Origin of the sequence: Paenibacillus sp. CECT 9249 (genome assembly GCF_918697855.1) — a bacterium.
Taxonomy (GTDB): domain Bacteria; phylum Bacillota; class Bacilli; order Paenibacillales; family Paenibacillaceae; genus MSJ-34.
In genome coordinates, this window is sequence record NZ_CAKKLI010000042.1 from 1 (window position 1) to 47682 (window position 47682).

General features: G+C 51.4%; 35 protein-coding genes and 1 riboswitch. Of the genes, 24 read left to right on the plus strand and 11 right to left on the minus strand.

All coding sequences use genetic code 11. The annotated features are described in order from the left end of the window. Positions 1-107 precede the first annotated feature (107 nt). Entirely contained in the window at positions 108-683 is a 576-nt protein-coding gene (locus LQ229_RS21335) for a hypothetical protein (protein ID WP_216541030.1), read from the minus strand. A 282-nt stretch (positions 684-965) separates the two neighbouring features. On the opposite strand from LQ229_RS21335, the gene LQ229_RS21340 reads away from it, so the two are divergent. Continuing rightward, complete coding sequence (locus tag LQ229_RS21340; protein WP_216541031.1) at positions 966-3302, plus strand: AraC family transcriptional regulator; 2337 nt, start codon at positions 966-968, stop codon at positions 3300-3302. Between the two features lie 114 nt (positions 3303-3416). Here the strand turns inward: LQ229_RS21340 and LQ229_RS21345 are convergent, their stop codons facing one another. The 3 genes from LQ229_RS21345 to LQ229_RS21355 all read right to left on the minus strand — a co-directional run bounded on the left by LQ229_RS21345 (position 3417) and on the right by LQ229_RS21355 (position 7127). Then, positions 3417-3923 carry a C40 family peptidase gene (locus tag LQ229_RS21345; protein WP_230192860.1) on the minus strand — a complete coding sequence of 169 codons (507 nt, stop codon included), beginning with the start codon at positions 3921-3923 and terminating at the stop codon, positions 3417-3419. Between the two features lie 4 nt (positions 3924-3927). After that, positions 3928-4065: riboswitch (cyclic di-AMP (ydaO/yuaA leader) on the minus strand. 241 nt (positions 4066-4306) lie between these two features. Next, positions 4307-5128: a hypothetical protein gene (locus LQ229_RS21350; protein WP_230192861.1), complete on the minus strand. Its 822-nt coding sequence runs from the start codon at positions 5126-5128 to the stop codon at positions 4307-4309. Positions 5129-5141: 13 nt separating this feature from the next. Next, entirely contained in the window at positions 5142-7127 is a 1986-nt protein-coding gene (locus LQ229_RS21355; protein WP_216541035.1) for a M1 family metallopeptidase, read from the minus strand. Positions 7128-7300: 173 nt separating this feature from the next. Between LQ229_RS21355 and LQ229_RS21360 the strand changes: the two genes are divergently transcribed. Next, a complete protein-coding gene (locus LQ229_RS21360) occupies positions 7301-7801 on the plus strand; it encodes a YwhD family protein (RefSeq protein ID WP_216541050.1) in 501 nt (166 codons plus the stop codon). 204 nt (positions 7802-8005) lie between these two features. Continuing rightward, complete coding sequence (locus LQ229_RS21365; protein ID WP_230192862.1) at positions 8006-8152, plus strand: hypothetical protein; 147 nt, start codon at positions 8006-8008, stop codon at positions 8150-8152. A gap of 941 nt (positions 8153-9093) precedes the next feature. Here the strand turns inward: LQ229_RS21365 and LQ229_RS21370 are convergent. Continuing rightward, a complete protein-coding gene (locus LQ229_RS21370; protein WP_230192863.1) occupies positions 9094-12864 on the minus strand; it encodes an S-layer homology domain-containing protein in 3771 nt (1256 codons plus the stop codon). Positions 12865-13102: 238 nt separating this feature from the next. On the opposite strand from LQ229_RS21370, the gene LQ229_RS21375 reads away from it, so the two are divergent. From LQ229_RS21375 to LQ229_RS21420, 10 genes are all read left to right on the plus strand, one after another. Continuing rightward, positions 13103-14887: a sensor histidine kinase gene (locus LQ229_RS21375; protein WP_230192864.1), complete on the plus strand. Its 1785-nt coding sequence runs from the start codon at positions 13103-13105 to the stop codon at positions 14885-14887. A gap of 45 nt (positions 14888-14932) precedes the next feature. After that, entirely contained in the window at positions 14933-16513 is a 1581-nt protein-coding gene (locus tag LQ229_RS21380; RefSeq protein WP_230192865.1) for a response regulator, read from the plus strand. Further along, complete coding sequence (locus tag LQ229_RS21385; RefSeq protein ID WP_230192866.1) at positions 16503-17843, plus strand: ABC transporter substrate-binding protein; 1341 nt, start codon at positions 16503-16505, stop codon at positions 17841-17843. The genes LQ229_RS21380 and LQ229_RS21385 overlap by 11 nt, the downstream gene beginning before the upstream one ends. Positions 17844-17934: 91 nt before the next feature. Continuing rightward, positions 17935-19260 (plus strand): ABC transporter substrate-binding protein, encoded by a 1326-nt coding sequence (locus LQ229_RS21390; RefSeq protein ID WP_230192867.1) that lies wholly within the window; start codon positions 17935-17937, stop codon positions 19258-19260. A gap of 72 nt (positions 19261-19332) precedes the next feature. Next, a complete protein-coding gene (locus tag LQ229_RS21395; RefSeq protein ID WP_216541043.1) occupies positions 19333-20220 on the plus strand; it encodes a sugar ABC transporter permease in 888 nt (295 codons plus the stop codon). Between the two features lie 12 nt (positions 20221-20232). Then, positions 20233-21045, plus strand: coding sequence for a carbohydrate ABC transporter permease (locus LQ229_RS21400; protein WP_230192868.1), 813 nt, complete (start codon positions 20233-20235; stop codon positions 21043-21045). 36 nt (positions 21046-21081) lie between these two features. Further along, the gene (locus tag LQ229_RS21405; RefSeq protein ID WP_216541046.1) at positions 21082-21678 is read left to right on the plus strand and encodes an SIS domain-containing protein; all 597 of its coding nucleotides are present in this window, start codon (positions 21082-21084) and stop codon (positions 21676-21678) included. Positions 21679-21722: 44 nt separating this feature from the next. After that, positions 21723-22637 (plus strand): ribokinase, encoded by a 915-nt coding sequence (rbsK, locus tag LQ229_RS21410; RefSeq protein WP_216541052.1) that lies wholly within the window; start codon positions 21723-21725, stop codon positions 22635-22637. Then, entirely contained in the window at positions 22634-23743 is a 1110-nt protein-coding gene (locus LQ229_RS21415; protein WP_230192869.1) for a glycoside hydrolase family 172 protein, read from the plus strand. Before rbsK ends, LQ229_RS21415 begins: the two co-directional genes overlap by 4 nt. A gap of 152 nt (positions 23744-23895) precedes the next feature. Then, a complete protein-coding gene (locus tag LQ229_RS21420) occupies positions 23896-24903 on the plus strand; it encodes a LacI family DNA-binding transcriptional regulator (RefSeq protein WP_230192870.1) in 1008 nt (335 codons plus the stop codon). A gap of 329 nt (positions 24904-25232) precedes the next feature. Here the strand turns inward: LQ229_RS21420 and LQ229_RS21425 are convergent, their stop codons facing one another. Continuing rightward, entirely contained in the window at positions 25233-26387 is a 1155-nt protein-coding gene (locus LQ229_RS21425) for a copper amine oxidase N-terminal domain-containing protein (protein WP_230192871.1), read from the minus strand. Between the two features lie 88 nt (positions 26388-26475). After that, positions 26476-27264, minus strand: coding sequence for an AraC family transcriptional regulator (locus LQ229_RS21430; protein ID WP_230192872.1), 789 nt, complete (start codon positions 27262-27264; stop codon positions 26476-26478). Positions 27265-27532: 268 nt separating this feature from the next. Here LQ229_RS21430 and LQ229_RS21435 point away from each other — a divergent pair, with 268 nt between their 5' ends. The 8 genes from LQ229_RS21435 to LQ229_RS21470 all read left to right on the plus strand — a co-directional run bounded on the left by LQ229_RS21435 (position 27533) and on the right by LQ229_RS21470 (position 37672). Then, entirely contained in the window at positions 27533-28615 is a 1083-nt protein-coding gene (locus LQ229_RS21435) for a glycoside hydrolase family 172 protein (RefSeq protein ID WP_230192873.1), read from the plus strand. 176 nt (positions 28616-28791) lie between these two features. Then, on the plus strand, positions 28792-29661 hold the full coding sequence (locus tag LQ229_RS21440; RefSeq protein WP_356711586.1) for an ABC transporter permease subunit: 870 nt from the start codon (positions 28792-28794) through the stop codon (positions 29659-29661). Between the two features lie 46 nt (positions 29662-29707). Continuing rightward, complete coding sequence (locus LQ229_RS21445) at positions 29708-30580, plus strand: carbohydrate ABC transporter permease (RefSeq protein WP_230192874.1); 873 nt, start codon at positions 29708-29710, stop codon at positions 30578-30580. 66 nt (positions 30581-30646) lie between these two features. Continuing rightward, positions 30647-32203 (plus strand): extracellular solute-binding protein, encoded by a 1557-nt coding sequence (locus LQ229_RS21450; protein WP_230192875.1) that lies wholly within the window; start codon positions 30647-30649, stop codon positions 32201-32203. A gap of 6 nt (positions 32204-32209) precedes the next feature. After that, complete coding sequence (locus tag LQ229_RS21455) at positions 32210-33523, plus strand: ADP-ribosylglycohydrolase family protein (RefSeq protein WP_230192876.1); 1314 nt, start codon at positions 32210-32212, stop codon at positions 33521-33523. A 48-nt stretch (positions 33524-33571) separates the two neighbouring features. After that, positions 33572-35833, plus strand: coding sequence for an AraC family transcriptional regulator (locus LQ229_RS21460; RefSeq protein ID WP_230192877.1), 2262 nt, complete (start codon positions 33572-33574; stop codon positions 35831-35833). Positions 35834-35842: 9 nt separating this feature from the next. Then, positions 35843-36532, plus strand: coding sequence for an N-acetylmannosamine-6-phosphate 2-epimerase (locus tag LQ229_RS21465; RefSeq protein ID WP_216540280.1), 690 nt, complete (start codon positions 35843-35845; stop codon positions 36530-36532). A 171-nt stretch (positions 36533-36703) separates the two neighbouring features. Next, positions 36704-37672: an acetylxylan esterase gene (locus LQ229_RS21470; RefSeq protein ID WP_230192878.1), complete on the plus strand. Its 969-nt coding sequence runs from the start codon at positions 36704-36706 to the stop codon at positions 37670-37672. 101 nt (positions 37673-37773) lie between these two features. Here the strand turns inward: LQ229_RS21470 and LQ229_RS21475 are convergent, their stop codons facing one another. Continuing rightward, positions 37774-39855, minus strand: coding sequence for a PBP1A family penicillin-binding protein (locus LQ229_RS21475; protein WP_230192879.1), 2082 nt, complete (start codon positions 39853-39855; stop codon positions 37774-37776). A 217-nt stretch (positions 39856-40072) separates the two neighbouring features. Here LQ229_RS21475 and speE point away from each other — a divergent pair, with 217 nt between their 5' ends. Together speE and speB are read left to right on the plus strand one after the other, a co-directional pair. Continuing rightward, a complete protein-coding gene (gene speE / locus LQ229_RS21480) occupies positions 40073-40900 on the plus strand; it encodes a polyamine aminopropyltransferase (RefSeq protein ID WP_216540278.1) in 828 nt (275 codons plus the stop codon). A 26-nt stretch (positions 40901-40926) separates the two neighbouring features. Then, complete coding sequence (gene speB, locus LQ229_RS21485; RefSeq protein WP_216540277.1) at positions 40927-41796, plus strand: agmatinase; 870 nt, start codon at positions 40927-40929, stop codon at positions 41794-41796. A 404-nt stretch (positions 41797-42200) separates the two neighbouring features. Here the strand turns inward: speB and hflC are convergent, their stop codons facing one another. The 3 genes from hflC to LQ229_RS21500 form a co-directional block, all read right to left on the minus strand. Next, positions 42201-43064 (minus strand): protease modulator HflC, encoded by an 864-nt coding sequence (gene hflC / locus LQ229_RS21490; RefSeq protein ID WP_216540276.1) that lies wholly within the window; start codon positions 43062-43064, stop codon positions 42201-42203. Further along, positions 43061-44074, minus strand: coding sequence for an FtsH protease activity modulator HflK (hflK, locus tag LQ229_RS21495; RefSeq protein ID WP_216540275.1), 1014 nt, complete (start codon positions 44072-44074; stop codon positions 43061-43063). Before hflK ends, hflC begins: the two co-directional genes overlap by 4 nt. 119 nt (positions 44075-44193) lie before the next feature. Further along, positions 44194-46869, minus strand: a complete 2676-nt coding sequence (locus tag LQ229_RS21500; RefSeq protein WP_230192880.1) for a YhgE/Pip domain-containing protein — start codon at positions 46867-46869, stop codon at positions 44194-44196. A 203-nt stretch (positions 46870-47072) separates the two neighbouring features. Here LQ229_RS21500 and LQ229_RS21505 point away from each other — a divergent pair, with 203 nt between their 5' ends. Then, positions 47073-47579 carry a GntR family transcriptional regulator gene (locus tag LQ229_RS21505; RefSeq protein WP_230192881.1) on the plus strand — a complete coding sequence of 169 codons (507 nt, stop codon included), beginning with the start codon at positions 47073-47075 and terminating at the stop codon, positions 47577-47579. Positions 47580-47682: the final 103 nt, after the last annotated feature.

The window sequence follows — 47682 nt, forward strand, 5'->3', positions numbered from 1 at the left end:
CATGCCGGAAAGTCCAGTCCCAGATGAAATTTTCAAAGAACGAGCCTGGAAATTTCGAGGCCGTTTTCCATCCCCCTCAGGGGATGGAAACTAACCTATAAGAGCTTTCAAAAGATACTATACGAGGTAGCCGTATAAATGATGGCGTTCCATCCCATAAATTGCCACACGTCCGAACCGATATAGATCGCCCGGAACCATTCGGGCTCGTTGACGAAGTAGATCGGTTCAAAGCCGAAATGGCCCAATATCGCATTGACGATTCCATTGGAAGGGGAGAGCAGTTCTTTTAACATCCCTACGATCACGACCACGGAAAGAAAATTCGGGAAATAAGAAATCGTCTGGATAACCCGCCTTACTTTGCCGTTTATCATTTCATTCGTCAACAAGGCAAACAAAATCGGAAGCGGGAAAATGAAAAGCAAGTTTAACGTACTAAGAATGAACGTATTTTTGAATGCGACCCAGAAGCTCGGATCGTTCAGAAACATGCGAAAGTATTTCAGCCCCACCCACTCGGCGCCGAACATCGACCCGCCCGGCACATATTTGCGGAAAGCCAGAATGTTTCCCAAGATCGGCCCGTACCGGAACACGACAAAGTATGCGGCCGGAAGCAGCAGCAAAATATAATAGTGATAGTTTCGTTTCAAATATGCTTTCATGCTGGCGCTGTTCACTTTCAAATCCTCCTTCGTGTAATGTGACTCTATAATAAACGCGCTTTGCCGCGTTTCACCACGTGCAATTCCGGTTCCGTGTCACGTTTTTCTACTTATCTGAGTTTCCGCGGATTTGCCGGTCATGTCATGAAATTCTATCAAGTCACATCTTTCCACATAAGTACGGATGGAATAATGTAACACCTTGACTAGACAGGGCGCTTTGCTTACTCTGACTTTACAAGTAACGGTCGGCCGCTTTCCGGTGGGAGGCCGAAGGCATGGAGTGAGAAACCAGCGGTGAAGACATTCATTTCCAACCTCATAAGAGTCGGGTTTCGCAGCATTTTAGCGCGATTTATCATATTGTTCGTATCGATTTCCTTACTGATACAAACGATCAATTTTTTAACCTATAACGTCTATTTGCATTATGTAGAATCCGAACTCGAACGCAACTATGACCGCTCTTTGTCCAATGTGGCCGTTTCGTTGAACAAATTGTTCGAGGGCATTTACCAGTCCAATTTTTTGCTGTCCCTCGATTCCAGCGTAATGAAGGTATTCTCGGCCGATTTCAGCATCGACGAATTGCCCAAATATGCCGACATCAGTCAGAGCGTTCGGTCGCTTGCCCGCGTCAAGTATGGAAACGCCTCCATAGACAGCGCCTATATTTTGAAACGGGACAATCAATTGATCATCAGCAACGAAGGGACCTATGAGGAATCTTACTTTTACGGGAATGTATATCCGATGGAGAAATATCCGATCGAATATTGGCAGCAATACAGCGCGAATCACGATTTATTTCAAATTTTGCCGCCTTCGCGAATTACCGGATCCAATCGCAATCAGAACAAGACGATTCTTCCCGTCGTGCAGTCGAAAATTGCCGAATACGCTTCCGATAACCTGTATGTTATCCACTTAAATGCCCAATATATGACCGATCTGCTGCGCGATTACCGGCTGACGCCCGGCAGCATGATTTTCATTGCCGACCGCAATCGGAATATGCTGGCATCAACGGAAGCCAATTTTACAAACGACGGCGAACTGCAGCAATTTTTGCAGGCTGCGTTGAGCGAACCTGCCGATAAGTTCAAAGGAACTTATAAAGGGAAAAAAATGAGAGTGATTAAATATACGGCCGATTTTTTCTATAACAAAGTGGATATGATCGCGAGCATTCCGGAGGAAGATATTCTCGACAGTCTCAAAAACATCGAAAATTTGCGGTATACGGTGGAAGGATTGACGTTTTTGCTGTCGCTCATCCTGTCCATACTGTTCAGCATCAATTTGTATTCGCCGATTCAGAAGCTTGTCCGTACGTTAAGGGGATCGCAAACGCAGGAAGCCGCTTCGCACGACGGCAATGAGTTTCATTATTTGGACCGCGAAATCAACCGCATGATGAGCAATGTCCATTCGTTGAACGAGGCGCTGTCGTATACGCTTCCGCTGGCGAACGAACGCTTTTTCGTGAAAATGCTGAAAAATAATTATCCGTACGACGACGAGAGCATCGGGGCTTTTTTGAAAAACAGCAATTTTACGTTTGAGAACGATCATTTTATGATTGCCCTGATTCAAATTCATTTCCGCAAGCCGTTTTACGATACGTTTACGGAGCGTTTCCAGAACGAAGCGTCGCAAAAAATAGTAACAGTGATGAAAACGTTCATGCCGCCGCAGTGTCCCGGCTATTTCCTGGAGATTGATTCGCATTTGTTCTGCCTGCTGATTAATTTGCCCGCCCAATCGGACCGAACGGCGTATGAGGAGTATTGCGAAGAAATGGTGGGACTGTTCAAAAACGACGAGCACCTCTTGCGCATCTGTGCCGGCATTGGGGGGATTCGCCAAGGGTATAAGGGGATGCAGGAGTCTTACATCGAAGCGATGAAAGCGTTATGGCGCGTATCGCCGTTCGACGGCAAGCGGGTGTACGCGTATACGGGGAGCGATCAAGTACCCGCTCGCTATTTGCTGAGCAAGCATGACGAGAATAAACTGTTTAATTTGCTCATGTCGGGGAAACAAGAGGATGTATACGAGCTGTTGAAGCGGGTGATCGATGCGAATATCGGGCAAGGCATCCCCGATTCGATGATTAGGGAATTGTATATGCATTTCTATATTGTCGGGCTGCAGGTGCTGAAGCAGAAAGACCGGTCGCTGGACGATTCCGTCAGCAAGGAATATGTAAGCTTCATTATGTCGGGAGAATCGTTATCGGTAGACGAAATTACGCAATATATCTTTTCTTTCTTTGAAAATATTATGTTCGTATGCAGCAACGCGCAGCAGAAATTCGATGTTACCGCGTTTAAAAAATTTATAGACGAGCATTATAGCGAGGATATTCATCTGGAATATTTGGCGCAAAAGTACAACACTTCCGCCAAATATATGTCGCGCCTGTTGAAGAACGAGCTTGGCATCGGATTCCAGGAATATCTTCAACAGCTTCGCATCGGCAAAGCGAAGGAACTGCTGCGGCATTCGGACAAGCCGATCGCGCAAATATGGGAGGAAGTGGGGTTCAACAACCGAAATACGTTTATCCGGGCCTTCAAAAATCAAGAAGGGATTACGCCCAGCGATTACCGGAAAAATATACGCGCATAATGTTGGGCATAGATCAAGCCCGTCCATTCGATGCAAGAACGGACGGGCTTATTTCATGCATATAATAAAGCCCGCCGGGCTTGTCCGAAGGACTTCCGCAGCGGGCCTCATTTATTATTCTACTTCCACATCGTCATGATCCGAAGATTCATCCGGCTCAATGGCAATATCTTCATAAAGCTCCGTATTTAATACTCGTTTCGCTCCGACATAGCGTTTCTCATAATAGGAATCGCTCATACTGGAGAGGGTAATTCCTTTCTTGGTAGAGGCATGGGCGAATTTGCCTTCCCCGACGTAAATGCCGACATGGGAAATGCCTTTCCCGCTCGTATTGAAGAATACGAGATCTCCGGCTTGCAATTCGTCTTTCGCAACTTTCTGGCCGATAGAATGTTGGGATTTGGACGTACGCGGCAATTCGATGTCGAATTGTTTGAAAATATACGTCGTAAATCCGGAGCAATCGAAACCGCTTGTCGTCGTGCCGCCGCTTTTGTACTTTGTGCCGATGACGTCACCGATTGCCTGGTCGAGCTTGGAGTCCGCGAAAACGCTACCAACTTGCACGGTAAACAGAAGAGCGAGACCCGCTACTGCGCTGATGATTTTCTTCTTCAAAACAAAATACTCCTTCCAATGCCGACGAGGTTAGCTCAAGGGTTCGGTAGAAGGTTCCCTATGATCACTCTGCAACGAGATCAATTCACCCGAAATGGTTCCCCCGTTTCCCGGTGCGATAGGAATTGGGCAATATTATGTAAGCACCAAAAATATAATAGTTACAAAATTGATTACAAAGTTATTACAAAATCTTCACGAATTTCATTGTAACAGATGAAATCGACTTTTTCAAACCTTTTTTTCGCGCAGATTTGATAACGATTTGTCCAATGTGGTAAAAAAACCGTTACAGCTTGCGAATCGATATTTCCGGACATGAAAAAAACCTCTGCTTTCGCGGTACGAAAGCGAGAGGTTTGCGAATAAGTATGGGAGGGATGTTACCATTCTCGTGTTTTGCCATGCCAAATGTGATATTGCGAGGCCGTTTGCCATATTTTAAAAATAGGGCGGAACAGATGATACGATTGTTGCAAGATGAGCGCAACGAGACCCGTCCAAATCATGGCCGCTGCCGTAAACAGGCTTCCCACGACGAGAGCGACGCCAAGCAGAGTGAGCGCGACGCCCATGACCGGGATGATAGAGCGGATCGACAGCCATAACGAGAGCAGAATTCCTCTGCCGCCGATTTTGCCGAATTGCATGAAGAGAGACATTTGATGAATGAGGAGCGCGAAGGCGCCCCAAGCGAGCAAGTACGGAACTCCTTTATAGATCATCGATTGATAGGCAACTTCCTCCGCCAGCAGGCGAAGGATCCGGGGGACGATCCATACGGCCGGGACCAGCGCGACGATCGTTTCCAACCAGTAGAAGATCAGGATCGGCTTCCATGCTTTTCGGATCCCTCTGAAGAAGAGCGGTCCCGCCTCGTCCGACCGGTGGTGAATAGAGTAGAGAAGGCCCGCGTTAATGAAAGGCGACATCAACATGCGGATCGCGAACATGCCGGCAAGCATCCAAATATAATAGTCGGCGAGATCGGTTTTGATCAGTTGAAATTGTCCTTCCATCATGAACAGATGCACGCTCAGCTCCGTCGGAGCCGGATTAGGGTATCTCGCCAGCAGCGGGCTGACGATCGATTCTATGAAACGGTACAGGAAAAATCCCCATAACAATTGGTACAAAAATAAAATGATGACGATATAGAAATGGTCTTTAACCGTTTTCCATCCCTCTTTGATATATTGCTTCATCGGCCAACCCACCTCACCACGCGAGCGCGTTCAACAGGCTCTCGATTATTTTCACAACGCTCAAATTCCACCGCGTTCGAACCGGTTCTTCGACATGCGCCTTCATATAATTGTTAATATGTTTATTCTCGAGCACGATCGTATGCTGCGGATCGATCATCACCCATTCCAGCGGCGAAGTATGGGTAAGCTTATATTGTACCGTTGTCGTTTGCCCGTCCCAATTTTTGCGAACCGTTTTCCCGTCTTGAAATTGGAAGACGATCGGCACCGGATGGTAATCGCCGCCGCGTTTGCGAATGACGACGAACGATTCGGATTGGCGGACGCCGTCTACCTCGATCGTTCTCGAGTCGATCCGTTCGACGGCGAAGTCGGCCATTAGACCGCCGTATACGTATTGGTTGAAATAGTCCGTCCATTTTTTCTTCGTCACTTGTTCTACGACCCTCTGGAAATCGGCCGTTGTCGGATGCTTGAATCTCCATTTGTTAAAGTAGGTGCGCATAATTTTATTCATTGTCTTCGTCCCGACCTGGCGTTCGATGCCGATCAAGACAAGCTTCGCTCTGGTATAGACGTTTTCCGCATAATGGCTATGGTTGTTGAATTGCCAAGCCAGCTGCGGCAGAGGCGCCGGATCGGTCATATAGCTTGCCTGGATCGGCAAGTTGGGCACGATGCCGTACTCCGCTTCCATGACGCGGTCTTCCGCATACGATGTAAAGCCTTCGTCGAGCCACGCCTCCTCGAATTCATTGCTGGCAATCATGCCGTAGAAATATTGATGCCCGATCTCATGCACGACCGTCCGCTCGAGCAAATCGTATCCGGGATTGCCGCTCTCGGCTCCGAACGCGGTAACCAGCGTCGGGTATTCCATCCCCCCCGCGCCGTTCCCGTCCTTGGGCGGGACGACGATCGAGAGCGTGGAGTACGGATATTGGCCAAACCATTCGCTGTACCTCGTCAACGACGCTTTGGCGGCGTGAAAATACCGCTCTTTCAAATCTTTATGCAGCGGATCCAAATACAATTTAATGCGTACGCCAGGCACGTTCGGCGCGGAGAATGGTTCCTCGGCATATATGAAATCGGGAGAAGCGGCCCAAGCGAAGTCATGCACATCGTCGGCGTAATATTGATACGTCTTCGTGCCGTTTCGAACGACCGCTTCGCCTGTCGGGAAGCCGGTTGCCGCAACGATATAGGATGACGGGACCTGAATGTTGACGCTATAGATGCCGAAATTGGAGTAAAACTCGGAATTTCCGTGATATTGATGCAAATTCCACCCTTCGGCCGTTCGTCCTCTCATGCCGGCCGTTTCGTAAGCGGATAGTTTCGGAAACCATTGGCCCGCCATGACAAAATCGCCTGCGGCTCCCATTCGGGCGAATACTTGGGGCAATTTCACCGTGAACTTCATTTTCAACGTTACCGTCTCGTCCGGCTTGATCGGCTGGGGAAGGCGAATTTTCATCAAAGTGCGGTCATGCGCGTTGTTATCGTCGGGCTGAACGAACGAAGCCCTCTGCATGAGGGAGGCGCCTTCGGTCGTAAGCACATCGGTTACTTCCATGGAGCCGTATCCGCCTTCCTTCATCGTATCGTTCCTGAGCCTGCCTCCGGATTCCCGCATAAACGTCGTGTTCATCGATTCGAACGCGTTCGGATAGAGGTGGAAATACAGCTCCTCCACTTCGTTTTTGCCGGGATTCGTCCAAGATACCGTTTGCTCCCCGAACAATGATTTGGTCGGACCGGAATCGTCCAATCGCACATTGATATGGTACTCGACCAAACGATCGCTGAGCACTTCCGATTTCGGCGATTGAATCGTTTGCGGTTCAACGTAACCATGGTTCTGGCGTCCCTCCGGCCCGAACGAAGTGATCGAAGGATCGGATTTGCTGTAGATCATCCACAGGACGAATACGGCGGCTATCGTGATGGAGAGAGAGATGAGCACAATTCGTTTGGTATGGCGTGAAGTCATACACTTTTACCTCCCGTTGACAAGCTTCTACAGCATGTATATGTTTGCATTTTCGAGATTATTAGCTAAAATGAAATTAAATCTAAGGCCATGCTCCGGCACCGGATCGATGCGCTGCGGCGGGGATTTCCGGGCCGCATGGTTTGACTGGAATTTCAGGAGGACTTTGAATGATGAATAATGGGGAACAGAAAGAGAAGAAGATGTTCGCTTTAAATATTGTCGGTACGAAAAAACATAAAGGCTTCGGCGCCGGTTCGATCGATTTGAATAACGTCTCGCCGGTCATTATCGATCGGGGAGAGGCATACGTCGATGTCGGCGCGTTGCATGCCAAGAGCAAGGTAGAGAAGGGCATCAAATTCCTGACGGACCGGAGCGAAGTGCCGAACGGCCGGAAGTGCTGGGTCGTGTGGGTGGCCGTCGACCATACGGAAGAGGGAGCGTATTACGCCGGGGCTACGGCCTGCGAAATGCTGGTTGACGAGGAGGCGCGCCGCGGGTGGAAAATTCTCGCCGATCATGTCAACAAGCTGGACTACGCGTTGAAACGCCGCTTCATCTTCGAAGGCTTGGACGACAGCGAGAAAGCGGCGCTGCGCCAATTGCTCATGACGCAGAAGCCGGAGTGGTGGGAACGTTCGCCCGAAGAGCTGAAGGAAGCTTTGGCGTAGGCGCGATCGCTGCGAGGGACCTTACATGGCGTAAGGTCCTTTTTTATGGCCGGCGCCGGGCCGGGCGGCCGCGAGTGGGCTGGGGCTTGCGGATCCGTGCGCGGCGGCTAGCGGCGGCGGGATGTGAATGGAGCGTTATGCCGCGACGACGGCGGCGTACGAATCGTGATGGTCATGCGACCGCCCTGGTATGGATGAAGCGCAATGACTACGGTGACACGGTTGCGTATGGACCGCAATGACCATGCAATGGACCACGCGATGACGGCTGCCAATCAGCGCAATTGGGTTGCACGCTCGGCCGTCCGCCGCTGGATTTTGTCCAATGTTATCGCCATTTCGATGCCGTAATGCCACTCTTCATTGGAATTCATCCAATCAAATCTTCAAAAACGGGGCTAAAACACGGAAAGGCGGTCAAACCATTGGATGATTTCCAATCCGAGCCCCTCTTGAACGAAAAATTTGCAGTTTTCATTGGACATTTTCCAACGGGCAACGGGCCTTATGAACAATAAATCGAATAATTTGCGCAAATAACTTTTCTGTATGGGGCGGGGCATTCCACCTTAATTTCTTGTGAGGAGGGAGGGGAGACTGAAGCAGCATGAATTAGTGGAATAAACTACCTTTATTCTATAACATCCAACGGGAATGTTTGATTTAGTGGGAATTTTCGGAGCTAATTAGCAGGTTATATAGTAAAAAGGCTGGCATGGGCGGAATTAGAGGTAGATTTTGGAGCTAATGTGGAAAAAGTGAGAAGAACGGCCGAATTACCTCCGGTTTTTGGCGCTAGTTACGTCAAAACTATGAGCGGCGGCGTCCGCTATATCCCAACCCAGCAAGTACTACTCCATGCTCCATCCAAATCAACCACGCGAGGATCGCTTACACTCAACGCAACCAAACGAGGACCTCCAAACTCATCCCAACCAAGCTCGGGACCGGCTCCGCTCAACCTAGCCTGACAAAAGTGACCACTAGCCTAGCTTAGCAAGACCGACCTTACCTATTCTTACCTAACAAGGGGCCGCCCTCTCTTAGCCTGACCTAACGGAACAAGCTTACCTCCCATCCCCTGTCGCCTAGCGTAACCAAACAGAACAAACTTATCTCCTCATTCCCTGTTACTTGGCCCACCTAACGGAACAACCTTACCTTTCATTCCCTGCCATTTAGCGCCACCTAACGCAACATACCTTACCTCCTCATTCCCTGCCGCCCCGGCTTACCCGCAAATTAGAAAACCGCAGGAGCGAGCGCTCCTGCGGTTCATCATCTTCGAGACGCTAGCGCGTTAGCAGATTGTATACAATCTGCGTTCCTTCCGCGCGCGTCATTTGCGCAAGCGGCGCAAACCGGTCGCCGCCGCGTCCTTGGACGAGGCCGGTTCGAGCGGCCGCGTCGATGTAAGGGAGCGCCCACGCGCCGGCGACATCCCGGTCCGCGAAGGCGGAAGCCTCGCCGCCGTACCGTGGCGGCACCGAGCCGTTGCGGCGCTCGTACGCGCGCACGATGATCGCGGCCATCTCCTGCCGCGAAATAAGCGCGCCCGGCGCAAATTCGGCATCGCTGCGGCCTTCGACGATGCCCGCCTCATGCGCCGCAGCGACGAGCTTCGCGTACCACGCGTCCGCGGGCACGTCTTCGAAGCCGGCCGGCCCGGCCGCGCTCAATTCAAGGGCGCGGGCGATCAGCGCCGTGAACTCGGCGCGCGTCATCGCGCGGTTCGGCTCGAACATGCCGGCTTCCGCGCCTTCCACGAACCGCTTCGCGGCCATCTCCTTGAGCATGCGGTACGCCCAATGGGAAGACGGAACGTCCGGGAATTCCAAATGATATTCCAATACGCTCAAAGTGCCCAAATGCGCTACCGGGGCGATCAGGAAGCCGTCTCTTTGCTCCGCGCCCAAGTATTCCAACTCGCCGCTGGCGGTAATGTAATACAGTCCGGCCAACGGTTTGTCGGCGTTCTTATCGATTGCCAGCGCAAGCGTGATCGGATAAGGGAATTGGTCCAATTCCTTCTCCACGCCGTCTTTCGTCATAATCATCAGCTTCAACTCGTACAAGCTGCCTGCCATCGCAACCTCCGCTTTCGTGCGGCGATCGACTTGGCTCAACAGCGCTGCCGCGTCTTTGCCCGCAACAGGCTTCGCTTCGAAGACAATGCGCGCTTCTTTCGCATCGTCCGCCGCGATGAGAACGCTCAGCTCGCGCAGCAGCAACGAAGGAATCTGCGCTTGCATGCCCGGGAATTCGAATAGAAGCCGGTTCTCGCCCAGCACATCCGCCGCATCGGCGGGCAGCATCATTCTGGTCTTACCTTCGGCCGCTGCAATGCGGACGACACCGTCTTTGCCGTTCTTCAACTCATGCTCGGTGACGACCTGCGCTTCCGGATCCGCCGGAATCAACTCCTTCTCCGGCTGTCCGCTGCCGCTTGAAACGGTCCCGCCGGATGATCCGCCTCCCGGCGAGCCGCCGCCGTCCCCGCCGCCCGGCGAACCCGTCCCCGCGATGCGAACTTGCCGGAAATATAAGGCGTTCTCGGCATGGACAGGCGAATTCGCGGATTCGCCGCCCGATTCCAGCGTACCGATTTTCACGTACGCCGCATAGACGCCTTCCTTCGGCATCTTCACTTCGTCCCCGTTGCTGGCGCCGCCCAGTTTCAGCTCATACTCCCGGGAAGGGGAGAGCGGCGTATCCGTTTCGATGACGATCGTATACTCGTTGATCGGGTACATATTCCGTAGCGGAACGATGGCGGAACCGGAGTCGGAATCGGAACCGGAACCGCCAGCTCCTCGCTCGACCAGTTCCCAATCGTTCAAGGCCAGCTGCCCGATGCCGGCGTTCGTCCCGCCTTCGCGATGCGGGAACGCGACTTCAATGCCGTACACGTTATCCGAAACCGATGCCGCGGCGGTAAAGCCGACTATCGTTTGCCCCGGCCGCATATAGGTATCCGCGGTAACGGTGTGGAAGTATTCTGCGCCTTGCATGCGGTATACGTCCAGCTTCACCGATTCGTTCGCATACTCGATGCGGTAAGGGCCCGATTCGTCTCCGCGTACCCATTCCCGCTGCTGCTGCCCGCCGGACACCGTAATCTTCACGATATCCGAACCGGCCGAATCGCTGAAATCGAGCCCGGTGTAAGCCTGGTTATCGTCGTCGTATAATGTCGGGCCAATCCGATGAGGGATTTCCGTGACCGTACCGTCTTCCGTTTCGGCATACACGCGCACGACCTCCGGATATTTCGTGTACAGCCGTCCTTCCAGCATGCCGGAATCCGGGTCGTACTCCAAGCTGTAGCTTGCGTAAACGTCCGCCGTCGTGTCATGCGAATAATACGCTTCGAGCTCGCTGATCGATGTGAAGCGGGCAGCGCCCCCGGCCTTGCCGATGATGCGTACGCCGTCTCCCCAAGTATCGTCGAATCGGAACGTGAATGTCTGGTTTTTGGCGGTAAAATCATAAGGATAATCCGGGCTTACCTTCATATCCGAAACGTCTACCCATTCGAAATTTTGGCGAACTTGCACTTTCAAATCGCTGCTGAAATAGCCGCCGTCCAGGAACGTATTTCCTGACGTATAAACGACTTTATTCAAGTGATACGGCCGGGACCACGTATAGCCCCAACTGCTGTGCTCTTTCTTCTCCCCGTTCCAATCGTCGGTGCCCGCGATGATGCCGTCATTCAACGCCCACGGATTCCCTTGATGGAAGCTGGCGCCCGCAATCGGCGTTACGCTCTCGCCGGTCCCGGCCAAATTGTTCGTGTCGCTCTTCTCGTTCTCCGGCTTCAAGTCGGGATTATGAGGCGTGACATACAACTGTCTTAGAGAAAAATTGTAGTTATTGACGGGTCCCTCGAAAGAGTTGGCGTTAAACCACATGCGTTTCCCGTCGGAGCTAATGTATTTGGACGGCATGACCGTCGCATAGCCCCCGTTTTTGCCGATTTTCCACGGCGAAGTGTACGGTCCGAAATCTTTGGACAGGAATCGTTTCCAAGGACCCCAAGGCGTGGGCGATTCGTAGAACTCGAATGTGTATTCCGTCCACGAAAGGTAGATATACCGGTCCAACGCCCTGTTATACGTTACGCTTCCTTGAGAGATCGGCGTCATATCTTTAATGTCGCTGTTCGGGAAATTGAAAATGACATTGGAATAAACTCTTCTGTCGTCCTGCAAAACGGGCTGTTTCGCGGCGATGTCGCCGGGCGCGGACCAGGAAGGTTCCCCTCCGTCCAGGCCTCCCGTCCAAAACTGCCAATTGTTCAAATCTTGAACGTCATCCGCAGCCGATATTCGGGCCAAATACACTTTCGTCGGATCCGGCACCGTGTCGCCGAACGAATCGCGCCAATTGCCGTCCATGCCATAGGCGTAGATGTAGTCGTCCCATGTCGTATTCGGATTATTGTCTACTCCGTCCTGGCCCCAATCCAGAAAAAAGATCGTCGTAAACGTATGATTCGAGAACATCGGTCCCGAAGTGTCCCATGTCCATGTCACGCCTTTGTCGTCCGATCTGAGAATGGTGGCGTTCGGCGCGTCGTTGAACGTCGGGCCGTAAAACCTCGGGCCCGGACAGCGGTTCAAATCTTGAACGGCCAGCCACAATATGCCGCCCCGGGACGTCAGTCCGGTCGGTTTGCGGTTGTAAGCGGGGCTTCCGTCCATGCATTTCTGGCCGCTCCACACTTGTCCCATGTTGACGCTTACACGATTGCCCGACAAATTGCGGGTATCCGGGTGTCCGTCCGTAATTTTGTTAAAGACGATGTCGTGCCAGCCCTGATTGGTCCAGCCCCAGCCGTCGCCGTTGGCCAAATACAGATTGCCGTCGTCCGACCAGGCCGAAGGCCATAGATCGCCGTCGCTCCTTGTATTGTAGGTGCTTCCCTCATCTACGAATGCGGTGGCGAAGAAGGTGCTTTCCTCCGGAACGACCGCATGGGCCCGGTTCGCCCCGAACGGCGAGGGAAGGAGCAGCAATGCGAGGCTCAGCGCCAACACCGCTTTCAAAGGATGCTTCATGTTTTTCTATTCTCCTTTCTTGTTGGAATCATTCCCCAGTATAAATGGCTTGGAGCGATCTCGTAACGGGAAATAATTACGGCAGGGTGGACTATTTTTAGATTTTCGACGCGTTCTCCCAAAAACAATCTTTGAAAATAGCGGGCATTGGCGGTATAATTTCTGTAACAATGTGCAATCGATGTCACAATGGTGGACCGAGCCATAAATGTAAGCGCTTAATGAACGGGAGAGGATCATGGGAACGATAAGAAGACGGATCAAAAGCGTGAAATTAAGAAGCAAGCTAATGATCGTTCTGGCGATATTTATTTTGGCTCCGCTCGTTTTTTCCGGAACGATTTTTTACCGCAGTTCAAGCAAATTCGCCGCCGAGAGGGTGGATCGGGAATCGGTGCAGGTGCTTACGCTCGTGAAAAATAACGTCGACCAGATGCTTGCCGATATCGAGAACAGGATGCTTGACATTTACGATAATCAAACGTTGATCGAACAGCTAAGCCGCGCGGCCGTCAAGAGCGACAATGCCGACATCGGGCGGAATGCGGAGGATCAGATCAACCGCTTTCTCCGCGATTCGCTCGGCGGCAAGGACGACATCGATTCCATCTATTTAATGGCCGCCAACGAAGAAATTTATTTTGCCGATATTAAAGGTCCGGGCCTGTTTAAACCCGTATTGGAGAAGCACAAGGATTGGCAGCGGAAAGTCGCGGAAGAGGACGGCCGCATCGTTTGGTTGCCGACGTACGAAATATTGCCGAACAATTACTTCTCGAAGCCAACTTATTATTTTCCCGTCGGCATGCAGGTGAAGGATGTAACCGACGCGTTCCAGCGCATCGGCATCCTCATGATGAACGTGAAGATCGCAGCGCTCGACAGTATCGTGGGCAATATTAATGTCAGCCCGTATGGGGTATTGCTCATTGCGGACCGGCAGGGCAACGTCATCTGGCACCGCAATTCGGAAGCGTATCGCATCCGGTTAAACGAACTTCCGTTCTACGAGGAGATGATGACGCAGCAGCGCCAGCTGCTTACCCGCGAGATCAACGGGGAGGAATACCGGATCGGCATGGTGCGTTCCGAGTACAACGATTGGTACTATTTCTCGTTTATCCCGCAATCGGACATCGAGGAGCAATCGGGCTCGTTGAAACGTTTTTTTATCGTGACGATGTTCGTCTTCGCCTTGTTGTTCGCCCTGCTCGCTTGGCTCATGACTCATTACGTGACGAAGCCGATCAGCCGGATGGCCGTCGCGATGAAGCGGATTCAGAAAGATAACTTCGAATTCCGAATGCAGGCCGACTCGGAGGATGAAATCGGGCTGCTGCAATCCTCGTTCAATATTATGAGCGCACGGATCAACGATCTCATCGAAGAAGTCAAAGTCATCTCCAAGCAGGAGAAGGATGCGGAAGTGAAAGCGCTCCAGGCGCAAATCAATCCGCATTTCGTATACAACACGCTCGATGCGATGAATTGGATCGCGATCGAGAGAGGGCAAATGGACATCAGCAATATGATCACTTCGCTCAGCGACATGATGCGGTATGCCATTCGTCCCGGAGGGCCGCTCGTCACGATCGAAGAGGAGCTGCAATGGGCGAAGAACTACGCTTATTTGCAAGAGATGCGTTTCGAGGAGCGATTCGACGTCGAATTTCACGCGGATCCTTCGGTATACGGCTATAAAGTGCCGCGAATGCTGCTGCAGCCTTATCTGGAGAATTCCATTTTGCACGGGATGGAGGATATGGAATCGGGAGGCAAAATCGAAATCGGCATGTCGCTCGAAGCCAGCGGAGAGGCAATTCGAATTGTCATACGGGACAATGGAAGCGGGATTCCCGAGGAAAAGCTGCAGATGATCCGGGAGCGGATGGTGCATGGCATTGGCATTTATAATTTGAACGACAGGTTGAAGCTGGAGTACGGACCCGAATTCGGGGTGCAGGTGCATTCGGTATACGGCCAAGGGACGACGATTACGATACTGATCCCGGCCATTCGATAGCGCCCGCATGCGCCTAGCTTCACATCAATAAGGGGGACGGGAACGATGTATAAAGTGCTGATCGTGGATGACGAGCCGAAAGTTCGGGGCGGACTAACGAAGCTCATACCGGCGATCGATCCGGAGTGGAGCGTAGTCGGACAGGCGAAGAACGGCTTGGAAGCGCTTGAGATGGTGAAACGGAATATGCCCGATCTGGTCATTACCGACATTCGCATGCCGAACATGAACGGATTGGATTTATTGAACGTTTTGAAGGAATACCCGCTGCATGTCGTCATACTGTCCGGTTACGGGTATTTCGAATATGCCAAGACGGCGATTCGTTTCGGCGCGTTCGATTATTTGCTGAAGCCGCTGAAGCCCGATGAAGTGAAAGACTTGCTGGGACGGCTGAAGACGGAAATACGGACGCCGCGTACGTTGCCTTCGGCGATCACTTCGGATTTCCAATACTCCAAGCTTTGGAAGGATTGGCTGCTTGGGGTGGAAGATGCCGAGGAATATATGGAACGGCTGCGGGGCCGGCTCCCGGCGGACGGTTCGGCGTACCGCATCGTTGCGGTGGAAATCGACGACTTCGAGGAACTGGTGACCGAAGACCAGTGGGGGGACCGCCAACTCGTGTTGTTCGCGGTTCGCAACATCGCGTATGAAATTTTGAAAGGGCAGCCGGATCTCGCGTGCTTCTTCCTGTTCGCGGGCGGCTCGCATATTTATTTTCTGCTTGTCAACGAACCTTGTCCGCAGCATGTGTATGAGTCCATGATCTACGAAGTTCGCCGATGGGTGAAAATTTCCATCTCGGTCGGCATTAGCGGCGAGACGAAACGGTTCGAGCAGCTGCCGTCCGTGTTCGCGGGCGCCAAGGAAGCGCTGTTGAACAAATGGATTTACGGAAACGGCAAGGTTCACGACTATAACGATCTGTTCTTTAACGGCCAGCGGCAATCCGGCTACCCGAGCGATCTGGATACCGCGCTAATCGTGTCGATTCGCGAAGGGCAGGCCGGGAAAGCGGGAGATCTTCTGAAGCAGTTTATCGAATGTATTCTGAAGCAAAATGTGACGTATCAAGTGTTCCATAAATATTGCCTGCAATTGCTGTCCTCCGTCGTGCGGTTTATATACGAGAAGAAAATCGCGGGACTCGTCTTTCAGGACGCGATGAAGCCGTACGATCTGTTCCACGAACACTTCTCCGCGGACGACTATATGAAGTTTATGACGAAGCTGATCGAAGCGAGCGTTTCCTCCGCGGAATGGAAAAAGCAGCAAAAACATAATCGTACGTTGGAAACCGCCGTCGGCTTCATCCATCAGCATTACATGAAAGATCTGTCTCTCGACGACGTGTCCGGCCATGTTCGTATGAGCGGCAGCTACTTCAGCTCGTTTTTCAAGCAAGAAATGGGGATGTCGTTCGTTGAATATGTGACCCAATACCGGATGGACAAAGCCAAAGTTCTTATGATGGACCCGGATTTGAAGCTGTACAGCATTGCGCAAATGGTCGGCTACCAGGACGTCAAATATTTTTCCCGGCTGTTCAAAAAGACGGAAGGCGTCACGCCGGGAGAATACCGCCAATTTTTTTACCGGAAGGAAGAGGAAGATGAGAAATAGGGCCGTAAAACGGGCAGGGCTGGTGCTGCTGGCGCTTCTCGTTTCGCTTACCGTCACAGCTTGCCGGGACAAGCAAGCTTCCGATCGCGATACCGGGAGGAACGATACCGACATTTTGCTGCGCAATCCGGATGTACCCGGCATCCATCCCGACCGGATCGAATTGCGGCTGTTGTCATTTCACACGGGGCGCGAATTCGAATTTTGGCAATGGCTGGCCAAGCGGTACGCTGAAGAACATCCGAATGTCGACATCAAGGTCGATTTCATCTCCAGCGACACGTATTTCAGCGACAACCGTCTGATGGCTTCTTTCGCTTCCGGGCACGGTCCGGATATCTTCTTCGTGTCGCCGGGAACGATTCGCCGCTTCGAAGCGGCCGGCATACTGCAGCCGTTCACCCCCTATTTCACGCAGGAAATTAGAGACGATTTCTACGACTCGGCGCTGGAATCGGTGACGATCGACGGGGACATTTACGCCGTGCCGATCGAAACCGAACTGCTCGGGCTTTACTATAACCGGGACATGTTCGAGAGCCGGGGGCTGCAGCCGCCGAAGACATGGCAGGAGATGAAGGATGCCGCTTCGGCGTTGAAATCCGATAACGTCAGCGGCTTGACGCTGGAAACGTTCAAAAGCGTGTACCAAAGCTTCAACTGGCTGCCGTTCCTATGGCAAACGGGCTCGGACCTGATGACGGAGGACGGGCGCAGCGCGGGGCTGAACGGTCCCGAGGCGACGGAAATGTTCGCCTTTTTCCGCGGCATGATCGACGAAGGTTTGCTCAATTTGCATCCTTCGCGGCCGACGACCGATATCGGCATCCTCGCGAGCGGCGAGACCGCCATGCAGGTGAGCGGCACTTGGAACATCCGCATGCTGGAGACGATCTATGCCGACCGCAGCATCGGCGTCGTTCCGCTGCCTGCGCCGGAAGGCGGGCAACATATGACGATCGCCGGCGGTTGGAAAATCGGCGTCAATCATTACGGCAAAAATACGGAAGAAGCGATTAAATTCGTTATGTGGGCATTCGCCCAAAGGCAGGATATCCCGCTCAAATGGGTGAGCGAAGTCAAGTTCGCCTACCCCCCGCGCAAGTCGGTCATGGAAGCCGGCGGAGAGCTGTACTTGAAAGGCTTGCGGAACGTATTCACCAAGCAAATTTTCGGTACGGAACGGCAAGAGCCGCAATACCCGGCGGAGATCGGCAGCGTCTTCAACAATGCTTTGCAGCGCTTGCTGTATAACCGCGCCCAGCCGGAAGATCTGGTTGCCGAAATACGGACGGGCATCGACCGTTTCCTATCCGAAATCGAAAAATAATCCACCCCCCTAAATTATTTCCCGTTACTTGCATGGGTCCCCCGACTTTATACTGAAGTCGATCACAAACTGAAAGGGGACCCACCATCCAATGAATAAGAAAAGCTGGAAATTGATCGTGCCGATCGCTATGGCACTCCTCCTCATTTTTCAAGTCGGTTGCGGATCGAACAATGCGAATCAAACCGGCCAACCGGCCGAAACGTCCGGTACGGACGACGGAACGAAGAACGCCGGTTCGGGTTCGAAAGAGAAAATCAAGCTGCAATTTTGGGATATGCATACGGAAGCCGAACAGAAGTTTTTCGAAGATTTGGTGAAGGAATACAACGAATCCCAAGATGCGGTGCAGATTGAGTATTCGACATACAACCAAGCCGACTATACCGCGACGAAACTTCCGATCGCCTTCTCCGGCGGCAACGGACCGGATATTTACATGATCAGCCCCGGCGACTTTATGAAATTCGCCAATTCGGGCTACCTGGCCGATCTGGCTCCATATTTCCCGGAAGGCTCGCGGGAGGATTTCCTTCCTTCGGCGCTTGACGCCGTCACCGTTGACGGCAAAGTGCTGGCTCTCCCATACGAGATGGAGCTTCTCGGACTCTATTACAACGAAGACATGTTGAAGCAGGCAGGCGTGGAAGTGCCGAAGACATGGGACGAATTGCTCGAAGCGGCGCGGAAGCTGACGACGAACAAGGTAGCGGGTCTCGTGCTTCCGCCGGATAAGGGAGCGTACTTCAACTTCAACTTCTATCCGTTCTTATGGCAAGCGGGCGGCGCGGTGCTTAGCGAAGACGGCAAATCCTCGGCGTTCAACTCGCCGGAGACGGCCAAAGCGCTCGACTTCTGGGGCACGTTCTTCAAAGAAGGATTGTCTCCGTCCAAGCTGCAATACGGACCGTGGGAAATCGACAACTTGGGCAAAGGCTCCGCAGCGATGCAAATTTGCGGCACTTGGGCCATTAGCAGAGCGGAAGAAGTATTCGGCGACGTGCCGATTAAGCTGGCTCCGCTTCCGATTCCGGAAGGCGGCAAGCCCGTAACGACGGCGGGCGGCTGGAAATTTGCCGTCAACGCGAAGAGCGCCAATATGGAAGAAGCGGCCAAGTTCGTCATGTGGGCTTTCGCTTCCGACACGAAACGTCCTTTGAAATGGGCGACGGAAACGAAATTCGCTTACCCTGCCCGTCAATCGGTTATCGAAGAAGGGAAAGAAATTTACAACAAAGGCATGCGCAAAACCTATACGGACGAAATCTATGAAACGGGCATTCCGGAGCCTGTCTACTCTCCGGCTGTCGTAGAAGCGATCGGGGACGCAATGACGAAAGTCATGTTCGGCGCTCTCTCGGGTGCGGACGCGGCGAAAGAAGCGGATGCCAAAATTAGCGAAGCGTTAAAGCAATAGGTATTTACGATTAGTCGGGGGCGCGGTCGGTTACGTCGTCCCCCGCATTCTTTTTTTGGAGGAGGGTATTCAGTGATTCCAAAGCGATTGCGTTCAAGAGCGGTACAGGAGCGGATCACGGCATACTGCTTTTTGCTGCCCGATCTCGTCGGACTTCTGATCTTTGTCTTTATTCCGATCATTTATGCCTTCTATGTCAGCTTGCATCAGTGGGATGCGTTGAATCCGATGAAGTTTATCGGTTTGGATAACTACGCGACCTTGTTCAAGGACAAGGATTGGTGGCATTCGGTCGGGAAAACGCTGCAGTTCAGCGTCATTTACGTCCCGTTGCTTTTCTGTCTCTCGTTAGGTTCGGCTTTGATGTTGAACGCTTTGCGGGGGAAGATCGTTTCGCCGGTCCGGACGATGTTCCTGCTGCCGTTCGCGATTACTTCCGTCATTTCCGCCATTATCGGGATGTACATGCTCGATCCGCGGAACGGGATCGTCAATGAATTGCTCGGCTTCGTCGGCATCGCCCCGCAGCAGTTTCTCGGGTCGACTTCGCAGGCGTTATACAGCATCGTTGCGATTCTGCTGTGGATCAATATCGGATATAACATGATCATTTTCCTGTCGGCGATCAAGGAAATACCGAAAGACTACTTCGAGGCGGCACGCATCGACGGGGCGAACCGCTGGGAAACGTTCCGGAGCATTACGTTCCCGCTGCTGAAGGAAACAAGCACGTTCATTCTCGTCGTGACGACGATCGGTTCCTTCCAGGTGTTCGACCAGATTATGGTCATGACCAAAGGGGGACCTGCCAGCAGCACGGAGGTCAGCGTCGTCTACATTTTCAAACAAGGCTTCCAATTGCTTAACATGGGATATTCTTCGGCGCTCGCCTTTGTGTTGTTTTTGATGATTTTCGTGTTATCCCTGATTCAATTGAAACTTTTCTCCTCGAAAGATTAGGTGGTGGACTGGATGAGAACTTCAGAGCGGACGGTATTATCCGTTCTAGCCGTCATTTGCGGCTTACTGTTAATATTCCCGATCTATACGCTGGTGATCAGCTCGCTGCGTTCGGAGGCCAATGTGCTTGACGTCGCGTTTCTGCCGACGGAGTTCGTCTTGGGAAATTTCGCGGAAGCGATCCATTCCACCAAGCTGCTGCGCTCGATCGGCAATTCGCTCATCGTCAGCGTGACCGTAACGGTGGTGGCGATGCTGTTCCATGCGATGACCGGATATGCGCTGGCCAGACTGCGTTTCCCCGGGCGGAAATTCATCTTCGCCTGGATGCTGAGCACGCTGATGGTGCCGTTCGCGGTCATTACGATTCCGCTGTATCTGATCGCCAAAAGCTTCGGGATGCTGGATTCCTATTCGGGATTAATCATTCCTTCCATTTTCAACGCCTATGGCATCTTTTTATTCCGCCAGTTTTATCGCGACTTCCCGAAAGAGCTGGAGGAAGCTTCTTATATGGAAGGTTTGTCGATTGCGGGCACCTTTTTCCGCATTGCGCTGCCTTTATCCGTGCCGATCATCGTACCGCTGACGATCGGATTTTTCCTGGCGAACTGGAACTCGTATTTGTGGCCGTTGATCATTACGCAAAACGAGAATTTGTGGGTGGTGCAGCAGCAATTAGCCAATCTGGTCGGGGGCGGGTATTACACGCCTTGGAACGTCGTTCTGGCCGCGGCCGTCATTGCGGCGATCCCGACGTTTCTACTCTTCTTCGTCGCCCAACGCTACTTGGTTGAGGGCATCAAGACGACGGGAATCAAATAAATCGTTACGTTTCAACAGGAAAGGAGCATCGACGCGATGATTCATAAATGGGTGCAAGAGTCGTTGGAGAATGAGGCCAACGCGCTTTACCAAACGAGCAAGCAGGTTGGAGAGGAATATGTGAAAGCCGTGAAAATGCTGGAGGCCTGCACGGGCAAAGTGGTGGTGACCGGGATCGGCAAATCGGGACATATCGGGAAAAAGATCGCCGCTTCGCTGTCCAGTACGGGTACGCCTGCTTTCTTCGTCCATTCCGCCGAGGCGGTGCATGGCGACAGCGGCATGATCGAGCGCAAAGACGTCGTCATCTTGTTGTCCAATAGCGGCGAGACGGCGGAGGTGCTGAACGTGCTCGGCATTATTCAGAAAATCGGGTCGAAGTGCATCGCGATTACGAAAAATGCGGACTCGACGCTTGGCCGGCATTGCGACGCGGTGTTGTCGTACAACTACGAACGCGAAGCCGATCATCTCGGGTTGGCGCCGACGACGAGCGCGCTGCTCCAGCTTGCCGTAGGGGACGCGCTGGCGGTTACGCTGTGCAAGGTGAAGGGATTTACGAAAGAAAGCTTTCATTTATACCATCCGGGCGGCAGCCTGGGAGCGAAGCTCTCCGCGGAGAGCGATCGGTAGTCAACACAGAATGGGACAGTAAGGGGGAGAAGCCCTTGAGCATTATGGTTATCGGCAGTTTTATGATGGATTTGGTCATTGGCACGAATCGCGCTCCGGAAGGAGGCGAGACGATTATCGGCAACAGCTTCGGCAAATTTCCCGGAGGCAAAGGGGCGAACCAGGCGGTCGCGGCGGCGCGGCTTGGGGCCGACGTCCTGATGGCGGGCAAGCTCGGAGACGATTTCTTCGGCGACGAGATGCGCTCGGTGCTGCGGCAGGAAGGGATTGACGTCGGCAATATATTGACGGACAAACATACGCCGACCGGCGTCGGCACGATCGTGCTGGAATCGAGCGGGCAGAACCGGATTATTGTCGTTCCTGGCGCCAATATGGAATATACGCCGCAAGAGGCGAAACAGTTGGAGCCTCTGATTCGCAGTTCGCAAATGCTCGTTATGCAGCTCGAAATGGATGTCGCCGTCATCGAACAGGCGGCGGAACTCGCCTACGGATGCGGTGTGCCGGTCATTTTGAATCCGGCTCCGGCAAGAGAACTGGATGCGACTCTGTTGCGCAAAATTACGTATTTGACGCCGAACGAAAGCGAGCTAAGCTTGCTGACAGGCGTTTCCGCCGATACGTTGGACGGCGTTCGCCGCGGCGCTCGGATATTGCTTGATCAAGGCGTCCGCAATGTTATCGTTACGCTCGCGGAACGAGGCGCGTTGATCGCGAACGAGCAAGAATTTACGCTGGTTGAAGGTTATCCCGTCGAGCCGGTCGATACGGTGGCGGCGGGCGATTCGTTTAACGGCGCGCTGGCCGTCCGTCTGCTGGCAGGCGATTCGCTGCCGGAAGCGGTTCGTTTCGCCAATGCCGTCGGCGCGCTTACGGTGACGAAACGCGGCGCGATCCCATCGCTGCCGCGGCTCGGAGAAGTATTGTCTTTTATGGAAGGAAGGGGTACAAGATGATGATAGAGCACAATATAGCAAGCCTTTCCCAGGCGCGTAACGGGAAGAGCAAGAGGGTATCGAGCTACGACCGTAGCGGAGGCAATAAAGATTATTATTCCGTCCGGCCGGGAGACGTTACGGAAATTTGCGACATTTCCGGCGCGGGCTGCATTAAACATATTTGGATGACGATGGCGACGGACGCTCCCGTGGAGGAGATCTTGCTGCCGCGGAAAATCGTGCTCCGCATGTATTGGGACGGGGAAACGGATCCGAGCGTAGAGGCGCCGATCGGCGATTTCTTCGGGCTGGGACACGGAATAACGAAGAACTACACTTCGGCTTGCCTTATGATGAGTCCGGAGGACGGCAAGTCGTTCGTCAGCTACTTCCCGATGCCGTTCGCTTCCCGCGCCAGAATTGAAATCGAGAGCGAAGCCAATCAGCCGATCAAGTTTTATTTCTACGTCGATTATGAAGAATACGATTCGCTGCCGGACGATCAGCTTCGTTTCCATGCGAAATGGAACCGGGAATGCCCGACGCAAGGCATCGACGATTGCGGCGTCGACAACGCGTTCTTCGAATTCGGGGGCAAGAACACGACCGGAGAGGGCAACTATGTCATTCTGGACGCCGTCGGCAAAGGACATTATGTCGGCTGCAATTTGAACATCCATAATTTGCGTTCTACCCGGGAATGGAACTGGTACGGGGAAGGCGACGACATGATTTTCATCGACGGAGAGCCTTGGCCTCCATCGCTGCATGGAACCGGGACGGAAGACTACTTCAATACGGCTTGGTGCCCGCAGCAGGAAGTTTGCACGCCTTACCACGGCATCATCCTCGGCGGAGGGCCGAACTGGAGCGGGAAAATATCGGTATACCGCTATCATATCCAAGATCCGATCATGTTCGACAAGAGCATTAAGGTGACGATCGAGCACGGACATAATAACCATCGCAGCGACGATCTGTCCTCCACCGCATATTGGTACCAATCGGAGCCGCATGTGAAATTCGCGCCGCTGCCGAAGGTGACAGACCGTTTGCCGCTGCCGGACATTTTGCCGTTCGACGAAGAGTCGAACCGGAAGCAGTTCGAGCATCGCAATCCTTAATGAGATACGGAACGGACGGAGAAGAGATTTTCTTCGTCCGTTTCTTTTTGTTTCATCGCGGTTTCTTATCATAATTTCGTTGATTCGATGTGGAATATCATCTAAGATTATGTTAGATAATTACAGAAATGAAGAATCGGAGGGAGACGGGCGTGGCAACCATCTATCATATCGCGGAAAGATTGGGAATATCCCCGTCTACGGTTTCCCGGGCGTTATCGGGCCGCGGATATTGCAAAGAGAATACGAGGGAGCAAGTTCTGCGGATGGCGAAGGAGTTGAATTATGCCCCCGATCATGCGGCCAAAATGTTGAAGACGAGAGTCACCAAAAAAATATTGTTCGCCGTACCCGACATATGCAATCCTTTCTATTTCGATATGATCCACGGCATTAACAGCGTCATCGAGGAATACGGCTATCTTCTTATTTTGCTGCATACCAAGAATGAATTGGACGAAGAATTGCGCGCGATCCAGACGCTGCGCGAGAAATATGCGGACGGTATGATTATGGTGTCGTTTGATTTTAACGATCGCAATATCGACGCAATCAACGGCCTTGGCGCCCCTGTGGTGCTGACCAACCGGTACGAGTCGGATGGCGGGAACGACCGGTTTCATTATGTGTATGTAGATACGTATCTGGGCATTCGGCAAATTGTCCGGCATTTCATCGGGCAAGGGATGGAACGAATCGCCTACGTCGGCGGCAGCTTGCAGGAGCAGACGGGCGGCGAGCGCTTCCGCGGATACAGCGATGCTATGGAAGAGGCGGGGCTTCGCGTCCATCCGGAGTATGTGCAGGAGGCCGATTATACCGAGCGCGGGGGCTATCTAGCAGGACAGCGCCTTCTTCAAAGCGCTCTCTTGCCGCAGGCGGTGGCGCTCGCCAACGATTTGATGGCCTTCGGCTTCATGAAGGCTTGCGAGGAGCGGGGCGTCATTGTGCCTGACGATATCGCCGTCGCGGGCATGGACAATCTCGATATTGGCGCGCGGGTGCATCCGAAGCTGACTTCGGTTGATTTGCAAGTAAAGGAAATCGGCAGACATGCCGCCCGAATCTTGATGCAGCTGCTGCACGACGAGCAGTCGGATATTCGGAACGTCCGGCTCGTTCCGCAGCTTATCGTACGGGAGTCCAGTATGCGGAAGTAAGGAGCGGGAGTGTCGGCGCGCAAGGTCGGTTGGCTTCGCGAACAGGTCTCCTTGTTTCGCCTTCTGTCGGTATACCGTTTGCTCAGGGCAGAGGAGGCAACCGTATGTCGGTGGCGATGCCGGAAGCAAGCTTCTTCCTACGAAACGATCGGATTGCTTAACTACGGGCAGTCGCCCCCTTTCTGAACGAAAGGGATTTCGACAAAAGGGCGGGAAAAGCAATGGTACGAAGGCAGGCCGACGGCAACTCCAACCGCACCGGTCCGTCAGGATGAATCGATCGCCTTCTTGTATCGAAAAAGCCCGGGAAGTCCCCGGGCTTTTCTCTTTTACTTCAACTCGTACGTCAGGTTGCTTTCCGTATTGTTCAGGAGGGCGGTATGTTTAAAGGTTAGCGTCGCGCCGTCTTTTTTGACGAACGTCAGCTTGTCGCCGGGGTAGTCCGCTTCCGTAGGCAGCCAGTCCTCGAGGATGCCGATCTCTTCTTCGCTTAGAAGTTCCTTATACAATACGGTGGACTGCTTCGTCTTCAAGTTAACGAGCGTCAGCGTCTGCTTCTTGTAAGGGCGAATTAACAGAAAATCCGTGTCGATCGCTTCCACCGTATATACATCGTCTTCGCCGCCCAATGCTGCCAGATCGTACGATTGGACGATTTCGCCGTTCGGACGGACGAGATGAAGCGTCTTGTCGTCGATCATCGCGATATTGTCGCCGTAACCGCCGACGCTTTGCGAATTATGAAATCCCCAGTAATGAACTTTCGATTCCCGCACGATTTTGTTTTGATTCACAATCGCTTTGTAATGAACGTCGTTCAAGTGCGGTTCCCCGTAATTATCGAGTACGGAAACGATATATTGCGAGTTGCCGAGATAATCGACATGCATCCCGCCTATTTCCTTCACTTCCATCCTCGTCTTGCCGATCAAGGCGGGCACAACCTTGCCGCTTTTGTACAACGAACCGTCCTTGCGGTTCAGCCAAAACACGTTGTTCTCGGAATCGGCGGCCATACCGGCGATCGCCACCAAATATTGCGAGTCGTAACGAATGTTGGCGGTATTGGTGCGATTGTCCCAATCGAGCGGAATGCCGAACGCGTCGGAGAAGGCCCGAAGCTGGACATAGGTAACGCCTTGTTTGATTTGTACGTCCGCTTGTAATGTTCTGGTCGTTTTGCCGTCGCTGACGGTTGCATGTTTTGTTTTGGCATCGATTTGCAAGCGCCCGTTGATCCCGGTGGAGTAGACCGTACCGTCCGACCATTTGGTATACAAATCCAGCATGCCGGATAATTCCCGCAATGGCAAGTAAATCCGGCCTTTATCGGCGAAAGGCGCGTTCTCCAACGCGATTTCGTTCCCGTTTTGCTGTACGTGAACTGCCGTTTTGGCAGGAGCCGCATAGGCGGCGGTTGAACTAAGTATAAACAAGGTTAATAGAGCAGCGAATCCTTTGAATCGGATGCTTCGTTTTTGCATACGTGATCCTTCCTTTCTACATGTTAGACGCATGACGGCGCCGATTTGTTTCGATGCGGCGGGACAGTCCGGCGACTTCGCATTGAGCTCAATTTTTTTTGCGATAAAAAGACGGTGCCACACCGTCCATCTTTTTGAAGACTCTGCTGAACGAGTGTATATTTGGAAAACCTAATTGTTCGGCGATCTGGGTGAGCGACTCCGTCGTGTATTGGACCAATTCCTTCGCCTTACCGATTCGGATTAACTGATGGTACTGAATCGGCGTCATACCGAAGGCAAGCTTGAACAGTCTTATCAGATGGTATCTGCTCAAATGCGTCATTTCCGCTAATTCCCCCAATGAAATATCCCGGTCCGCTTGCTGATGCAAATATTGCTTGATTCTCACAAGTCGTTCCCAATGGGAAATGACGGGCTCATGTCGGCTCAGATGCTGCTCCCTCAGGAGCGCCGTCCATAATTGAACGAATATTCCTTTCGCCTCCGTTTCATAAAAAGGCATTTTCATTGTGAAAACATGAATAATGTCGAACATCATTTTTTCCAGATAAGCCGGATTGGAGAAGCGCATATGATTCGGCAACTCCATGGGCGGATAGGAAGCGGTGTCTTCCCGGAACCAGGCTTTTTCTTGAACGGTCATCTGTTCGATCATATTAAAAGAAACTTTCACATCCTCGCTGTCCGGTTGATAATACAAGTCAAAATGCAGATGCGGCTGCCTAAACGGAACACTGCCTATAAGCCGGATGGAATGCCGTTGCCGCGGCTTGAACAGAAAGAAGTCGCCAGGACAGCCCCGATACGCCGCGTCCTCAATAGTTACCTCAATCTCTCCTTCTTTAACATAAAGCAACTCATAATCGAAGATCATTCTTTCACGCAGCTCCCAGGGAGGTGAAATTATATTATCAAGAGCAACGCGGATATATGGCGATAAGCTATGCAAAGGGTGAGCGTGCATCAGAAAGTCATCTCCTGCCTAACAATACTAGATTAAAGCAATATTTGATAAATAGTTGTGGATTTCTGCTAAATATTTTTCGGATAAAGTTGATAATATTAGGTCCTAAGGGCGATGTTTCAAGGATATCTTGTTCTATTATAAAACCCAAAAAGGATAAACGAAAGGATGTAAAACGATGGCGGAGTTTAATGGTTTAGGAATGGGATTGGGCAACTTATCGCGGTTGTCCAAAGCGAAGACTCGTTCGATCTGTGCGGAAAATTTTACAGGAGAGAAAGGCAAGGCAGGGATGGCTGTAGACGGAACAGGCTCCCGATTCGCCAGAGATTTGGGGCAAGGATGGAAAGTTTCCCCTTCCGTATCGGTAAAAGCAAAGACGACGTTTACAATGGCGGATGTTGTCGGGCCGGGAGCGATTCAACATATATGGCTTACTTGTTTACCGAATGTGTGGCGTACATTGATTTTGCGGATTTATTGGGACGGGGAGGAACAACCGTCTGTAGAAGTTCCTGTGGGCGACTTCTTCTGCAACGGCTGGTGCGAGCGCAGCAACGTCAATTCGCTTCCGGTTGCTGTCAACCCGGCCGGGGGAATGAACAGCTATTGGGAAATGCCGTTTCGCAAGGCAGCCAAAATTACAATGGAGAACATCGCCGAAGAGGATGCCACGCTATTCTATCAAATCGATTATACCCTGACAGATATCCCTGACGACGCTGCCTATTTTCATGCTCAGTGGAGACGCAGCAATCCTGTGAAATATAAGGACGTTCATACGATCGTTGACGGAATTTGCGGCCGCGGACATTATGTCGGTACTTATCTGGCGTGGCAGTCAAATCATACCGGATGGTGGGGCGAAGGAGAATTGAAGTTTTATCTGGACGGAGACGACACGTTTCCGACAATTTGCAGTACGGGAACGGAGGACTACTTCGGCGGCGCATGGAATTTCGAACATCCCCAGGGGCAATACGGTTCCTTCTCAACCGCATTCCTCGGTCTGCACCAGGTCATCGCACCGGACGGTTTGTACCGCTCTCAGCAGCGCTTTGGCATGTACCGTTGGCATGTGATGGATCCGATCCGTTTCGAGGAGGATCTGCGTGTTACCGTTCAGGCGCTCGGCTGGCGTTCCGGCGAACGCTATCTTCCGCTGCAGGACGACATCGCATCGGTCGCTTTCTGGTACCAAGCCGAACCTCATGCGGTATTTCCTGCGTTAATGGATAAAGATGGGCTTGAAGTGATTTGATCGGCAAAATAAGAACTCGCCAACGACAGTATCAGAACTAAATAGTAAAAATGAGAACTATGAAAAGGGTGCCCGCTCACGCTACGATAAGACAACGATAAAGGGTGTGAGCGGCCCATAGGGGGTGACAATGGATGGGAATGCTCAGGGAACTTGCGAAAAACCGTTATTTATATGTGCTGGCTTTGCCGGGAATATTGTTTTTGCTCATCTTTGCCTATCTTCCCATGTTTGGGCATTTCATTGCTTTTAAAAAATTTACACTAAGCAAAGGAATTTGGGGCAGTGATTGGGTGGGGTTCGAAAATTTCAAATTTTTCTTTCAGGGCGGAGATTGGCTCAGGGTTACTTATAACACAATATTCCTAAATTCTTTATTTATTGTGTTTGGATTGGGAACTTCGGTTTTGTTAGCCATTTTTTTGAATGAACTGCGCCATGCGCTTTTTAAAAGGCTCTCCCAATCGCTTATATTTATGCCTTACTTTATTTCATGGCTGGTCGTCAGCTTCATGACCTATGCGATGTTTAATACGACGGAAGGGCTGATTAACAAAATACTTGCTTCCATGGGTCTTGAGCCGATTTCGTGGTACAGCAACGCGGAAATTTGGCCTTACATTTTAACGTTTTTGTTTGTTTGGAAAACGTCGGGCTATTTTGCCATCATCTTTTTTTCGGCGATTGCCGCTATTTCTTCGGAGTTTTACGAAAGCGCCAAAATTGACGGCGCAACGCGCTTGCAGCAAATTATGCATATTACGCTGCCGCTGCTTAAGCCGACGATCTTCGTGTTGCTTCTGCTGCAGATCGGCCGAATTTTTTATGGAGATTTCGGAATGATTTATGGAATTGTCGGTGACAATCCAATTCTAATACCGACAACCGATGTCATCGATACTTATTCCTTTCGAGCGCTGCGGCAAATCGGAAATTTCAGCATGGCAGGAGCCGTGGTTCTGTACCAATCTATAATGGGATTAATCACCATTGTATTATTCAATGGAATAGCCAGGCGAATCGATAAGGATTCTTCACTGTTTTGATTGGCCCTGGGCTGCTTTCCTGGAAAATAGTTGGAGGGAAACGACATTGAACTTTTTGGATAAATGCTTTACATGGTTCATTTACGGGTTTATCGTCTTGTTTACGCTGATTTGCTTCATTCCCTTTTGGATGATCATCATCGGGTCGTTTGCCTCGGAATCCAGCATTCAGACGAACGGATATCAGCTCTTCCCTTCGGAGTTTAGCTTATATTCCTATGAATATTTGCTTGCGGGAAAACAGGTGTTCACCAGTTACGGGGTGACGCTGATCGTGACGATCGCAGGAACGGCCCTTGCCGTTCTCATCACGGCGATGTACGCGTATGTCTTGGCTCATCCGAAGGTGAAATACCGTAAAATCATGGCCTTTTTAACTTACTTTACGATGATATTCGGCGCAGGCCTGGTCGGTTTTTATATTTTAATTTCAAGTTGGCTGGGCCTGAAGGATTCGATATGGTCTTTAATACTGCCGTATTTATTAAATCCGTTCTTCGCTTTTATTCTTGTATCCTTTTACCGGACCATTCCTTATGAATTAAATGAGGCGGCAACGGTCGACGGCGCCAACGATATTTACATCTTTTTCAAAATCATTTGGCCGGTGGCTGTGCCGGCGATCGCTACGACGAGCCTGTTTTACGCGCTGCAATATTGGAACGATTGGTATTTGGCGTTATTGTTTATCGACGACCATACGCTGCATCCTTTGCAAATCATGATTCGCCAACTGATTTCGAATATTAACGCTCAAGCGTACGTTGCCGGGAGCAATACCGTCTACAGTACGCCGATCCCATCGCGCGGTGTGCAATTGGCAACGGTCTGCCTCACGATCGGCCCGATTATTTTGTTCTATCCGTTTATCCAAAAATATTTTGTCAAAGGGCTAACGGTTGGGGCTGTGAAAGGCTAGCAGGGCTATTGACGATTAGATTGATTTCGTCTTATCTCATGAACCATCAAAGAGGAGGAACTCAAAATGAATTTTAGAAGATTACTGTCATGCGGACTTGCGGTATTGTTAGTGCTGCTTACGATGGCTGGCTGCGGTTCCGACAATGGGGCGAAGCAGGGGAAAGAAGAGCGGGCCGGAGGAGGCCAAGAAGACGGATCGGGCAAGCTTGATCCGGTAACCCTTAAAATCATGATCCCGGGAGACCGCCCGGCGGATATGGACAAGGTGCTGAGAGAAGCTGAAAACAGAATGGCCGATACGTTAAATGTGAAGCTCAATGTCGTATTTGTACCGTTTTCCGATCTCGGGCAAAAAACGCAGATGACGCTCGCGTCCGGGGAGGAAATCGATTTGATTTTCGATGCGCCATGGCTGCATGTCAACCAAATGATCTCCGCCGGATTTTACGAGCCGGTGGAAGACCTGCTGAAACAATACGGTCCCAATATTATCAATTCGCGGCCCGAGGAAATGTGGGAATCCAATAAGTTTGACGGCAAAATTTATGGTATACCGCTTGGTTCTTCTCATGCAATGGGTACGACCTATCTTGTGCGCAAGGATATCCGGGAAAAACTCGGGATTCCGCCCATTCAAACTTATGACGATTTGATCAAGTTTGCCTATACGGTACAAGAAAAGGAACCGAATCTTGTTCCCTTTCTCCCGATCGGACAGGATTCGCAAAAATATATGTCGGAAGCTTCCTTTCGCATGCACTTCGATTACGATACGAGAATCCAAAAAACACATGCACTAGGATCGACCATTGTATTGTACTATAAAAATAATGACGGAAAAGTGTACAACCTGTTCGAGGAAATGGAACCCAAAGTATGGGATTGGATTTTGAACGCTAGAAAGCTGTATAACGATAAAATCATTCACCCTGACGTTCTGGCGATTAAGGATACGGATGAAGAGTTCCGCAGCGGCAAGATTGCCATCCATAATACGAACGATTTCGGTGTCAAGGATAAAGATAAGCAAGCCATCGCCCAAAATGTGCCTGGCGGAGAAGTGGAAGCGGTTACTTTTTTTGATATGACGCCTAAGAAAAACATTTCGAACTTTAAACAATGGAATTTCCTGTTCGTTCCCGCCGTCAGCAAACATAAGGAACGGGCGATTCAATTTTTGAATTGGACGCAGGAAAAGGAGAATTACGATCTGTTGGCCTACGGTATTCAGGGAGAGAATTGGGAGCCGGTCGGAGAGGATCAATATAAAATGTTAAACGATAAATATACCTGGTTCCCTTACGCCTGGATTTGGAATCCCATTCACGACCGTTTGAACGCATCCGACCCGGAAGAAGTGATTGAACTTAACAAGTTTTTACGGAAAGCCGATCATTTTGAGAAGGATATCTTAACGGGATTTGAGTTTGTCTCGGAACCGGCGGCTAACGAAATTGCCAAATACAATACGATTGAGGCGAAATATTTCACGGCTATCTTTAACGGGGTAGTCGATCCGGATGAGTATTGGACCAAGTTTAAAGAAGAAGCTGCCCCTACATTGAAGATCATCCAAGACGAACTTCAAAAACAGATCGATGCATTTCTGGCCAAGAGGTAAGGTAACATGAAATTGATAAATTGGAGAGAAATCTGGAAATATGAGTTGATTCAACTTCAAGAACAGGGGAAGGATACGGCGGGGCTTCTGTCGGAATCCGTAATATCCGCAATGACTGAGGACGAGCTCGAAAGGGCGTGCAGGGAACTGTACGCCCGGATCGACGAGCTGGAAACGGTAAGCGGATGCCGTTTCGTCGAACCGTCGCATTGGCCGGAAATTATGCGCGAATCCGGAACGAACCATATTCCTTCTACAGAGGGAGATACGCTCCCGTTCGGCGAATTGTTTGACCGAATCTATGGAGCTTGGTTGGGCAGAGCTGCAGGATGTCTATTGGGCAAACCGGTTGAAGGCTGGCCACGGGAATTAATCAGAGATTTGCTAGAAAGACATCATTCGTATCCATTGAATCATTACTTTACGATCCGGCACACTCCGCAGGTAGAGGAACAGTGGATGCTGGAAGAATATGAGCGGAACGCCATCGAATATTGCAAGGCGATGCCGCGTGACGACGACATGGATTATACGATTCTGGCGCTAAAGACCGTAGAAACACACGGTACGGATTTTGATACGTCCAATGTTGCCGAAATGTGGCTTATGTACTTGCCGCCATATATGACTTATACCGCTGAGCGTGCCGCCTACCTGAACCTATGCGCAGGCGTTTCGATTCCTCGTACAGCAGTCCATTTAAACCCTTACCGGGAATGGATCGGAGCACAAATTCGCACGGACTTGTACGGCTATATTAATCCTGGGAATCCTGCACGAGCGGCAGAGATGGCTTATCGCGACGCTGCTTTGTCCCATACAGGAAACGGCATTTACGGAGCGATGTTCGCAGCCGCTATGATTGCGGCGAGTTTTACGGAGAGCGACATCGAAGCTGTCATACGTGCCGGACTGGCGCAAATTCCGGTACGTTCGCGGCTATTTGAAGCCATTTCATGGGTGATCGACGAGAGCAGACGGGAATCCGACTGGGAATCTGCCGGAGATCGACTGCTGGAAAGATACGGGCATTATCACCGAACTCATGTGATTAATAATGCCGCCATCGTCGTCTTGGCTCTGTTGTACGGGGAGGGCGATTTGGAGAAGACGATAACCATTGCGGTTATGATGGGATTAGATACGGATTGCAATGCAGCGACGGCCGGATCTGTCATTGGGGTGCTCAACGGCGCGGTCAGGCTGCCTGACAAATGGGTCGCCCCCCTTCACGATCAAATCGAGAGCTATTTGGCGGGGGAAGAGAGTCCGCGAATTAGCCAACTGGCGCTTCGAACAGTACGGCTCATTACGCAATAATGGAAGAAATATGCCAAGGAATTATTGACATAACGGGGGAGAAACGAGATGAATCGGTTTACGCCAAAGCAAATGTACATTCGCATATTTTTGCTGCTGTCTATTGTTTTTTCCCTGATTATAATTCCATTTACCGTATTTCTGTCGCATCAGTTTTCCAAGTACGCAGCAGCCGAAATTAATAAATTGACGAATGATAAGCTAAACCAGACGCTGGAGAGTACCGAATTTATGTTGAAAAAATTGAAGGCGTACGGACTAAGCATATACGAGGATCAGAATATTCAAAATTGGCTGGTGTCCGAAACGAAGGATCCGATGCTCGCGACGGCTGCCATGCAAGCGATGACCAATTGGCTATCCAATGAGTCGTTTATCTTCGACGCCTACATGATCAACATCCGGACGGGCGAGGCGATTGATTCCCGTAAAGGAATCCATTCGCTCGATTCTTTCTATGACCAAGGCATAGTAGATAAAATCCGAAATGACAGGCCGAAATTTTTGCAGTATTTCAATCACGAAGTCGTCGGTGAGTCGCATATGGCGCTGATCGTTCCTTCCAATCCGTCCAGGCATGACTATAACGGATATTTGGCGATTTTGCTAGACAACCGATTGCTGCAAAAATATTTGCTTCAATTCAACCAGGAGATTGGCATTGAGGTTGTCGTCCTGGATCGCCAAGGCAATATGATCATGGGACCGCTTAACTCGGAACTGTCTATGCCTGTTTTATCATCGTCTAAGAATGACCGATCCGGTATGTTTCACCTTGATATCGACGGAGAACAATGGGCTGTAAATTACGCCGAGATGAAATCCCAGCCGTGGACGATGTACTATCTTACCGGATTGGGTCACTTAAAAAGTGAGGTCACGTCTTTTCAACGCAAAATTGTTATTTCTTCGCTCGTACTGTTGTTCGTACTGCTGGCATTTATTTTTTGGAATTCCCGCCGGACATACCGGCCTTTCAGCCAGCTAGCCATGATGATTAAAGGGAAAATCGGCGAGGAACTCGGAACGTCCGACTCCTCCCGCAACGGGGAGTACGCAGTCATCAGGCAAGGGATAGAAACGATGGCGGAAACCATGGATAAAATAAATCGCTCTATCCGTAACCATCGGCATTTAATTGACGGCGAATATTTGCGCCAATGGATTCTTCATGGCCACATGAACGAACCGATAAGAGAGTACATTCTTAAGGAATTCGATCTATTAACCTATAAATATATCCAATTGGCGGCCGTTCGTATCGATTCATACTCATCGTTTACAGAGAAATATACATTTGCTTCCCGAAAACTAATGAAATACGCGATGGGAAACATCGCCGTGGAAATTGTTCGCAGCCGGAATTGGAGCGGGGAAAGCGTCGATTTCGGCGGAGATCACCTGATCGTTCTGCTTGGCAGGAATGAGAGAACACTGGAAGAAACGTTAGAGGTATTTGGCGAAATTGCGGAGCAGATTGAAAAATGGTTGGGCATCCGGGTTATTGTCGGAATCAGCGATCCAAGAGACATCAACGATGAGATCCGATCCGTTTACGATTATATTTACGAATTAACTCTATTGAAATTTATTACCGGAAGCGGAAAAGTGTACGGCGAACGCGATTTTGAGCAATATTCGGATCTCGTTCAGCCGCTGCAGGATGATTCGATGTTGGAAGAGTTGATCCAAAACGTCCGTCTGGGCCGTGTAGAAAAAATGAAGGTATTGCTGGATCAGATCATCGAACAGATGCAAACCTTGACTTATGCCGAATGCAAATTTCGATTGACCCTGATTCTGTACACACTGATGAAAGCATTTAAACAATGGCGTTTTTTGAAAACGGTGGACGGTATCCAAAATCACTTGGACCGATTCGGCACGTTAAACGAGGTCAGAGATTGGTTGTATGTGGAGCTTCAGGAAATTGTTACGAATATGGGGCGGCGCAAATCCTCCGGCCGGAAGGAGGAACTCGTTACGGAAATCGTCGAGTACGTTCAAAATCGCATTCATGATCCTATGCTTAGCGCGGAGGATATTTCCGCACATTTATCGTTGTCGGTCAGTTATACGAGACAAGTTTTCAAAGAAGTATACCATAGCACGCTTTCCGACTTTATTTGGGATCAACGTATGAAAAATGTAATAAAGCTGCTGGAAACTACGACATGGTCAATTGCGGATATTGCCGAAAGGTCGGGATATCAAACCAAGAGCCATTTTTATACGGCGTTCAAAAAAACGACGGGGATGACCCCAAGCGAATATCGGCAGCAATCGGTGGAATATCCGGCAGCGAGATGAGGTGACCATATGGCAGTTTATTTTACAAGAAAAGGATTGATTGTGTCCTGCCAGGCGTTGGCCGACGAGCCGCTGCACGGAGGAGATACGATGGCCAAGATGGCTGTTGCAGCGGAGCAATCGGGCGCGGTAGGCATTCGCGCGAACGGGGTAGAGGATATAAGAAGAATTAAAGCAGCGGTTGGTCTCCCAGTCATCGGGCTGATTAAACGCGACGTGCCAGGATCGGACGTTTTTATCACGCCGACGGCGGATGAAGTAGAAGCTGTGCTGAATGCGGGTGCGGATATCGTTGCGATGGACGTAACGGATCGCGAAGACCGACTGGAGCGGGCCAAGGAATTGATCCGTCTGGCGCATCGATACGGCGCTGGAGTGATGGCAGACGTCTCCACTCTGGAAGAAGGATTGGCTGCGGAAAAGCTTGGGGCGGATATGATCGGCACCACCTTATCGGGGTATACGCCCTACAGCCCGTCTGGTGAGGAGCCGGATTTTCGCTTGATTAATGAGCTTAGTTTGCGCGTGCGCGTTCCGGTCATCGCCGAAGGACGTATTTGGTCGCCGGAACAAGCGGCACAGGCGATGGCAGCAGGTGCGGATTATGTCGTAGTCGGCAGCGCGATTACCCGCCCCCAATTAATTATCGCACGTTATGTACGCGAATTGACCGGGATACTGGAGCAGGAATCAAATTAAGGCAAACAGGGAGATATCCCTTTAGGGGAGCTCGCTGGAGAAATCAATCGTTTTTTACAGAAGTGTTATCTCTCGCAACTTCCCCGATTGTGCTTGTTGCCTTCTCAAGATAATATTATGAGAAAAGGAAGAAAAGATTTGTGGCCACGAAACGAAAGGGGAAGAAATGACATGAATGCGATAGAAAAACGGATTGCAGAATTGGAGAGGTACATGCCCGACTTAACCGGCGGCGACGATCTGGAGCCGTTCTGGCATCGGACGCTGCAAGCGGCGGAACGAAAGGCTTTGCGCGCAGAGCGCAAGCGGGAGGAGACCCCGTTTCCTTACGCGGATGCATACCGGGTGACCTATGAAGGGTACGACGATACGCCCATTCACGGTTGGTATCTTGTGCCGAAGTTTGTCCGCAGCGAATCGTTGCCTTGCGTTGTGTCGTTTCACGGTTATTCCGGCGGAAAAGGATATCCGGAAGAGTACGCCGCCTGGCTGCTGCTCGGTATGGCGGTATTCGCCGTCGATATCCGCGGCCAAGGCGGAGAGACCGGCAATCGGCTGGATCAAGGCTACGGCATGGAGAAGGGGTGGATCACCCAAGGAATATTGGATCATGAAACTTGCTACTATAAAGCGATCGCGATCGATGCGGTCAAAGCGGTAGACTGGGTATGGGAGCAGCCGGAAGTGGACCGGAACAACATCGTCGTACACGGCGCGAGCCAAGGCGGAGGATTGGCGCTCATCGTATCGGCGTTGAGTTCCAAACCTGGCCTGGCCGTAGCGAACATTCCGAATATGTGCCATATGGATTTCGGCATGCTGAACTCCACCGGTTCGTTGACGGAAGCGGCGGCGTTCGCGGAAAGATTTCCGGAGCATTTGGACCGTGTGCTGAAAACGTTAAGCTATTTCGACATGATGAACTTGGCGCATCGCATCCGGATTCCCGTTATGGTTTCCGTCGGGTTGAAGGATACCGTTTGCTTGCCGGAAACGGTGTATGCCGCCTACAATCGGATTGCGTCGCCTAAATCGATCCACGTCTATCCCTTCACAGGCCATACGGTCGTAAGGTATCACAACCGTAAAATGTACGAATTTGTTAAGCGATTTATAACCGGCAATGAAGAGAGAGGCTGAACGAATGCGAAACGGTAACGGACGTTCGGGCGGGGCAACCCGCCCGATTCCGGAATCGGGATGAGGGGCTTCGCCGTAAGCGACAGTCCCGAAGCCCCGTCTTATCCGTTCCACCACCGCTTCAAATCTTTCCACCACGAACGATGCACCTCCGTCTCCGTAGGCTTGATTTCCTCGGGTTCCGTCCCTTGATGGGCCGCGCAATATTCCGTCGGTTCCGTGCCTTCCACGAACGACTCCATTCGTTTGCCGGGACAGGCTGCGGTTGCCAGCTTCCCCGTCTCGGGATCGATATATACGGTGACGACGCCTTCGGGAATCGGGAATATTTTCGGCGGCACGTTTTCCAGCGCACGCTCTGTAAATTCGGCAAATATCGGGGCCGCCTGATGCGCTTCCGCGGCGGCGATCGTTTTGTCCTTGTCGTATCCGAGCCAGACGGCGGTCGACAACTCCGGCGTAAATCCGACCAGCCAGGCGTCGGTATCGGTCGTGCCGGTCTTGCCGGCGACCGGACGCTTCATGAGCGACGATACGCGATTGCCCGTCCCGCCGGCTTCAAAGACGCTTTCCATCAAATTGGTAAGCACATACGTATACGCCGGATCGATCACCCGTTCCTGCCGCGGTTGCGGCGCTTCGTACAACACTTTGCCGTCCGCGTCGACAATTTTCAAGATCGCGGTCGCCGCCACCCGGACGCCCTGGTTGCTGATCACCCCGAAGGCGGACGCCATTTCGAGCGGGCTGACGGGGAAGGTGCCGAGCGCAAGCGAAGGCAGCGGTTGAAGCGGGCTTTCAATCCCCATGCTGCGCGCCATATCAATTACTTTGTCAGGGCCGATCTTCATCATCGTGTTGACCGCGTATATATTGTCGGATGCGGCGATCGCCTGGCGCATGTCGATCTCGCCGTAGTATTTGCCGCCATGATTGCTCGGTTGGTACGTTTTGCGGTTATTGTCGTAATGGAAGATGGTCGGCTCGCTCTTGAAATGCGTTACGCTCGTCATTTCGCCCGATTGCAGCGCAGCCAAATACATAATCGGCTTGAAGGAAGAGCCGGGCTGGCGCGTTGTGGCCAAAGCGCGGTTAAACTGATTTTGCTTATAATCTTTGCCTCCGACCATCGCCTTAATATAGCCGCTGCGCGGATCGACGGAAACGAGCGCCGCCTGCAGCTCCGAATTTTGCGGCAAATATTTGGCGACCGCTTCCTCGGCTGCTTGCTGGGCGTGCAGATCGAGCGTCGTATAAATCGTCAATCCGCCCTGTTCCAGCAATCTTTCCTCAATTCCGAGCGTATCGACGGCGACATTTTTCACGTAATCGCGGAAATACGGCGCCGTGACCGTATTCGACTTTTGCTGCAGCGGTTGGAACGACAAAATTTGCCCATACGCTTCGTCCGCCTGCTCTCTGGTAATATACCCGCAATCGACCATCGCCTGCAAAATCGTCTTTTGCCGATCCTTGGCGTTCTTCATATCGTTATGAGGGGAGTAATACTTGGGACCCTTCGGGATGCCGGCCAACATCGCGCTTTCCGCGAGCGTCAATTCTTTGGCATGTTTGCCGAAAAAGAAGCGGGACGCGGCTTCGATGCCGTAAGCTCCGTGCCCGTAATAGATTTGGTTCAAGTACATTTCCAATATTTCATCTTTCGTATAATTCATTTCAAGCTGGACCGTATAAGCGGCCTCTTTCATCTTGCGCGACCAAGTCCGTTCATGCGACAGGAACAAGTTGCGCGCCAACTGCTGCGTCAGCGTGCTCGCCCCCTGAACTTTATCCATGCGCTGCAGATTGACGAGCGTAGCCCGCGCCATTCCTCTAAAATCGAAACCGATATGTTTGTAGAAACTTCGGTCTTCGATGGACAAGGTGGCGTGGATCAAGTCGGGCGAAACGTCGCCAAGCTTGACAGGCTGGCGCTTGCCGCCCGTGGACGTCTGCAATGTATCGATGACGTTGCCGCCGATATCGACAATTTGCGAGACTCGTCCCGATGAGAATGCCGGCAGCGCTTGGGAGCGCAAATACAAAAGCAGCGAAACGAGCCCGCATATGACGATCAAGCAGCATACCATCGTCAATATCGCAAGCCGTTTCCAGATACGGAAGCGGCGGACTTTGTTTCCGGACGAATATGTAGTTGAGTTTTTCGCCGATTGCCAAGCCATTCGCAAGCTCCTTTCGCTGCGGAATCCCTATAGCTTCTAGTATGGAAAACGATGGAAGCCGATATTCACCCGGGCAAAATAAATTTATTTTTCCAATCGACGGATACTTCGCAAATTCGTATTGCAATTTCGGCGAGTTTTCATCATAATACATTTGTTTGGTACAATAATGAGAGTGATCAAATGCATTGTCATACATGGAAAGAAGGCGATAACGATGGAATTGTGGTTTACGGAAAAACAAACGGAAAATTTCGGCATTACGATGAAAATTAAACAAACTTTTGTCAATGAAAAAACCGATTTTCAAGATTTGGCCATGGTGGAGACCGAGGAGTTCGGCCGCATGCTGCTGCTCGACGGAATGGTCATGACGACGATTAAAGACGAGTTCGTATATCATGAAATGGTGGCGCATCCTGCGCTCTTCACGCATCCGAATCCGAAGCATGTGCTTGTGGTCGGCGGCGGAGACGGCGGCGTTATCCGCGAAATTATGAAGCATCCGAAAGTAGAAAAAGCGGTGCTGGTCGATATCGACGGCAAAGTGATCGAATATTCCAAGAAATATTTGCCGGAAATTGCCGGCGAATTGGATAACCCGCGCGTTGAGGTTATTGTCGGCGACGGATTTATGCATATCCACGAATCCAAGAACAAGTACGACGTGGTCATGGTCGATTCGACCGAACCGGTCGGCCCGGCGGCGCCGCTGTTCGAGCGCGGCTTCTATCAAGGCATCTTCGAAGCGTTGAAAGACGACGGCATCTTCGTGGCGCAAACCGACAACCCGTGGTTCAAAGCGGATTTGATCCAAAAAGTGAACCGCGACGTGAAGGAGATTTTCCCGATCGTACGCGTGTACGGCGCGAATGTGCCGACATACCCGAGCGGTCTGTGGACATTCACGATGGGCAGCAAAACATACGATCCGCTCCAAGTCGACGAAACGCAAATTCCGGAACTGGACACGAAATACTATTCTCCGCGCTTGCACAAAGCGGCATTCGTGCTGCCGAAGTTCGTGGAAGACTTGTGCAAATAGGATCGACATAAGGAGGATACAAATTCGTGCGATTAGATCAAGCTTATTCCGGCAATGTGTTCATTTGCAGTTCCGACGACTATGCCGCTTCGAAAGCGGTCATTTACGGCATGCCGATGGATTTCACCGTCAGCTTCCGTCCGGGTTCCCGTTTCGGTCCGGCGCGGATTCGCGAAGTATCGATCGGTTTGGAAGAATACAGCCCCTATTTGGATAAAAGCATTCTCGACATGACATATTTCGATGCCGGCGATTTGCTGCTGCCGTTCGGCAATGCGGCGCGCAGCCTCGACATCATCGGCGAGTACGTGCGCGGCTTGCTCGCGGACGATAAGTTCCCGATCGGGCTCGGCGGAGAGCATCTCGTATCGTGGCCGATCTTCCGCGAGATGTATGCCAAATATCCCGACTTGGCGATCGTCCATCTCGACGCGCATGCGGATTTGCGGGAGCAATACGAGGGCGAGCCGCTCTCGCATTCGACGCCGCTGCGCAAAGCGGCGGAATTGATCGGCGGCAAGAACGTGTACCAATTCGGCATCCGCTCCGGTTCGCGGGAAGAATGGGCGTATGCGCGCGAGAACATCAACTTCTATCCGTTCGAAGTGGTCGAACCGCTGCGCAAAGTATTGCCGGAGCTCGCAGGCCGTCCGGTATACGTGACGATCGACATCGACGTGCTCGATCCGTCCTGCGCTCCGGGCACAGGTACGGCGGAAGCGGGCGGCATTACGTCGAAGGAATTGCTCCAAGCGGTTCACGCCATCGCGCGTTCGAACGCGAACGTCGTCGGCTGCGATCTCGTTGAAGTCGCGCCCGCGTACGATCCGACGGAACAAACGCAAATCGTCGCGGCGAAGATCATTCGCGAGATGCTGCTCGGTTTTGTGAAGTAAAGACGGAAAGACCCTGTACTCTTGGCGTAGGCCAATGGGACAGGGTCTTTTGGCATAAGGCGGGGAATATGCCTGTGCAAGTTGTATAAAGTGCAATTTAGCTTTGGATAAGGCAGCTGCTTAAGCGGCTATGTTGCAAAATATGCAGCATTTTGGCAGGACAACCCGCCAAACCCGCCTATTTGGTGCGAGAATGTTGTATTTTCTACAGCATAGGCGACGAAAACGGGCAAACTATACCTGTAATGTTGTATTTTGTGCAGGATAGACACGGCCGAGCCTGTCCGCAGCCCGACAAGTGGGCTCATTGGCCCGTTCGTACCCGCAAAAAAGGCCCTACCCGCGAAATCCATTCGCGGATAGGGCAGCGCCGGCAAGAAGTGTGCCGGTGCAATTCGTCCTATCTATTTGCCCAGCAAAATTTTCGCATACGGAGAATCGATCGGCAGCATAATGACCGGTTCCCCTTGGAAGGAGGTCACATAGCTGTCCAGCGTGCGGTACAGCTTGTAAAATTGCGGATCTTTGCCGTACGCCTGGTTATAGGTGGCCGCCGCTTCTTGTTCCCCTTCGGCGATGATTTTTTTGGCGTCGGCTTCCGCTTGCGCTTTCAGCTCTTGCGCCTGGCGGTCCGCTTTGGACATAATTTTACGGGATTCTTCGTCCCCTTCCGACAAATAGCTGGCGGCGATGGACTGCCGGTCCGTAATCATCCGGTTATATACGCTTTGCTTGTTTTCTTCGGGCAGATCGGTTCGCTTAATGCGGACATCGACGATTTCGATGCCGTAGTTGTTTCGCTCTATCGTGTCGATGATTTCGTTCGTAATATCGTCGTTCAGATTGCCGCGGCTCGTATTTTCGCTAATAATGCTGCCGTATTCGATTTCCGACAATTTTCTCCTCACGACGTTATAGACGGTTTCCTCGATCCGGCCCTCCCCGTAAGGAACCGTTCGCAGCGTCCGCAGGAAATTTTCCGGATTGTTAATCCGCCATATCGTGTAATTGTCCACGATGATCGGTTTTTTGTCTTTGGTTAAAATCGACGTAGGGCTGCTGTTGTAAACCTTCTGATATTTCGGCAATGAGGTCACCGATTCGATGAACGGAATCTTCACGTTCAGCCCGGGATTTTTGTGGACCCGGACGAATTCTCCGAATTTGATGACGACTTTATATTCGCCTTCCCTGACTATAAATAAGCTGGAAGAAGCTAATATAATAACTACAATGAGGCCAAATACGGTTAGAACCCATCTTTTCATTGATTCGAATCCCCCTTCGAACCGGACGCTCCTGAACTGTTCTTCATCAGTTCATTGAGCGGCAAGTATTTCACCGTATCGCCCGATCCGTCCGTAATGAAAATTTTCGCTTTCGGCAATATTTTTTCAAGAGTTTCCAAAATGAGTCGCGTTTCCGTTACGTTCGGGTTTTTGGCGAATTCGTTGTAAATCGCGTTAAACTTCGCGACATCCCCTTGCGCGTTCAATATTCTCGTTTTCTTCACGGCTTCGGCGTTTTCGAGAATCGCTTGCGCTTCGCCGCGGGCTTTCGGGATAATGTCGTTTTCATATTTTCTCGCGTTGTTGATCTTGGTGTTCTTCTCCTCGCGCGCGTTCGTCACTTCTTTGAAAGCTTGCTGCACTTCGCCTTCCGGCGGTTCGATGTCCTGGAAAATAAAATCCTGAATAAAAATGCCGGTTTGATACAGTTCGTTCAATTCCACAAGCTTCTCTTTTACCTGGGCCTGAATGACCGTTTTCCCGTCCGTAATGGCATAATCGAGTTTGTTCGAACCGATAACGGAGCGGATCGCCGCGCTGGTGGCATTGCGCAGGAATTGTTCCGGATCTTCGATATTGTAGAGATATTTCTCCACACTGCCGATCTTCCATTGGACGACGGCGTCGGCGGAGACGATGTTCTCATCGCCGGTAATCATGAGCGCTTCCTCTAAATTGGGGGTCGCGCCGCCGCCGGCGTTTTCCGTATAGCCGATATGGATTCGTTGCGTGACCTCTGCGGGCACTTTAATGACCTCTTGAATCGGATAGGGGAATTTGACATGCAGGCCGGATCTTTCCTCGCTGGTAAACTTCCCGAATGTGAGCACGGCGGCTCTCTCTTGCTCTTGAACCGTGTAGAACATCGTGGAACCCAAGGCCAGAACGGCCACGATGGCTATGGCAATTGCAATTTTCTTTGCGACACCCTTTGGGATAGGCGGGAGCTTGGAGGCGGAGGGCTTCCCTCCTCCGTTAATTACTTCCATCGTTTCATCTCCTCGTCTGTAATGTTACATGATAATACGGGAAAAAGGGCGTGAGGGTTCCAGCAAAAAAGAAGATCCCGTCCCACAGGCAAGCCGTGGCACGGGATGACAGCCGTCTTCTAATTTGACAGCGCGGGGGAAGAACCGGATTTGTCGGCTCTTGCCATGCTGCGGTGGCGAAGCGTAAAGTACGCGCTGCTGGCCGCAAGCGACAGGATCAGATAGACGGATAAGATGCCGATATTCGACCAGACATAGTTCATGTCTCCGAGCGAGATGACGCCGCGGAAGGCGCGGATCGTATAGGTCATCGGCAGCCAAGGGTGTAGCGCTTGGAAAAATTCCGGCGCCAGTTCGATCGGAAACGTGCCTGCCGACGAGGACAACTGGAATACGAGCAGCAAAATGATAATAAATCGTCCCACGTTGCCGAACGCCGTAATGAAAAATTGAACCAGCGCAAAGAACGTTAAGCTTGTAACCAAACAAGTGACGAAAAACATCGGTACGTTCTTCACGGGCAATCCGATCAAATTCAAAATCACGAGCCCCGCGAGACAGACTTGCAATAAGCCTTCGATCGCCATCACGCCGAATTTGCTGAGAAACCATGCGAAGCCTGAAGGCGCCCGTCCGTTCGTCTCCCGCAGCGGGAACACCATAGAGAACATAAGCGCGCCGACGAAAAATCCGAGCGACAGGAAGTAGGGCGCCATGCCGACGCCGTAGGTTGTCACGTCGTTGTTCTCGATCTTATCGCTGTCCACCGGGGAAGAGATCATTTGATACGTTTTATCGGTCGGATGCTGGGTCGCTTTCTCCGCTCCTTCTTCCAGCTTCTCGCGCAGCTTGCCTCCTCCGTCCAGCAATTTCTCTTGGCCGTCCAGCAGTTGGCCGAACCCGTCGTTGATGCTGTTCTTCGCCTGATCGATCTGGTCGATCATGCTGCGCATTTTGTCATGCATGAGCTGTTGGATCAGGCTGCCGGCTTCGTTCAGCTTGGTATCGGCCGCGTTGTGAAGCAGCATCCGGGCTTTCGGCTCCAAATCGTTCACCTTCCGGTCGGCGGCTTCATGAAGCTTCGCTACCACTTCCGGGGCGAGACGGTCGAGTTCTTCGTCCGCCTTCCGATGAACGCCGTTTGCCACTTTCGGCTCGTATTCGTTCCATTTGTCGTCCACCAGTTGGTGCAGCTTGCGCGTTAACTCCTTCGATTTCCGATCGTAAATCTCATCGGCGAACGAATGCGCCTTGGCCAGCAACGACGGCGCCAGTTCGTTCGCTTTGGACTGGGCGAGCCGGTGTGCGAGCGAGCGAACGTTCGGATACAATTCGTCGAATTTGGCATCCGCCGTTTCGTGAAGCTTGGCGACGAGCGCGGAACCGACTTTATCCAATTCTTTGTCCGCCAGCCGCTTCAAATCTTGCTTCAATTTGCCCTTTAATTGCTCCAATTGGTCGGGTTGCAGGCTTTGTTCTACTTTGGTTCGGACTTCCTCCAATTTCCGCTTCATATCCTCCCATTGTTTCTGCAAATCGGGAGGCATATTGTCTTGAAGGGGCTTCATCTTCTCCTCCAGCTGATCGAAATCGGTTTGGATTTGCTGCAGCCGTTCCTTCCCTTTTTGCACTGCATCGGCAAACAATTGGTCGACTTTCTCGTCAATATTCCGATGGATTTCGTCGCGAATCGAGCGGTCGATTTTGGCGTACTCGCGGTCGATCGTGTCATGCATCTTCGCGCGGGCGACCGGCTCCATGCTGTTTAGCGTTTTGTCGATTTGCCCGTCGATCGCTTTCATGATCTTATCGACATTGTCCGCGTAAGCTTGATCGATCTCTTGATGCATGTTGGCGCGAATTTGTTCGCCGTAAACGGCCGATTGCTTGTCGATTTGCTCATGCAGCTTTTCCTTGGCCGGACCGGAATATTCCTCGAACATTTCGTCGATACGCCGATGCACCGTGTTATGCGCGATATTCATGTATTGTTCCGATTGCTTGTCGATTTCCCCGTGGATTTCATCCAGCAGCGCCGGTTTGTTTTTGTCGATCGCATCGTTAATTTCTTTATGGACTTTCTCGTCCACTTTGGCGCGGTTTTCTTCCAATAGCTTTTCGACCAGCGAGCCGGCCTCAGACGTTTTATCGTCGACTTGCTTGTTCAGTTCGTCGCGGAACATCTCGATGCCGTTTCCGAGTTCAGCGAGGCCGCTCTCGATTTGGCCCGCTCCGTCGCTTGCCAGTCCCAAACCTTCGGCAACGGCCTGAATGGCGTTGAACATTTGCTCGACATACGTTTCCGTCACTTTTTGCGACATTTCCGCTTTAATGTTTGCGACCACCTTATCCGAAATTTGTCCGGACAAAAAATTAAAACTGCTGTTTTCTTTGTATATCAAATTCAGCGGTTCGGGGTTCGGGTCTAAAATTGTCGTCGCATGCCGAGACATCTGTTCGGGAATCAGAATCATCAAATAATAGCGATGCTCGCTCAACCCGCGCTCCGCCTCTTCCCGGGTGACGAAGTGGAAATCGACCGCGTCGTTGTTCTCCAGCTTCTGAATGAGCTCGCGTCCTATCGCAATTTCCCGGCCTTCATATAGAACCGGATTGTCTTCGTTGACGACGGCTACAGGCATATGTTTCACATTGCTGTACGGGTCCCAGTTCGCAATCAAATAAATGCCGCTGTACAGCAGCGGAATGACCAGGAGGCCGAGAACGGGAATGATGACATCCTTGGACCGGAGCATCGCCCTAAATTCCGATCCGAAAAAACGTAGACTTTTCACGTTATCCCTCCTCTTATGACTAGTTGACCAAATTGTTATTTTAGTTCTGGAACGCGAATAGAGTTATTTTACTACGCCGATTTTAATTTTTCAATCGTTATTTTTAAGTTCGCGAAACGACTTTCTTCACAATTGGTATATAACATGATATATTGTTATATTAGAATGTTCGATGCATAACCATGTTGCTTAGGAGGATATGAATGGCTAACGATTATGCGTCCAAGCCGATGTACGAGAAAATATTCGCAGAACTCCGCGACAAAATCACATCCAATCAATACGAAGCGGGGCAGCGGGTGCCTTCCGAGAAGGAATTGGGCGAACAATACAATGTGAGCAGGATTACGAGCAAGAAAGCGTTGGAGCTGTTGGCAAGCGAAGGCTATATCGTGCGCAAACCCGGGAGGGGATCGTTTGTGGCGGAAGCGCCGTATTCCAGAATCCATTCGGCCGGCGCAAGCCCGAGCGGGAACCGGAAACCGCGAAGCGCTTCGGACAAGTCGTTAATCGGACTTATTATTACCGATTTCGCGGAGAGCTACGGAACCGACTTGATCTACGGCATGGAGGAAATGTCCCGCGCGAGCGACAGTTATTTGGTCATTCGGCGTACGTTAGGCATTCCTTCGTTAGAGGAAGAGGCGGTGAAAGGGATGCTTGAGTTAGGCGTCAACGGATTAATCATCCTAAATTTCGAAAGCCCGTAATATCAAACACTGAATATAGTGGATCTGCCTCGCGGACTGTAAAAAAGTGGAGGTTTCCCAGTTCGTTCGGTTCAAGTCAACATTATGTGGATACACTTTCCCC

Bases quoted from the DNA above. Each gene is read 5' to 3' on its own strand.
- rbsK (WP_216541052.1), top strand. From the start codon at position 21,723: ATGGTTATCGGCAGTTTTATGATGGATTTGGTCATTGGCACGAATCGC.
- LQ229_RS21375 (WP_230192864.1), top strand. From the start codon at position 13,103: ATGGGAACGATAAGAAGACGGATCAAAAGCGTGAAATTAAGAAGCAAG.
- LQ229_RS21405 (WP_216541046.1), top strand. From the start codon at position 21,082: ATGATTCATAAATGGGTGCAAGAGTCGTTGGAGAATGAGGCCAACGCG.
- LQ229_RS21455 (WP_230192876.1), top strand. From the start codon at position 32,210: ATGAAATTGATAAATTGGAGAGAAATCTGGAAATATGAGTTGATTCAA.
- speE (WP_216540278.1), top strand. From the start codon at position 40,073: ATGGAATTGTGGTTTACGGAAAAACAAACGGAAAATTTCGGCATTACG.
- LQ229_RS21470 (WP_230192878.1), top strand. From the start codon at position 36,704: ATGAATGCGATAGAAAAACGGATTGCAGAATTGGAGAGGTACATGCCC.
- LQ229_RS21370 (WP_230192863.1), bottom strand. From the start codon at position 12,864: ATGAAGCATCCTTTGAAAGCGGTGTTGGCGCTGAGCCTCGCATTGCTG.
- LQ229_RS21460 (WP_230192877.1), top strand. From the start codon at position 33,572: ATGAATCGGTTTACGCCAAAGCAAATGTACATTCGCATATTTTTGCTG.
- LQ229_RS21385 (WP_230192866.1), top strand. From the start codon at position 16,503: ATGAGAAATAGGGCCGTAAAACGGGCAGGGCTGGTGCTGCTGGCGCTT.
- hflC (WP_216540276.1), bottom strand. From the start codon at position 43,064: ATGAAAAGATGGGTTCTAACCGTATTTGGCCTCATTGTAGTTATTATA.
- LQ229_RS21350 (WP_230192861.1), bottom strand. From the start codon at position 5,128: ATGAAGCAATATATCAAAGAGGGATGGAAAACGGTTAAAGACCATTTC.
- LQ229_RS21415 (WP_230192869.1), top strand. From the start codon at position 22,634: ATGATGATAGAGCACAATATAGCAAGCCTTTCCCAGGCGCGTAACGGG.
- LQ229_RS21425 (WP_230192871.1), bottom strand. From the start codon at position 26,387: ATGCAAAAACGAAGCATCCGATTCAAAGGATTCGCTGCTCTATTAACC.
- LQ229_RS21355 (WP_216541035.1), bottom strand. From the start codon at position 7,127: ATGACTTCACGCCATACCAAACGAATTGTGCTCATCTCTCTCTCCATC.
- LQ229_RS21390 (WP_230192867.1), top strand. From the start codon at position 17,935: ATGAATAAGAAAAGCTGGAAATTGATCGTGCCGATCGCTATGGCACTC.
- LQ229_RS21360 (WP_216541050.1), top strand. From the start codon at position 7,301: ATGAATAATGGGGAACAGAAAGAGAAGAAGATGTTCGCTTTAAATATT.
- LQ229_RS21435 (WP_230192873.1), top strand. From the start codon at position 27,533: ATGGCGGAGTTTAATGGTTTAGGAATGGGATTGGGCAACTTATCGCGG.
- hflK (WP_216540275.1), bottom strand. From the start codon at position 44,074: ATGGAAGTAATTAACGGAGGAGGGAAGCCCTCCGCCTCCAAGCTCCCG.
- LQ229_RS21400 (WP_230192868.1), top strand. From the start codon at position 20,233: ATGAGAACTTCAGAGCGGACGGTATTATCCGTTCTAGCCGTCATTTGC.
- LQ229_RS21365 (WP_230192862.1), top strand. From the start codon at position 8,006: ATGACTACGGTGACACGGTTGCGTATGGACCGCAATGACCATGCAATG.
- LQ229_RS21505 (WP_230192881.1), top strand. From the start codon at position 47,073: ATGGCTAACGATTATGCGTCCAAGCCGATGTACGAGAAAATATTCGCA.
- LQ229_RS21450 (WP_230192875.1), top strand. From the start codon at position 30,647: ATGAATTTTAGAAGATTACTGTCATGCGGACTTGCGGTATTGTTAGTG.
- LQ229_RS21465 (WP_216540280.1), top strand. From the start codon at position 35,843: ATGGCAGTTTATTTTACAAGAAAAGGATTGATTGTGTCCTGCCAGGCG.
- LQ229_RS21475 (WP_230192879.1), bottom strand. From the start codon at position 39,855: ATGGCTTGGCAATCGGCGAAAAACTCAACTACATATTCGTCCGGAAAC.
- LQ229_RS21430 (WP_230192872.1), bottom strand. From the start codon at position 27,264: ATGATCTTCGATTATGAGTTGCTTTATGTTAAAGAAGGAGAGATTGAG.
- LQ229_RS21380 (WP_230192865.1), top strand. From the start codon at position 14,933: ATGTATAAAGTGCTGATCGTGGATGACGAGCCGAAAGTTCGGGGCGGA.